General features: G+C 65.2%; 42 protein-coding genes and 3 pseudogenes (2 of these 45 cut by a window edge). 24 read left to right on the plus strand and 21 right to left on the minus strand.

Going from position 1 to position 57671, the window contains the following annotated elements:
• On the minus strand, positions 1–760 hold the 5' portion of the coding sequence (locus I6I07_RS06665; protein WP_198486073.1) for a hydantoinase/oxoprolinase family protein. Its footprint begins 1325 nt before the window's first position; only the first 760 of its 2085 coding nucleotides appear in the window; its start codon is at positions 758–760; the stop codon falls past the left edge of the window.
• A gap of 10 nt (positions 761–770) precedes the next feature.
• Positions 771–2540, minus strand: coding sequence for a hydantoinase B/oxoprolinase family protein (locus I6I07_RS06670; RefSeq protein WP_198486074.1), 1770 nt, complete (start codon positions 2538–2540; stop codon positions 771–773).
• A gap of 218 nt (positions 2541–2758) precedes the next feature.
• Between I6I07_RS06670 and I6I07_RS06675 the strand changes: the two genes are divergently transcribed.
• From I6I07_RS06675 to I6I07_RS06720, 10 genes are all read left to right on the plus strand, one after another.
• Positions 2759–3991, plus strand: a complete 1233-nt coding sequence (locus I6I07_RS06675; protein ID WP_198486075.1) for an MFS transporter — start codon at positions 2759–2761, stop codon at positions 3989–3991.
• A 127-nt stretch (positions 3992–4118) separates the two neighbouring features.
• Positions 4119–4889 carry an IclR family transcriptional regulator gene (locus tag I6I07_RS06680; protein ID WP_198486076.1) on the plus strand — a complete coding sequence of 257 codons (771 nt, stop codon included), beginning with the start codon at positions 4119–4121 and terminating at the stop codon, positions 4887–4889.
• Entirely contained in the window at positions 4882–6030 is a 1149-nt protein-coding gene (locus tag I6I07_RS06685) for a thiolase family protein (protein WP_198486077.1), read from the plus strand. Before I6I07_RS06680 ends, I6I07_RS06685 begins: the two co-directional genes overlap by 8 nt.
• Positions 6027–6368, plus strand: a complete 342-nt coding sequence (locus tag I6I07_RS06690; RefSeq protein ID WP_198486078.1) for a Zn-ribbon domain-containing OB-fold protein — start codon at positions 6027–6029, stop codon at positions 6366–6368. Before I6I07_RS06685 ends, I6I07_RS06690 begins: the two co-directional genes overlap by 4 nt.
• Positions 6369–6431: 63 nt before the next feature.
• On the plus strand, positions 6432–7403 hold the full coding sequence (locus I6I07_RS06695; protein ID WP_061072795.1) for a tripartite tricarboxylate transporter substrate binding protein: 972 nt from the start codon (positions 6432–6434) through the stop codon (positions 7401–7403).
• A 38-nt stretch (positions 7404–7441) separates the two neighbouring features.
• Positions 7442–9583, plus strand: coding sequence for an acetate--CoA ligase family protein (locus I6I07_RS06700; protein ID WP_198486079.1), 2142 nt, complete (start codon positions 7442–7444; stop codon positions 9581–9583).
• A gap of 33 nt (positions 9584–9616) precedes the next feature.
• Positions 9617–10378 (plus strand): SDR family NAD(P)-dependent oxidoreductase, encoded by a 762-nt coding sequence (locus I6I07_RS06705; RefSeq protein ID WP_198486080.1) that lies wholly within the window; start codon positions 9617–9619, stop codon positions 10376–10378.
• Positions 10379–10406: 28 nt separating this feature from the next.
• Positions 10407–11633, plus strand: coding sequence for an acyl-CoA dehydrogenase family protein (locus I6I07_RS06710; RefSeq protein WP_198486081.1), 1227 nt, complete (start codon positions 10407–10409; stop codon positions 11631–11633).
• Positions 11630–12694, plus strand: coding sequence for a phosphotransferase family protein (locus I6I07_RS06715; protein ID WP_198486082.1), 1065 nt, complete (start codon positions 11630–11632; stop codon positions 12692–12694). Before I6I07_RS06710 ends, I6I07_RS06715 begins: the two co-directional genes overlap by 4 nt.
• 9 nt (positions 12695–12703) lie before the next feature.
• The gene (locus tag I6I07_RS06720; RefSeq protein WP_198486083.1) at positions 12704–14347 is read left to right on the plus strand and encodes an acyl-CoA synthetase; all 1644 of its coding nucleotides are present in this window, start codon (positions 12704–12706) and stop codon (positions 14345–14347) included.
• Positions 14348–14398: 51 nt separating this feature from the next.
• On the opposite strand, the gene I6I07_RS06725 is transcribed toward I6I07_RS06720, so the two are convergent.
• The gene (locus tag I6I07_RS06725; protein WP_198486084.1) at positions 14399–15460 is read right to left on the minus strand and encodes a YwqG family protein; all 1062 of its coding nucleotides are present in this window, start codon (positions 15458–15460) and stop codon (positions 14399–14401) included.
• Between the two features lie 337 nt (positions 15461–15797).
• Here I6I07_RS06725 and I6I07_RS06730 point away from each other — a divergent pair, with 337 nt between their 5' ends.
• From I6I07_RS06730 to I6I07_RS06745, 4 genes are all read left to right on the plus strand, one after another.
• On the plus strand, positions 15798–16706 hold the full coding sequence (locus I6I07_RS06730) for a hypothetical protein (RefSeq protein ID WP_198486085.1): 909 nt from the start codon (positions 15798–15800) through the stop codon (positions 16704–16706).
• Between the two features lie 147 nt (positions 16707–16853).
• Complete coding sequence (locus tag I6I07_RS06735; protein ID WP_198486086.1) at positions 16854–17429, plus strand: isochorismatase family cysteine hydrolase; 576 nt, start codon at positions 16854–16856, stop codon at positions 17427–17429.
• 19 nt (positions 17430–17448) lie between these two features.
• Complete coding sequence (locus I6I07_RS06740) at positions 17449–18081, plus strand: LysE family translocator (protein WP_198486087.1); 633 nt, start codon at positions 17449–17451, stop codon at positions 18079–18081.
• A 12-nt stretch (positions 18082–18093) separates the two neighbouring features.
• Positions 18094–18795 (plus strand): hypothetical protein, encoded by a 702-nt coding sequence (locus I6I07_RS06745; RefSeq protein ID WP_198486088.1) that lies wholly within the window; start codon positions 18094–18096, stop codon positions 18793–18795.
• A gap of 13 nt (positions 18796–18808) precedes the next feature.
• Here I6I07_RS06745 and I6I07_RS06750 read toward each other — a convergent pair whose 3' ends face one another.
• Together I6I07_RS06750 and I6I07_RS31830 are read right to left on the minus strand one after the other, a co-directional pair.
• The gene (locus I6I07_RS06750; protein ID WP_198486089.1) at positions 18809–19195 is read right to left on the minus strand and encodes a YkvA family protein; all 387 of its coding nucleotides are present in this window, start codon (positions 19193–19195) and stop codon (positions 18809–18811) included.
• A 630-nt stretch (positions 19196–19825) separates the two neighbouring features.
• Positions 19826–22153, minus strand: a complete 2328-nt coding sequence (locus I6I07_RS31830; RefSeq protein WP_269784339.1) for a hemagglutinin repeat-containing protein — start codon at positions 22151–22153, stop codon at positions 19826–19828.
• Between I6I07_RS31830 and I6I07_RS31645 the strand changes: the two genes are divergently transcribed.
• Complete coding sequence (locus I6I07_RS31645; protein WP_232625928.1) at positions 22140–22391, plus strand: hypothetical protein; 252 nt, start codon at positions 22140–22142, stop codon at positions 22389–22391. The two genes, I6I07_RS31830 and I6I07_RS31645, sit on opposite strands and share 14 nt — an antisense overlap.
• Here I6I07_RS31645 and I6I07_RS31885 read toward each other — a convergent pair.
• From I6I07_RS31885 to I6I07_RS06775, 4 genes and pseudogenes are all read right to left on the minus strand, one after another.
• Positions 22388–23013 (minus strand): annotated as a pseudogene (locus I6I07_RS31885) (immunity 42 family protein). The gene I6I07_RS31645 and the pseudogene I6I07_RS31885 overlap by 4 nt on opposite strands.
• A 278-nt stretch (positions 23014–23291) precedes the next feature.
• The gene (gene imm45, locus I6I07_RS06765) at positions 23292–23618 is read right to left on the minus strand and encodes an Imm45 family immunity protein (RefSeq protein WP_198486091.1); all 327 of its coding nucleotides are present in this window, start codon (positions 23616–23618) and stop codon (positions 23292–23294) included.
• Position 23619: 1 nt separating this feature from the next.
• Positions 23620–34038: a hemagglutinin repeat-containing protein gene (locus I6I07_RS06770; RefSeq protein ID WP_198486092.1), complete on the minus strand. Its 10419-nt coding sequence runs from the start codon at positions 34036–34038 to the stop codon at positions 23620–23622.
• 146 nt (positions 34039–34184) lie between these two features.
• Complete coding sequence (locus I6I07_RS06775) at positions 34185–34610, minus strand: toxin (protein ID WP_198486093.1); 426 nt, start codon at positions 34608–34610, stop codon at positions 34185–34187.
• Between the two features lie 153 nt (positions 34611–34763).
• Between I6I07_RS06775 and I6I07_RS06780 the strand changes: the two genes are divergently transcribed.
• Positions 34764–35057, plus strand: a complete 294-nt coding sequence (locus tag I6I07_RS06780) for a hypothetical protein (RefSeq protein WP_232625930.1) — start codon at positions 34764–34766, stop codon at positions 35055–35057.
• A gap of 70 nt (positions 35058–35127) precedes the next feature.
• On the opposite strand, the gene I6I07_RS06785 is transcribed toward I6I07_RS06780, so the two are convergent.
• The 5 genes from I6I07_RS06785 to I6I07_RS06805 form a co-directional block, all read right to left on the minus strand.
• The gene (locus tag I6I07_RS06785; protein WP_232625932.1) at positions 35128–37557 is read right to left on the minus strand and encodes a TonB-dependent siderophore receptor; all 2430 of its coding nucleotides are present in this window, start codon (positions 37555–37557) and stop codon (positions 35128–35130) included.
• A 158-nt stretch (positions 37558–37715) separates the two neighbouring features.
• The gene (locus I6I07_RS06790) at positions 37716–38765 is read right to left on the minus strand and encodes a FecR domain-containing protein (protein WP_198486094.1); all 1050 of its coding nucleotides are present in this window, start codon (positions 38763–38765) and stop codon (positions 37716–37718) included.
• A complete protein-coding gene (locus I6I07_RS06795) occupies positions 38755–39354 on the minus strand; it encodes a sigma factor-like helix-turn-helix DNA-binding protein (RefSeq protein ID WP_198486095.1) in 600 nt (199 codons plus the stop codon). The genes I6I07_RS06790 and I6I07_RS06795 overlap by 11 nt, the downstream gene beginning before the upstream one ends.
• Positions 39355–39492: 138 nt before the next feature.
• Positions 39493–39921: a CopD family protein gene (locus I6I07_RS06800; protein ID WP_198486096.1), complete on the minus strand. Its 429-nt coding sequence runs from the start codon at positions 39919–39921 to the stop codon at positions 39493–39495.
• 3 nt (positions 39922–39924) lie between these two features.
• Positions 39925–40236, minus strand: coding sequence for a DUF3817 domain-containing protein (locus I6I07_RS06805; protein WP_054433866.1), 312 nt, complete (start codon positions 40234–40236; stop codon positions 39925–39927).
• A gap of 138 nt (positions 40237–40374) precedes the next feature.
• On the opposite strand from I6I07_RS06805, the gene I6I07_RS06810 reads away from it, so the two are divergent.
• Positions 40375–41331, plus strand: coding sequence for a GlxA family transcriptional regulator (locus I6I07_RS06810; RefSeq protein WP_198486097.1), 957 nt, complete (start codon positions 40375–40377; stop codon positions 41329–41331).
• 94 nt (positions 41332–41425) lie between these two features.
• On the opposite strand, the gene I6I07_RS06815 is transcribed toward I6I07_RS06810, so the two are convergent.
• From I6I07_RS06815 to I6I07_RS06825, 3 genes are all read right to left on the minus strand, one after another.
• Positions 41426–41758, minus strand: coding sequence for a hypothetical protein (locus I6I07_RS06815; protein WP_054504342.1), 333 nt, complete (start codon positions 41756–41758; stop codon positions 41426–41428).
• 360 nt (positions 41759–42118) lie between these two features.
• Positions 42119–44311 carry a hypothetical protein gene (locus I6I07_RS06820; protein ID WP_198486098.1) on the minus strand — a complete coding sequence of 731 codons (2193 nt, stop codon included), beginning with the start codon at positions 44309–44311 and terminating at the stop codon, positions 42119–42121.
• Complete coding sequence (locus tag I6I07_RS06825; protein WP_198486099.1) at positions 44308–45036, minus strand: hypothetical protein; 729 nt, start codon at positions 45034–45036, stop codon at positions 44308–44310. Before I6I07_RS06825 ends, I6I07_RS06820 begins: the two co-directional genes overlap by 4 nt.
• Before the next feature lie 687 nt (positions 45037–45723).
• Here I6I07_RS06825 and I6I07_RS06830 point away from each other — a divergent pair.
• Positions 45724–47073 (plus strand): ImmA/IrrE family metallo-endopeptidase, encoded by a 1350-nt coding sequence (locus tag I6I07_RS06830; RefSeq protein WP_198486100.1) that lies wholly within the window; start codon positions 45724–45726, stop codon positions 47071–47073.
• Between the two features lie 58 nt (positions 47074–47131).
• On the opposite strand, the gene I6I07_RS06835 is transcribed toward I6I07_RS06830, so the two are convergent.
• Together I6I07_RS06835 and I6I07_RS06840 are read right to left on the minus strand one after the other, a co-directional pair.
• Complete coding sequence (locus I6I07_RS06835) at positions 47132–47944, minus strand: hypothetical protein (RefSeq protein ID WP_198486101.1); 813 nt, start codon at positions 47942–47944, stop codon at positions 47132–47134.
• A gap of 189 nt (positions 47945–48133) precedes the next feature.
• Positions 48134–48901, minus strand: a pseudogene (locus I6I07_RS06840) (aminotransferase class III-fold pyridoxal phosphate-dependent enzyme); the annotation flags it as partial.
• A gap of 197 nt (positions 48902–49098) precedes the next feature.
• Between I6I07_RS06840 and I6I07_RS06845 the strand changes: the two are divergent.
• From I6I07_RS06845 to I6I07_RS06855, 3 genes are read left to right on the plus strand one after another with little or no spacing between them, the layout of a single operon-like run.
• Positions 49099–49617 carry a sigma-70 family RNA polymerase sigma factor gene (locus I6I07_RS06845; RefSeq protein ID WP_198486102.1) on the plus strand — a complete coding sequence of 173 codons (519 nt, stop codon included), beginning with the start codon at positions 49099–49101 and terminating at the stop codon, positions 49615–49617.
• A 14-nt stretch (positions 49618–49631) separates the two neighbouring features.
• Positions 49632–50645, plus strand: a complete 1014-nt coding sequence (locus I6I07_RS06850; protein ID WP_232625933.1) for a FecR domain-containing protein — start codon at positions 49632–49634, stop codon at positions 50643–50645.
• A gap of 40 nt (positions 50646–50685) precedes the next feature.
• Complete coding sequence (locus I6I07_RS06855) at positions 50686–53217, plus strand: TonB-dependent siderophore receptor (protein WP_232625935.1); 2532 nt, start codon at positions 50686–50688, stop codon at positions 53215–53217.
• Positions 53218–53239: 22 nt separating this feature from the next.
• Here the strand turns inward: I6I07_RS06855 and argD are convergent.
• Positions 53240–53415, minus strand: a pseudogene (argD, locus tag I6I07_RS31650) (acetylornithine transaminase); the annotation flags it as partial.
• 38 nt (positions 53416–53453) lie between these two features.
• On the opposite strand from argD, the gene I6I07_RS06860 reads away from it, so the two are divergent.
• The 3 genes from I6I07_RS06860 to I6I07_RS06870 all read left to right on the plus strand — a co-directional run bounded on the left by I6I07_RS06860 (position 53454) and on the right by I6I07_RS06870 (position 57342).
• Positions 53454–53954 (plus strand): sigma-70 family RNA polymerase sigma factor, encoded by a 501-nt coding sequence (locus tag I6I07_RS06860; protein WP_035359833.1) that lies wholly within the window; start codon positions 53454–53456, stop codon positions 53952–53954.
• Entirely contained in the window at positions 53951–54895 is a 945-nt protein-coding gene (locus tag I6I07_RS06865) for a FecR family protein (protein WP_198486104.1), read from the plus strand. The genes I6I07_RS06860 and I6I07_RS06865 overlap by 4 nt, the downstream gene beginning before the upstream one ends.
• A gap of 83 nt (positions 54896–54978) precedes the next feature.
• Positions 54979–57342, plus strand: a complete 2364-nt coding sequence (locus tag I6I07_RS06870; protein ID WP_198486105.1) for a TonB-dependent siderophore receptor — start codon at positions 54979–54981, stop codon at positions 57340–57342.
• 191 nt (positions 57343–57533) lie between these two features.
• On the opposite strand, the gene I6I07_RS06875 is transcribed toward I6I07_RS06870, so the two are convergent.
• Positions 57534–57671 carry the 3' end of an acetylornithine transaminase gene (locus I6I07_RS06875; protein WP_198486106.1) on the minus strand. 1056 nt of this gene lie beyond the right edge of the window, so 138 of the gene's 1194 nt are visible here — the last part of the coding sequence; its start codon lies off the right edge, out of view — the gene reads right to left on this strand; the stop codon is at positions 57534–57536.

The raw sequence follows: 57671 nt of genomic DNA on the forward strand, positions 1-57671 counted from the left end.
CGAGGCCGCCGTTGGACTGGAAATAGCGCACCGCGCCGCGCGCCCCGAGGCTGCGGAAGTAATCGTCGATGCGAGCCACGTAGCGCCCCATCACGGGGCTGAGGTAGGCATTGACGATGGTGGTGGAGGTGCGCGTGTATTCGCGCACCTGCGGATAGACCTCGTGGCCGGCGCAGACGAACACATCGGGCATGGCGGCCGCCACCATGTCGCGGGCGCGCTTTTCATGCGCGGCATTGGCCGGAGCCCAGACGAACGAAACCGCCACCGCCTGCACGCCCTCGCGCTTGAAGACCTCGATCGCCGCGCGCACGTCGTCTTCGTTCAACGGTGCGTGCACCGAGCCGTCGGCCAGCACGCGCTCACGCACCGGCCGGCGCAGGTGACGCGGCACCAGTTGCGGCGCGGGCGGATAGTCGGCGTCGTAGCGATAGCCTTCCTCCTTGTGGCCCAGGCGGATTTCGATGCTGTCCTCGTGGCCCGCCGTGCACAGCAGGCCGACCTTCACGCCCTTCAATTCGATCAGGGCGTTCAGCGCCACGGTCGTGCCGTTGATGCACAAATCGCAATCGCGCACGATCTCTTCCACCGGCTTGCCGAGCGCCTGCGACATCTGCGCCAGGCCGGCGGCGATGGCCTTCGTGCCATCCTGCGGCGTCGATGCGCTCTTGAAAAGGCGGATGGCGCCGTCGCGTCCGGCCAGCACGAAATCGGTGAACGTGCCGCCGGCGTCTACGCCGAGGCGATATTGTCCTTGCATGGTGTGCTCCTCAGCGGGGGTCGCGGATGCGTTGCGTGTGGGTCGCGGCAAAGTCGACATTGCCGTCGTCCCCGACGACCACGCCGTACTCGGCGCGGGCCGCCTCGGCCGAAACCAGCCCGTTGCGGATGTCGCGCGCCACCTCTTCCGGGGCGCGGCAATACGGATCGCCATAACCGCCGCCGCCCGGATTGACGTTGCGGGCCCGTTCCCCGGGACTCAGCGTCAGGATGGTGTTCTTGCGGTGCACGGTGACCTGGCCGTCGGTGTGGTGCTGTTCCAGCCGGCCCAGCTTGCGCTCGGGCAGCGTGTTGTAGGCCCCCGCCGCGCCGCCGGTCGGGATCTGGCGTCCTTCGCCGAACGCGACCACCGTCATGTCGTGGCCGATGGGTTCCACTTCCCACACGGTGCCGCTGCCGCCGCGGCGCTGCCCGGCGCCGCCGCTGTCTTCCTGCAGGCCATAGCGATGGATGATGATGGGATAGGCGTACTCCAGCAATTCGATGTCGCCCGAACTGAGGGCGCCGAAACAGCACAGCGGGCCGCAGGCGTGCCAGCCGTCCATCTGGCGCGTGGCGCCCGCGCCCGAGATGATGGAAGCCAGCACCATGGTCACGTACTGTTCCCCCGTCTTGGGATTGACGCCGGCGATGTTGACGCCGCTGGCGTGGCCCCACGACGCCGTCACGCGGTCCGGCGCCGCCGTCTCGAAGGCTTGGCGCACCGCATCGGTCAACGTCTCCATGGGCGTCGTGGTGCAGTTGACGTGCGGCGCGGGCTCGCGCGCATTGCACAGCGTGCCCTGCGGGCCCAGGTCCACGGTGACGCAGCGATACAGCCCCGCGTTGTAGGGCGGCGGCACCTGCGCGAACATCATCAGCCCCAGATAGATGCCCGACAGCGAATTGCCGGCATAGGAATTGATGAAGTAGGGCACTTGGGGCGGACTGTCGATGCGGATGTGGACCGCATCGCCGGTCACCTGCACGCTGGCCGAAATGGTCATGTCGCCATGGCCATGGCCGGCATCCTCCAGGCGCGCCCGGCCTTCATAGAGCCCGTCGGGGATCGATGCGATCAGCGAGCGCATGTGCCGGTCCGCCATGTCCTTGAGTTCGGCGATGGCGGCCTGCACCGTGGCCAGGCCGTACTTGGCGAGCAGGGCGCGCAGATGGCGCTCGCCGACCCGGCAGGCGCCGAACTGGGCGTTGAGATCGCCTTCCTGGTCGCGGCGCGAGCGCATGTTGCACAGCAGCAGATTGACCACGTCGTCGCGCCGCACGCCCCGGTCCCAGAGCTTCACCGGCGGGATCCGCAGGCCTTCGGCATAGAGATCGCGCGCGTCCGGGTTGTAGCCGGCCGGCACCGGGCCGCCGATGTCGGTCAGGTGGCCCTTGCACACCGCCCAGAACACCAGCTGGCCCTCATGGAATACCGGCTTGTACATGCAGCAGTCCAGAATATGGCTGCCCTGGTAGACCGGATCGTTGTGATAGATGATGTCGCCTTCGTGGATATCATCGCCGAAGAAGTCGGCCACGGCCTTCATGGCCGGGATCAGCGACCCCAGATGGATCGGGATGTCCTGGCCCTGCAGGATCATTTCCGGATAGTGGTCGAACAGCGCGTTGCTGTAGTCGTGGGCCAGGTTGAAGACGCTGGATCGGCCCGTTTTCTCCAGGGTCAGCGTCATCTCGCGCTGCGCGGTCTCGAGTGCGCCGCGCACCACGGCCAGCGTGATCGGGTCGACCTGCCCGGCGGTGGCAAATGGCTTGCCCATCGTGTTCCCCTTGTATGGTCGCCATCTTCCCGATGGCTGCAAGGGCAACGTTAATCAGCGCCGCGGCGGCTGGCTTGTACCAGAGCGCACGAAATCTTGGCTGTGAAAGCACAACGACCCGGTGCTTTCCCGCAGGCTCTTAGTTTCCCGTCAGCCGGTTTTCCCTAGAATGCGGGATTCCCATCCCCGCCCGCGCATGCGCCGCGCGTTCCGCCCCGATGCCCGCCCCCGACTCGCCCAGTCCGCTTTACCGCCCCGCCTTCCTGCACTTCCTGTTCGCGCGCATCGGCGCGTCGCTGGCCTTCCAGATCGTCTCGGTAGCGGTGGGCTGGCAGATCTACGCGCTGTCGGGCAGCGCGCTCGACCTGGGCCTGATCGGGCTGGCGCAGTTCCTGCCGATGGCGGCACTGACGCTGGTGGTGGGCCACGTGGCCGACCGCTACGACCGCCGCAAGATCGTCGCCATCTGCATGGCGGTCGAGACCCTGGCCACGCTGCTGCTTGCGATCGCGGCGCTGCACGGCGTCGGCGGCAAGACGCTGATCTACGCCACCCTCATCATCATGAGCTCGGCGCGCGCCTTCGAGGCGCCCACGCTCACCACCCTGATTCCCGCCATCGTGCCGCGCGAATGGCTGCCGCGCGCCACCGCGCTGTCGTCCTCCGGCGGCCAGATCGCGCAGATCGCCGGCCCGGCGCTGGGCGGCATCGGCTACGGCCTGGGGGCCGGCTGGATCTACTGCGTGGCGGCGGCGCTGTACCTGTGCGGCTTCGCCTGCATCGCCAGCATGTCGATCGACCGCGCCCCGCCGCGCCGGGAACCGACCACCTGGCGCACGCTGTTCGCCGGCATCACCTTCATCTTCCAGCGCCGCATCCTGCTGGGCACGCTGTCGCTGGACCTGTTCGCGGTGCTGCTGGGCGGGGCCACCGCGCTGCTGCCGATCTTCGCCAAGGACATCCTGCACGCCGGCCCCTGGGCCCTGGGCGCGCTGCGCGCCGCGCCGGCCTGCGGCGCCATGCTGATGTCGCTGACGCTGGCGCGCCTGAGCCTGGGCGAGCACGTCGGCCGCCTGCTGTTCGGCGCGCTGATCCTGTTCGGCCTGGCCACCACCGTGTTCGGGCTGTCGACCTCGATCCCGCTGTCGGTGGGCGCGCTGGTGGTGCTGGGCGCCGCCGACGCCATCAGCGTGGTGGTGCGCTCGTCGCTGGTGCAGCTGAACACGCCCGACCACATGCTGGGCCGCGTCAGCGCGGTCAACACGCTGTTCGTCGGCGCCTCCAACCAGCTGGGGGAATTCGAATCCGGCGTGATGGCGGCGCTGCTGGGCGCGGTGCCGGCGGTGGTGGTGGGCGGCCTGGGCACGATTGCGGTGGCGGGGCTGTGGATGCACTGGTTCCCGGAGCTGCGCAAGCTACGCACGCTGCATCCCGAATCCGAACCGGCCTGAGCTCGCGCCGCTCACCCCGCCACCTGGCGACTTTCGCCAGGCGATAATTTGTTGCGACGCAACTTTACCCACTCCGCGACCCTGCCTATCTTGTGACCATGTTCAGCCATCGGGTCCTGCCGCTGCCATGTCTTCACCGGATACAAGCCTTGTTTCTGCGACGAAAAAGGTCTGCCGCGTCCTCGCCAGCCTGTCGAGCCGGCGCGTCCAGCGCCTGACCGATATCGCCCAGGCGGCGCAGCTGGACGTGTCCACCGCGCTGCGCATCCTGAAGGACCTGGAAGCCGAGGGTTTCGTGGAGCGAGACCCGGTCAGCAAGCACTACATGCTGGGGCCGCAGGTCTACGCCATGCACCATGCGATGGTCGACGGCCTCGACCTGCGCGCCCTGGCGCGGCCCGCGCTGATCCGTCTGGCGCGCAAGTTCGGCGACACCGTCATCCTGTCGATGCCGACCGGCTGGGAATCCGTCTGCCTGGACCTGTGCTTCGGCGACTATCCGATCCGCGCCAACTACCTGGAGGTCGGCAGCCGCCGACCGCTCGGCATCGGCGCCGGCAGCCTGGCGCTGCTGGCGGCCATGGACGACAGTGAGGCGCAGGCGGTGCTGCCGCCGGTGCACCAACGGCTGCAGGAACGCTACCCGCGCTATCCGGCGCGCCTGATGGAACAGATGACGGCGCGCGCCCGCAAGCTTGGCCATGCCATGCTGCTGGACGTGGTGGTGGAAAAGATGGGCGGCCTGGGCGTGGCCGTGCGCGGCCCCAGCGGCCGCGCCATCGCCGCGCTGAGCGTGGCGGCCCTGAGCGAGCGCGTCGAATCGCGCGAAGAGGAACTGGCCCAGGCCCTGGCGGCCGAAGCCCGCGCCATCGAACGCGCCTGGATGCCCCATGCCTGATCTGCACCACGCCTACCTGCTAGCCGCGGCCACCACGCGCTTCGGCCGTCACGAGGGCCGCTCGGCCCTGGACCTGATGGCCGAGGCCGCCAACGCCGCGCTGGCGCAGTCCGGCCTGCGGCGCGGCGACATCGACGGCGTGCTGTGCGGCTACGCCACCACCTTCCCGCACCTGATGCTGGCCACGCTGCTCAGCGAGAAACTGGGCCTGGAACCGCACTACGCGCACGGCATGCAGATGGGCGGCGCCACCGGCGCGGCCATGGTGATGCTGGCGCGCGAACTGGTGCGCGCCGGACGCTGCCGCCGCGTGCTGGTGGTGGCCGGCGAGAACCGCCTGACCGGCCAGGCCGTCGATGCCTCCATCCAGACCTTGGCCCAGGTCGGCGAGGCCGATACCGAAGTGCCCAACGGCGCCTCGGTGCCGGCCTATTACGCGCTGCTGGCGTCCGCCTACATGCACCAGACCGGCACCCGGCGCGAGGACCTGGCCGAGTTCGCCGCGCTGATGCGGCGCCATGCCGCCAGCCACCCCCATGCGCACCTGAGCGAGGCCATCGGCGTGGACCAGGTGCTGGCGTCCCGGCCCATCGCCACGCCGCTGCACCTGCTGGACTGCTGCCCGATCTCCGACGGCGCGGTGGCCCTGGTGGTGGGCGCGGACGAAGGGCCAGTGCGCATCAGCGGCGCCGGGCAGGCGCACCGCCACCAGCACCTGTCGGCGCTGCGCGACATCCTCGACACCGGCGCGGCGCCCGCGCTCAAGCTGGCCTATGCCGACGCCGGCATCGGCCAGGACCGGGTCGACTACCTGGGCATCTACGATTCCTTCACCATCACGCTGGCCATGCTGCTGGAAGAACTGGGTTTCGCGCCGCGCGGCGGCGCCGCCGCACGCGCACGGCGCGGCGACTTCGATGCGGCCGGGCCGCTGCCGCTCAACACGCACGGGGGCCTGCTGTCGTTCGGGCATTCCGGCGTGGCGGGTGGCATGGCGCACGTGGCCGAGGCCTGGACGCAACTGGCGGGGCGGGCGGGCACGCGGCAAGTCGGCGCGCCGACCTGCGCGCTGGTGCATGCGGACGGCGGCGTGCTGTCCGCCCACGTCAGCCTGGTATTACAAGCGGAGGCTGGCCGATGAACCCGCATGATCCGCTCGACCTGCAACGCTGCGAAGACTGCGGCGCCTGGTGGGCCCTGCGCCCCTACGCCTGCGCCCATTGCGGCGGCACCCGCCTTGCATGGCAACGCAGCGGCGGCGTTGGCGAAGTGCTGGCGCGCACCGAGATCCACCGCGCGCCCGACGCCTTCTGGCGCGCGCACGTGCCCTACGTGCTGGTGCTGGCGCGCCTGGACGAGGGCGCGGTGCTGATGGGCCATGCCGATGCCGGCATCGCCATCAGCCAGCAGGTCCAGGGCCGCGCGATCACGATCGGCGGCCGCCTATTGCTCGGTTTCGAGGCGCGCCGGCCGCCTTGAAGCGCCGCCGGCAACACCATCCCCCCAGCAAAACAACATATCCGCACGACGGAGGAGACAATCATGCGCGCAATCGCAGCATGCCGCACGGCCCTGGCCGCGCTTTCCCTGGTGGCAGCCGCCGCCTCGGCCGCTCAGGACTGGCCAACCAAGCCCATCACCCTGGTGGTGCCGTACCCGCCGGGCGGCCCCACCGACATCGTGGCCCGCGTGGTCGCGCAGGGCCTGGGCGACGAACTGAAGCAGACCATCATCGTCGACAACCGTTCCGGCGCCGGCGGCAACATCGGCGCCGACATGGTGGCCAAGGCCGCGCCCGACGGCTACATGCTTCTGCTGGCGACCACGGCGCACGCCATCAACATGTCGCTGTTCAAGAACCTGAACTACGACACCCGCAAGAGCTTCGCGCCGGTGACGCTGCTGACCAGCGGCCCGCTGGTGATCGTGACGCGGCCGGACCTGCCCGCCAACAACGTGCGCGAGCTGATCGCGCTGGCCAAGTCCACGCCGGGCAAACTGACCTTCGCCTCGTCGGGCAACGGCCAGTCCACCCACCTGGCGGCGGAGCTGTTCGGCGCCATGGCCGGCGTGCGCATGGTGCACGTGCCGTATCGCGGCAGCGCGCCGGCGCTGACCGACGTCATGGGCGGCCAGGCCGACATCATGTTCGACACCATGCTGTCGTCGATGCCCTACGTGAACGGCGGCAAGCTCAAGGCCCTGGCCGTGACCGGCGCGGCGCGTTCGCCGGCCGCGCCCAACGTGCCCACCGTGGCCGAAGCCGGCTTGCCCGGCTACGAGGCCACCGCCTGGAACGGCCTGCTGGCGCCGGCCGGCACGCCCGCGTCGGTGGTGGAGCGCCTGAACAGCGCCTTGCAGAAGGTGCTGGGCCGCGCCGACATCCAGCAGAAATTCGCCGCCCAGGGCTTCGCCCCGGCATGGAAGACGCCCGCCGACACGGCGCGCTTCCTCGATGTCGAGGTCGAGAAATGGGCCGGCGTGGTCAAGACTTCCGGCGCGACGGTCAACTGACCCCGCGCGCCCGCCTTCATCCTACCCAGGGGAGTTTCATGGCTTCTGTACCCACCGGCGACGCCAGCCTCGCGCGCCTGCTCGATCCGGCCTCGATCGCGATCGTCGGCGCCTCCGACAATCCGGACAAGATCGGCGGCCGGCCGATCCACTACATGCGGCGCCACGGCTATGCGGGCACGCTGTACCCGATCAACCCGCAACGCGCCGAAGTGCAGGGCGAGCGCGCCTGGCCCAGCCTGGCCGCGCTGCCGGCGGCGCCGGACCTGGCGATCGTGGCGGTGGCGGGCGAGCAGGCGGTGCGGGCGGTGGATGACTGCGCCGCGCTGGGCGTGGCGGCGGCCATCGTCATCTCGGCCGGCTTCTCGGAAACCGGCGAGGCCGGCCGCGCCCTGCAGGACGCGATGACGGCGCGCGCCCGCGCCGCCGGCATGCGCATCGTCGGCCCCAACTCGCAGGGGTTGGCCAACTTCGGCAACGGCGCCATCGCCAGCTTCTCCACCATGTTCCTGGAAGTGGCGCCGGGCGACGGGCCGGTGGCGGTCATCAGCCAGAGCGGCGGCATGTGCGCGATGGTCTATGGCCTGCTGCGCCAGCGCGGCATCGGCGTGCGTCACGTGCATGCCACCGGCAACGAGGCCGATGTGTCGGTCGCCGAGCTGGCCTGCGCGACGCTGCGCGATCCGGAAGTCGGCTGCGTGCTGCTGTACCTGGAATCGCTGCGCGAAGCCGGCCCCCTGGCCGAGACGGCGGCGCTGGCGCGGGCGCGCGGCGTGCCGCTGATCGTGGTCAAGTCGGGCCGCTCCGAGGCCGGCGCGCGCGCCGCGGCCTCGCATACCGGCGCGCTGGCCAACGAGGACCGCGCGGTCGATGCGTTCTTCGAACACCACGGCATCCTGCGGGCGCGCGATCCGCAGGAACTGGTGCGCTACGCCGAACTGGCCCTGCGCAGCCCCTTGCCGCAAGGCCCGCGCGTGGTGGTGGTCAGCAACTCCGGCGCCAGCTGCGTGCTGGCCTCGGACGCGGCCGCCGAGCGCGGCCTGGAGATCGCGCCGCTGGCCGATGCCACCCAGCAGGCGCTGGCCGAGCGCCTGCCCGGCTATGCCACCACCGTGAACCCGGTGGACATCACCGCCGCGCTGCTGTCGAACAATGGCCTGTTCGGCCAGGTGCTGCCCGTGATCGGCGCCGACCCGGCGGCCGACATGTTCCTGCTGGACATTCCGGTGGCGGGGCGCGGCTACGACGTCGATTCGTTCGCGACGGATGCGGCCGGCTTCGCGCGGGCCGCATCCAAGCCGGTGGTGGTGGTGGCCTGGCAGGACAACGTGGCCGCCACCTTCCGCGCGCACGGCCTGCCGGTGTACGCCGACGAGATCCAGGCGATGGATGCGCTGTCGGCGCTGTTGCGCCTGCGCCGCTTGCGTGAACGCGACGGCGTGATCCCGGCGCCGCAAGCCGCGCTGGCGGCCGATCCGGCGCCGGACGCGACGGGCGGCTTCCTGTCCGAGGCGGCCAGCCTTGCGCTGCTGGCCGACAACGGGCTGGCGGTGATCGAACACGCCGTCTGCCGCACGGCCGACGAGGCCGTTGCCGCCTGGCGCCGCATCGGCGCGCCGGTGGCGTTGAAGGCCTGCTCGGCGCAACTGCCGCACAAGTCCGAGCACGGACTGGTGGCGCTGGGGCTGAACGACGAGGCCGCGGTGCGCACGGCGTTTGCCCATCAGGCCCAGACCTTGGGTAAGCTGGATGTGCGAGACGGCGCCTGGCTGGTGGCGCGGATGCGGCGCGGCCTGCACGAATGCGCGCTGGGCGCGCGGGTGGACCCGGTGCTGGGGCCGGTCGTGATGATCGGCAGCGGCGGCAAGTACGTCGAGGCGCTGCGCGACGTGGCGGTGCTGATGCCGCCGTTCGACGCCGCGCAGGTAGTCGAGAAGCTGCGCGGCCTGCGCATCGGCGCGCTGCTGCAGGGCGTGCGGGGCGATCCGCCGGCCGACGTCGAGGCGCTGGCGCGGCAGGCCGTGGCGCTGGGCGATTACACGCTGGCGGCCGGTCCGCGGCTGGCGTCGATCGACATCAACCCGGTGATGGTCGGCGCCGTGGGGCAGGGCGCGGTGGCGGTGGACGCGCTGGTGGAACTTCATCCCGCCAGCCAGTCCGTGGCCCGCGAGGCGGCGTGATGCCGCCGGCATGCAAACAAAGGAGACGCACCGATGTTTGAAGACCTGAAATCCAAGACCGCGCTGGTCACCGGCGCCTACAGCGGCCTGGGCCGCCATTTCGCGCTGCGGCTGGCCGAGGCCGGCGCGCGCGTGGCGTTGTGCGGCCGCAGGACCGAATTGGGCGCGGCGCTGGCGCAGGAGATCCGCGCCGGTGGCGGCCAGGCCTGCGTCGCGGGCATGGACGTCACTCAACCGGATAGCGTGCAGGCCGCGTTCACGCAGGTGGAGCAGGCGCTGGGTCCGGTGGACATCGTCGTCAACAACGCCGGCATCGCCATGACGCGCCCGGCGCTGGAGATCAGCGAGGACGAGTGGACCGGCCTGATCGACGTCAACCTGAACGGCGCATGGCGCGTGGCCCAATGCGCCGCGCGCCACTTCCAAGGCCACGGCCGGCCCGGCGCCATCGTCAACATCGCCTCGATCCTGGGCCAGCGCGTGGCCTCGCACGTGGCCGCCTACACCGCGGCCAAGGCCGGCCTGCTGCACCTGACCCGCGCGCTGGCGCTGGAATGGGCGCGCCACGGCATCCGCGTGAACGCGCTGGCGCCCGGCTACATCGGCACCGACCTGAACCGCGACTTCTTCGCCACGCCCGCCGGCGAAGCCCTGGTCAAGCGCATCCCGCAGCGCCGCCTGGGCCGCCCGCAGGACCTGGACGGCCCCTTGCTGCTGCTGGCCTCCGATGCCTCCGCCTACATGACGGGCGCCGTCATCGACGTGGACGGCGGCCACCTGGCCAGCTCGCTCTGAACCCGCATCCCCATCCGGAGACCCCGCCATGGATTTTTCGCTGCCCCCCGAACTGGAAGACTACCGCCAGCGCGTGCGCGCCTTCGTCGACCGCGAGCTGATTCCGCTGGAAGCCGACCGCGCCAACTACGACGACCACGAGAACATCGACGGAGCCCTGCTGGACCGCGTCCGCGCCAAGGCCCGCGAGGCCGGCCTGTGGGCGCTGCAGATGCCGCGCCAGCGCGGCGGCCAGGGCCTGCCGATGGTGGGCCTGGCCGCCTGCTACGAAGAAATGAACCGCTCCATCTTCGGCCCGGCCGCCTTCAACGCCGCCGCGCCCGACGACGGCAACATGCGCGTGCTGGCGCAGGTGGCGCGGCCCGACCAGCAGGACCGCTGGCTGCAGCCCATCATCGACGGCAAGGTGCGCTCGTCCTTCGTGATGACCGAACCCAATCCGGGCAGCGGCTCGGACCCGTCGATGATGCGCACCACAGCCACCCGCCAGGGCGACAAGTGGCTGATCCACGGCCGCAAGTGGTTCATCACCGGCGCTGGCGCGGCACAGCATTTCATCCTGATCGCGCGCACCTCGGACGACGCCCGCAAGGGCCTGTCGGCCTTCCTGTTCGACGCCGACCAGCCCGGCTGGCGCATCGTGCGCCGCATCCCCATCATGGGCCCGGAAGAACACGGCGGCCATTGCGAACTGGAATTCGACGGTCTCGAAATCCCCGACGAAAACCGCCTGATGGAAGTGGGCGACGGCCTCAAGCTGACGCAGATCCGCCTCGGCCCGGCGCGCCTGACGCACTGCATGCGCTGGCTTGGCCTGGCGCGGCGCGCCATGGCGGTGGCGGTGGACTACGTCGGCGAACGCAGCAGCTTCGGCCAGAAGCTGGCCGACCGCGAAGGCGTGCAATGGCTGCTGGGCGACGCCGCCATGCAGATCGAGATCGGCCGCCTGCTGACCATGCGCGCCGCCGCGCGGCTGGACCAGGGCGACTTCGCGCGCAAGGAGATCTCCATGGCCAAGATCGTCGTGTCGGAAACCCTGCACAAGGTGGTCGACACCGCCCTGCAACTGAACGGCGCGCGCGGCTATTCCAAGGACACGCCGCTGGAATGGATCTACCGCTACGCGCGCCAGGCGCGGCTGGTGGACGGCGCCTCCGAAGTCCACAAGATGGTGCTGGCGCGCTACCTGATGGACCAGGGCGATGCGTTCTGGCAGTGGGACGATGCGGACGCCCCGCGCAAGGCGCTGGTATGAACGCGCCCGATCCGGCCACCCACGCCGCCCCCGACTGGCTGCCCGCCCTGGCCGCCTACCTGTCGGCCCAGGGCCTGGGCAACGCCGACGGCCTGCGCGCGCGGGCCTTGACGGGCGGCCAGTCCAATCCGACCTACCTGCTGGAAGACGCCAGCGGCGCGCGCGTGCTGCGCAAGCAGCCGCCCGGCACGCTGCTGCCGTCGGCCCACGCCGTCGACCGCGAGTACCGCGTCATGGCCGCGCTGGCCGGCACCGCCGTGCCCGTGCCGGCCATGCTGCACTACTGCGCCGATCCCGCCATCATCGGCACGCCGTTCTACCTGATGAGCTACGCCCGCGGCCGCGTGTTCATGGACCCGGCGCTGCCGGGCCTGGCGCCCGGCGAACGCGCCGCGCTGTATGCCGAGACCGGCCGCGTGCTGGCCGCGCTGCACGCGGTGGAGCCGGCTGCCGTCGGGCTGACGGACTACGGCAAGGCCGGCGACTACTTCGCGCGGCAGGTGGCGCGCTGGACCCGCCAGTACCGCGACACCGAGACCACATCGATCAGCGCCATGGACGCGCTGATCGACTGGCTGCCACAACACCTGCCGCATGACGACCAGACCCGCCTGGTGCATGGCGACTACCGCATCGACAACCTGGTGTTCGCGCCCGACGCGCCGCGCGCCATCGCGCTGCTGGACTGGGAGCTGTCGACGCTGGGCCATCCGCTGGCGGACCTGGCCTATCACTGCATGTGCTGGCGCATCCCGCCGGCCTTGTGGCGCGGCATCGCCGGCCTGGACCTGGCGGCGCTGGGCATTCCCGACGAAGCGGATTTCGTGCGCGCCTATTGCGAAGCGCGCGGCATCGCGCCGCCGCCGAATTGGGACTTCTACCTGGCCTACAGCTTCTTTCGCATCGCCGCCATCCTGCAAGGCGTGTACGCCCGCGCCCGCGCCGGCAACGCCGCCGCCACGGATGCGCTCGAGATGGGCGCGCGCGTCGAACCGCTGGCCGCGCTGGGCTGGCAGGCCGCGCAACGCGAGTCCGCACGCCTGGCCGCCGCCGGCCACTAGGAGCGCATCATGCCCCCACCGTCCGCCGACGCGCTGCCGCGCAACGCCGCCAACCACCAGCCGCTGACGCCGCTGGGCTTCCTGCAATGGGCCGCCGCCGTCTACCCGGAACGCGCTGCGCTGCTGCACGGCGACCGCAGCCAAAGCTGGCGCGTCACCGACCAACGCTGCCGCCGCATGGCAGCGGCGCTCACCGCCTGGGGCGTGCGTCGTGGCGACGTGGTGGCGGTGCTCGCGCCCAACACGCCGGCCCTGTACGAAGCGCACTTCGGCGTGCCGATGGCCGGCGCGGTGCTGAACGCGCTCAACACCCGTCTGGACGCGCGCACGCTGGCGTTCATCCTGCAACACGGCGGCGCCACCGTGCTGCTCTACGACAGCGAATACGCCGCCCTGGTGCGCGAGGTGCTGGGCCACCTGCGCACGCCACCGCGCACCGTGCGCATCGAGGACAGCGAATACGCCGGCCCGCACGGCGACCTGGGCGACGCGGAATACGAAGCCTGGCTCGCCGCGCAACCCGCCGACGCCCCCTGGCAAGAGCCGCAAGACGAATGGGACAACCTCTGCCTGAACTACACCTCGGGCACCACCGGCAACCCCAAGGGTGTGCTCTACCACCATCGCGGCGCCTACCTCAACGCCACCGGCAACGTCCTGGCCTGCGGCATGCCGCCGCACGCGGTCTACCTGTGGACGCTGCCCATGTTCCACTGCAACGGCTGGTGCTTCCCGTGGACCATGGCGGCGCTGGCCGGCACCAACGTCTGCCTGCGGCGCGTGGAGCCGGCCGCCATCTTCGAGGCCATCCGCCGCCACCGGGTCGGCTTCTTCTGCGCCGCCCCGGTGGTGCTGAACATGCTGGTCAACGCCCCCGCCGAGGTCCGCCACCGCGCCACGCACCGCGTGCAGGCCATGACCGGCGGCGCCGCGCCGCCCGCCGCCATCATCGAAGCGATGGAACAGCTGGGCGTGGGCGTCACGCACCTGTACGGCCTGACCGAGACCTACGGCCCGTCGATCAGCTGCGCCTGGCACGACGAATGGGACGACCGCCCCCTGGCCGAGCGCGCTGCGCTCAAGGCCCGCATCGGCGTGCGCAAGCTCAACGTCGAAGCGGTGCGGGTGATGGACGCCGACCTGCGCCCCGTGCCGGCCGACGGCGCCACGCTGGGCGAGATCATGCTGCGAGGCAATACGCTGATGAAGGGCTACCTGCACAACCCGGACGCCACCGCCGAGGCCTTCGCCGGCGGCTGGTTCCATTCCGGCGACCTGGCGGTGGTGCATCCCGACGGCTACATCGAGATCAAGGACCGCGCCAAGGACATCATCATCTCGGGCGGCGAGAACATCTCGACCGTGGAAATCGAAAGCGTGCTGTACCGCCACCCCGACGTGCTGGAGGCCGCCGTGGTGGCGCGTCCGGACGCGGTGTGGGGCGAAACGCCGTGCGCCTTCGTCACGCTGAAAGAGGGCGCGGCGTGCGGCGCCGACGACCTGATCGCCTATTGCCGCGAACACCTGGCGCGCTTCAAGACGCCGCGCACCGTGGTGTTCGGCGCCTTGCCCAAGACCTCGACCGGCAAGATCCAGAAATTCGTGCTGCGCGAGCAGGCGGCGGCGCTGGCGGATCGCGATCCGCCGGATTGAAGCGCGCGGCCCGGTGTGTGTCGCCCGCCCGGGCCTGGCCACAGCATCACGCTAGTCGCATTGGTACGTGACACGCGCCAGATCGAACCGGCGCGCCGTGAGATCCTGCTCGCGCATCAGCACGTAGTAGGCACCGGGCTGCGGAATGCCGGCATGCGGATCCGCGCCGATCTGCAACACCAGCCGCCAGTCCCGCGCCCCCGGCAGCAAGGCCTGCGCGGCTTCGCTGCGCCAGACCTCGCTGCCGCCGCAGTCCAGACCATGCGACACCAGCTGACAGGTCGCCTGCATGCCGTTCTGCAAGGACTGCGGATGGCCGCCAAGCTGATGATTGTCGCGGCCGTCCATGTCGGGCGTCCCGAACTGCGAGCGCCAATCCTGGTAGCTGTCGTAGAGATCGTCGTCGTCCCGCTTGAACGCGTCCCAGCCCGCATCATCCACGCCGATCGGCGTCAACACGGTGCGCGCCGCCACCGGCGCGCCCGGAAACACGCAGGTCCATTCCTCATCCGACAACGCGACGAGCTGCGCGGGCGCCGGCGCCCGCGCCAGCATCCCGGCGGGCGTGCTGTCCCACAGCACGCGCCAGCCCACTGAAGCCGCGGGCGCGAAACTCTCCGCCTGCTCCAGAAAGTCGTAGAACACCAGCAGACGGCCCTCGCGCGGCAACGCGGCGTCGAATCCCGGCGCGCCCGACAGGGTGGCCAGATCGAATTGGCCCAGGAAGGTCAGCGGAAACGTCGTCTCCACCGCATCCGCCCGGGCGCGGGCGTCGGCGCTGAAACGTTCGCCCTGCGCCGGCGTCATCCATGATCCCTTTTTCTTTGAGTCCGCCAGCAGGCGGTCGGCTTCCTTGCGATGGCCAGCCGCGCGCTCGCGCGCGTCCGGATAGGCGGGGCGCGTGGGCCAGGCCATGCCGGCCGGCAGATCGGGGCGTCCGCCGATCTTGCTCGCGCCCAGGGGAATCGCATCCTCATCGCTGGCGGTGGTCGCCAGCGCCAGCGCGGGACGCGCCTGTTCCAGCAGCCGGGCGATCACCCCGGCAGGCAAATCGGTGGCGTCGAGCGAGCGACGCAGGGCATCCTGGTCCGAAGGGAACGGGGTGATATCCATCGGCGAATCCTTCTGCGGTGACGCGGCGGTGGGCCCTCGGCCCGAAAGCGCCATTCTAGGAGGAAGCGGTGGCACGGGTGGGGCGGATCAGACGGGCAGGTAAGGGGGAACGTCGGAATCGCCGCGAATCTTGCAGTCCGACACAATTGGCAAATAGTTGTCCGGCGCATGCCACCCGGCCCCACTAACATGGCGCCGCACGAGGCGACATCCCGCCAGCGGGACCGCGGACGATGCCAGGCCAGCGCCTGGGCGACAACGGTTCCCTCTCGAGACAGACGAACACGTGGCTCTTTTACCGGAAGCCCACCACAAGATTGTCCAACCGATGACATCCATGCAGAAAGCCCGCTCCACGTCCCCCTCCCGCGGCCAGCCGCTGCGCACGGCCATCGCCACGCTCCTGGTGTCCGCCCTGGCCGCCGCGTTCAGCCCGGCCGTCCTCGCCGCCGAGCCCGCCGCCACCGCGCCGCGCCTGGACGCCGCCCAGGGCGCCGCCACCACAGTGACGCCGCCCGACGCGGCCACCGTGCTCTATTACATCTACCAGATCGACGGCAAGGGCGCCGACTCGTACGAAGTGGCCAACGGCAGCGTCGCCACCTACTGGTTCGGCCACGCCTTCGAACTGGGCGGCACGCAGTACTTCACCGGCTTCGCCTGGGACACCCGCGAGAAATACGGCAAGCCCGGCGAGGACGAGGTCGGCCCGGAAACCCAGGTCAACCTGGCCGAGTCCACCTTCACCCTGACCGGCTCCACCGCCGAGCGCCCCTGGCAATTCCGCGGCATGGAGCACACCATCGGCATGTTCGGCGCCTACGAACGGCCCGAGGCCATCGACACCCGCCGCAAGCCGGTCGAATACCGCACGCCCGCCGGCAAGCTGGTGCTGGCGGTGCCCACGCAAGGCTTCGACAACGGCACCAGCTTCGAGGGCTACGCGCTGTTCGTCTTCAACATCGGCCCGCGCGATGACATCAAGGAAAACGTCTGGAGCTACGTCGGCAGCATCATCACGGGCGACGACAACAGCGCCGCCTGCGCCGACGGCGACGTCATGCCGTGCGTGTCCAAGACCGGCAAGCTGGCCTTCGTCGCCCAGAGCGGTAGCGACATGCCGCGCCTGACCGTCACGCCCAGCGGCACCGAGATTTCGGGCCCCGGCAAGACGCGCCAGGTCGGCGCCGCCGACATGGCCACCTACGTCTACGACACGGCCAGCAAGAAGTACGCCGAGAAGTAGGGCGCCACCGCGCGGGGCCCAAGCACCCGCCCGACAGCGGCGGACGCCGGCGGCGAACAGGCGCCGGCACAGCGGGCGCCGACGGCAAACCGGCCCTCGCCAGCGGCTACACTGGCGGGTCGTGCAGTCCCCTTTCCGGAGCGGAACATGACCTCCCAGCCCCTGGCTATCACTCCGGCGCGCAGCGCCCTGCTGGTCATGCACTACCAGACCGACATCATGGACCTGTTCCCGTCGGTCGCCCCCACGCTGCTCGCCAACACGCGGCGGCTGTGCGACGCCGCCCGGCAGGCCGGCGTCGCCGTCTATTTCGCCAAGCTCCATTTCAGCCCGGGCTATCCGGAAGTCAGCCCGCTCAACAAAAACGGGCAGGGCATCCGGCAGCTGGGCCGCTTCGTGCACGACCAGGTCTCGCCCGAGCTCGGCCGGCGCGACGACGAACCCATCATCCTAGCCCACCGCGCCAGCGTCTTCTTCGGCACCGACCTGCAGCCGCGGCTGTCGGCCCAGGGCATCGACACGCTGATCATGGTCGGCGTCGCGTCCACCGGCGTCATGCTGTCGTCCATCGCCCATGCCAGCGACGCCGACTACCGCCTCCTGACCGTCAAGGACTGCTGCTACGATCCCGACCCGATCGTGCACGAACACCTGTTCGCCACCGCCTTCGAATCGCGCACCACGGTGCTGTCGCTGGACGACGCCCTGGCGCTGCTGACCTGACCCTATCCGGACCCCGACCATGCTTGACCCCGCCACCCTCGTCCTTTTCAGCGGCGCCTGCGTCGCCCTGGCCATGCCCCCCGGCCCCGACATGCTGCTGATCGCCTCGCGCAGCGCCGCCCAGGGCCGCGCCGCCGGCTTCGCCTCGCTGGCCGGCATCCAGGCCGGCACCTATTGCCATGCGCTGCTGGCGGCCTTCGGCCTGTCGCAACTGTTCGTGGCGGTGCCCATGGCCTACGACGTGGTGCGCTTCGCCGGCGCCCTCTACCTGCTGTACCTGGCCGTGCGCACCTTCCGCTCGCGGCCGGTGCAACACATGCCCGACGCCGGCAGGACCCGCTCGCCGGTGCGCGAGGTCTTCATGCAGGGCCTGCTGACCAACCTGCTCAACCCCAAGATGGCGCTGTTCGTGCTGGCGCTGTTCCCGCAGTTCATCCGGCCGCAGGACGGCTCCGTCGCCGTGCAGATCCTGGTGCTGGCGACCATCCTCAACGTCATTGGCCTGGCCATCAACGGCGCCGTCATCCTCGCCGCGCACCAGCTCAGCCGGCGCTGGGCCGGCCGCCAGCGCGTGTCGCGCTGGCCGCAGTACGCGCTGGGGTCCGTGTTCCTGGCGCTGGCGCTGCGCCTGGCCACCGCCAGCCGCAACTGACGCGCACCAGCCATGCAAAAGATCGAAGGCCAGGAATTCCGGATGGCCCTGGACAAGGGCAACACGCATTTCCACGGCCTGCACCTGCACGACTGCGCCTTCGACAATTGCAGCCTGTCGATGGTGAAGTATCCACAGCGCATGTCGCGCGTGCAGAACGTGCGCCTGTCGAATTGCCGCGTCGTGAATTCCGAGATCAAGCCGTGCCTGTTCGAGGACGTGGTGGTCGAGGACCTGTCCACCAACCCCATCCTGCTGGTGTGGGCCTCGTTCTTGCGCCGGGTCACGCTGAAGGGCAAGATCGGCAAGATCAACTTGAACCTGACGCCCGAAGCGTTCTGCAAAGACGCGGATCGCCTGCGGCAATTCGAGACCGCCCGCGCCGCGTTCTACGCCGAGACCGACTGGGCGCTGGATATCAGCGAAGCCAAACTGCTGGGACTGCGCTGCGAGGCCGTGCCGCTGCACCTGATCAAGCGCGATCCCCAAACGCAGGTGATCCTGGACAAGCGCGGCCGCTATCGAGGCCAACAGGTGTTGGATGCCAGCTTCGCGAAGGCGTTTCCCGTTGCCGACAGCGTGTTGCGCGGCTTCGATGAATCCGACAAGCCGGCCATGCTGCTGACCGCGTCGATGGGCGCGCCGAAGAAGCGGCGCGATGAAGAGCTGGGCGCAATCCAGGAACTGCGCACACTCGGGTTTCTGGAAGATTGAACCGGGCGCCGCGTCAGCGCCATAGCCAGTAACCGATCGCCACCACCACCGCCACCCACAACGCCACGATCACCACGGCCCCCACCAGACTGCGCGGCTTTTCGCGCTTTGCGTCCATCCACGCGTCCGCCTGGTTGCGGCATTCCTGTAGAACATCGGGCGGCAACAGCTTGATGGCCAACCAGATCAGGCCCGGCAGCAACAGCACGTCATCCAGATAACCCAGCACCGGGATGAAGTCGGGAATCAGGTCGATCGGGCTGAGGGCGTAGGCCACCACGAACACGCCAAGCGCCTTGGCGTGCCATGGCGTGCGGGGGTGCTTGCCGGCGAACCACAGGGTCAGGCCGTCGCGCTTGATGCGTCTGGCCCAGGTTTTGAGGCGGTCGCGGGTTGGCATGGAGCACGGGGTAGAGGCAGCGGGGATGGATTCCAGATTGAACCCGTGACTTGGCTTCAGCGCAATCGCCCGCTGAATCCGCATCCGCTTTCATCGCGTGCTTTGACGCCCCGATAGGGGGGGCGATACCTTGGGCAATCGCCGGATGATGACCGCGACGCGTCTTTCCGGGGCAGCCAAGGCACGCGCCAGGACGTCGCCGAACATCTTGCGAATGGCGGTATTCGTATCGATCGCGCCCACCTTCGCGTACAAGCGACCGCAGGTGGGGATCGCACCAGTACGAACCCAGCGTCGTTCATCACGGCACAAAAAGGCGAACATCATCAAGGGCGTCCTCAACTTGACCGGCCATCTCAGCGTCTTGGAGGCACTCTCCGAGAGCAAAAACCACCACTTCCTTGTCGAGCTGCCCGTGAATCCTCGCGATGTGTCCGAGACATGTAGCGGCTAGCCTCCTGAGGACTGGATTTTCATTGCGGAGGAACGAGAGACATGTATCTTGAGCCCATCTCCAGTCAGGCGAGCCAAATGCGATTGAAACCAATGCCTCACAAATGACATTGACGTCAGCCGATGCGAGCGCATCTTCTGCGGACGTACGTAGAAAAGGCCTTGGGGATACATATTTCATTTTTTTCCACCGTCAATAAGGATTCTCCCATTTCGATTCACCATTCCCGCTCGCGTTAACGCCTTTTGCATATCTGGATGGAGATTGTTCCAAGAACGGACGTGGCCGTGATAAACGGAGTTTTTAGTTTCGTCAAACACAACGAATTCTCTTGTTTTGTAGTCGATCCCAATCCGGCGCATCGACGTCTGCTTCACTTGAACTGACGTGTTCAGTGCATCTTGTCCATTAGCAGGCGCACGACTCTTAGTGACGGTATCGACCTTGCCATGATAAGACGCAGCTTCGTAGGTCAAACGGGGCACCGCGCGGCCATGCACACCCACAACCGCAGCAGCCCCAAGCGCTCCTTCCCTGGCAATGCTATTCCACGCTTCCTTCCTCGCCTCTTCCGAGCCCGATAGGATCGCCCGCAGCAACACCTCATTACGGTCGCTCAGGATGAGCAGGCTCATGCCCCTGACGGCCTCCAGTTCCTCACTGTCCGCCTTGCTCAGACCACCATCTAGTCGGCCTTTCTCCAGCAGCTCACTTGCGCGCGCGTCGTAGCTAGCGGCCAACTCCGTCAACTTCTGCGCATTCTTCGTGCACTCCGCGCCTTGACAATCCGCTAGCTCGGCACGCTGCTTTCTGCTGAGATCGGCGTACCGATCCCTCACCTCATCCCGGCAAGCAGCGTCCTTGCACTGCATCCACTCGCGGATACGCGCCTCGTGCTGCAAGACGGTCAGATGATTGTTCTCCGTCTCCAACGCCGCCGAATGGGTAGCGACCACCGCATCGGCACCCGCTGCCGTCGAGATCCCTGCCACCAACGACTGCACCAGATTGCTGCGTTGTTCCTTCTCTGTCGGATTGAGCTTCTTGCCATCCTCATCGAGCAGGGCGTTGAGCACAGACCCTATTCCGGCTCCGAGCGCACCCGCCGAGCAACTGGCGCCCGTGCTCGCAGCGCCCGCGCATCCCACGATCGCGTGCAGCGCTGCACGCGCGGCCTCACCCTTCGGGCCGGGCTCCATCTGCGCAACGAGCTCTTTGACCTGTGTAGCCCCCAGCCCTTGCAAATAGTTGACTGCGGCAGCTTTGACCACGTCGCCGGCGGCACCCATCACATTGCCACTCACGGCTCCCACGATCGCGGTCAGCCAGCGACGGTTTTCTCCACCCGGCTGCCATTTCTTGGCATCCGCATAGGCCAGTTCCAATTGCTTCCGGCGCTCACCTTCGGGCTCCTTATCCAGCGCATCTTCCAGCGCCTCCGCTTCCCTGGCCCGAGTCGCCAGGAACTGCCCGACCTGCTTCTGCGCTTCTGACGCGATCTCGAACCCCGCCTCGATCTTCTCCTTGTCGAAGATCGGCTTGAGCGCATTCAACGTATCCGACGAAGTGTCGCGATTCAGCGCGGCGATCGTTTGAGCCGCTGTCATCCCCGTCAAGTCCTGCTGTGCGACCTCATCGTGGATCACGACCGTCCCCGCGCTGATGGCGCTCTGCGTCGTCGAGCCGTCACTGCCGCGAGCCGCCACCACCACCGGCGTGCCCATGCCAAAGCCGTTGCCGCCTTCCGCGATGGACGAGCCATGCTCCTTGCCCGCGCCGCCGGCCACGTCGCCGTCCTTGCTGGTCCCCAACCCGGCGTCCGCGCCCTTGCCGCCGCCGAAGCCGAAGCCCCCGCCTATCGATACCTGGCTGCCGCTGTAGGTGGCACGGTTGCTGATGTCCTTGGTGACCAGCGTGCCGGTGCCAAGCTGGTTCAGGCCATCGGCGATCGCACGGTCGCTACCGGCGATGACGCTGCCAATCAGTTTGGTGTTGTGCTGGACGTCGATCTGAAAGCCGCCATCGCCCGCGCGCAAACCTGTCTGTTCCGTGACCGATTGGAAGTCGCTGTTGACCTTGCCCGTGCTGGCGTTGGCCGAGACGCTGCTCGATCCCGCGCAGTAGGGCGGGATGCACAGGCTCACACCGATGCCGGCGCTCTTGTTGCCGGAGGCGTACTTGCTGCTGTCCTGCAGGCTCTCCAGCAGCAGATCGCCCCCCACCGACGCGACGACCTGGCTGGCTTGGCCCGTCGCCCCCTTGAGCGTGGTGTCGCCTCCTGACCGGAGGGCCAGCACGTTGCCGGCCGTGACTTGGCTGTTGGTCCAGCTTTCGTCCGTGCCTTCGGCCTTGCCGCGGCCGAGCGATGCGCCCAGTTCAAGCGTGAAGCCGTTCTGCTGCCCGCCGGTCGAGTAACCGATGCCGATGCTGGCGCTGCTGCTCTTGCTGACCGTCTTCTGCTCGACCGCATTGCGCGCGGCGCGCAGCAGTATGCCGGCCGCCACCGTCGAGGCGAAGGCGGTGACCGTGCTGCGATCGGTCGTGCTGCTGCTCTTGCTGGCGCCCAGGCTGAGCTTGATGCTGACGCCACCCGCCTTGTCGATTGAATTGCTTGATCTGGCGGACGAGTTCGCGGCGATTGCGCGTGTCCTGCTCGATGCGTTCGCCCCTGCACTCGGCTTGGGCTATATGGGATCACATAGGCGGCTTACCCAGAATAGGACGAAAAGCCTTAATTCTTAAAAAATCAGGCAGAATCCGCCCCGACCGGGATCGTTGAAGAAATCAATTTCATACTCTTTTTTTCGCGTTGACAAATCATATTCCCTGATTTTCTTCACGATTTCCTTAACCGCATCAACGCTCATAAACACCTCAACCATCTCGGGATTTGGAATCCTTTCCCAGAAATTTTCTCCATCCAAACCTAGTTGTAGCCTATTCTTTTTCGCACCGATTATTCGAGCAACATCACCGCATGTCACGCAGAAGACATAACTCCCAGGGTCTTCAATATTTTCGTTGACGCTTTATACAAATAAAAATTATCAAAATCATTCGGATCATCGATATCATCACGATAGTCCGGATATGCCAATCCGAGCATTAAATTGAAGGCATCCTCTTTACTCATATTGATAATTTCGCAATTTTCCGGCAACGAAACTAATGCACTACCCTCCAAAAAATCGAGAAGATCGACACCTAATGATGAATTCTCCAGTTCTTCCGGAAACATTTTTCCATCCAGTATGAAATGGAATAACCCGTTCATATAGGTTTTATTGCTCCATTCCGGAACATATTCAATCAACACAGCAAATTCGCAAGGATTGCCAAAAATTAATTTATTTCCCCTTTCCACGAAAATTAACCAACCTTCTTATTTCGATTGGACTGCAGCAGATTGCCGCGTCGCTTCTTCTTGGCCGGTTCATATGTCTGGGTCCCCGCCAACCTGTCGCCGATCCCCCGATAGCCCGGCACCCGTACCTCCCGGCAGTATTCACGGCGTCTCCAGTAGCCCGTTAACCTCATACGCCCCGCCGTGGTCTTCGAATAGGCAGTTTCACGCCCGAGGCAGGTGCCAAGCGATGTTCTCGTCGTGACTGAACTCGGGCCTGGAGTCTTCAATCACTCTTCTTACGGAGGAGTCCCAACGTAGCCCTCTATCAAATACACATCCTTTACGTTGCAGTCAGGATAAACCCACTTATCCCAATTAGATATTATCCAATCCCTGGAAACCCCCCCTTCCGAATATCCGCATTCTTTGGGCAGATAAACCAGTACCAATCCCGCCTTATAGCCAGACGTCACAATCAGACCATGCGGCCTATCTGCCGCTTTAGTCATAAAAATCATAAAATCAACATAATCTTCATATGGGAACTTTGCGGGCATTCTAAGAACATTCCCTCGGTAGAGGGCATCCCCCCTAAAATCCACCAACTTAATCATTGAATTCATATTATTTCACCTTCAAATCGTGCCTACCGGTTTGATCTGCCGGACTTATCATTTCAAAATTGAAATCTACCTCGCCCAGGTGTTTTCCGCTCTTCGCATCAAGCCTCTCAAAACTCGCATGCTGAGTATCCAACGCATATAGGTTTCCGTCTTTTGACCTATACACGTCTCGCCCATTAATTTTCGAGAGCTTACTGTCCTTGACCATTCCGTTTTCCCTGACCACCTTTGCTACCGCGTTCTTAATAAGCGCAACCCTTTCCCCAGGAGGCAAACGATGTATGCTCGCTTCAAGTTGGGCGGCGGTCTGCCGTCCGGAGGAGGTAAGGGGTGAGCCTCCGTTTCCTCTCTTAATGCCGCCAGCGACCGCGGCAGCTCCAAGCGCTCCTTCCGTGGCAATGCTATTCCACGCTTCCTTCTTTGCCTCTTCCGAGCCCGATAAAATTGCGTGCCGCAACACCTCGTTATGGTCGCTCTGGATGAGCAGGCTCATGCCCTTGACGGCCTTCAATTCCTCTCGGTCCGCCTCGCTCAGACCGCCTTCCCGCCGGCTTTTCTCCAGTAGCTCGCTTGCGCGCGCGTCGTAGCTGGCGGCCAGGGCTGCCAGCTTCTGCGCACTCTGCGTGCACTCGGAGCCTTCACAATTCACTAGCTCGGCACGCTGCTTCTTGCTGAGATCAGCGTATCGATCCCTTACCTCATCCTGGCACGCGGCGTCCTTGCACTGCATCGACTCGCGGATACGCGCCTCATGCTGCAAGACAGTCAGATGATTGTTCTCCGTCTCCAACGCCGCCGAATGGGTGGCGACCACCGCATCGGCGCCCGCCGCCGTCGAGATTCCTGCCACCAGCGACCGCACCAGATTGCTGCGTTGCTCCTTCTCTTCCGGCGTCATCTTTGAAGCATCGCCAGCAAACAGCGCATTCAGTACAGCCCCGGAACCCGCCCCCAGCGCGCCAGCGCCGCAATCACTGCCTTTGCCTGCCGCGCCCACGCAGCCCACGATCGCGTGCATGGCGGCGCGAGCCGTCTCGGCCTTTGGGCCTTCGCCCAATGCCGAGACGATTTTCTTCACCTCGGACCCGGCCAGGCCTTGCAGATAATTGACTGCGGCCGCCTGGATCGCGTCCCCGGCCGTGCCAGTCACATTGCCGGTTGCGGCTCCCATGATTGCGGTCAGCCAGCGGCGGTTCTCGCCGCCGGGCTGCCATTTCTTGGCATCCTCATACGCTTGTTCCAGTTGCGCCCGGCGCGGGCCCTCGGGCTCGTTCTTCAGCGCGTCTTCCAGCGCCTTGGTCTCTCTGGCCCGATTCGTCAGGAACTGCCCCGCCTGCCGGCTGGCCTCCGAAGCAATCTCGAACCCCGCCTCGATCTTCTCCTTGTCGAAGATCGGCTTGAGCGCATTCAACGTATCCGACGAAGTGTCGCGATTCAGCGCGGCGATCGTTTGAGCCGCTGTCATCCCCGTCAAGTCCTGCTGTGCGACCTCATCGTGGATCACGACCGTCCCCGCGCTGATGGCGCTCTGCGTCGTCGAGCCGTCACTGCCGCGAGCCGCCACCACCACCGGCGTGCCCATGCCAAAGCCGTTGCCGCCTTCCGCGATGGACGAGCCATGCTCCTTGCCCGCGCCGCCGGCCACGTCGCCGTCCTTGCTGGTCCCCAACCCGGTGTCCGCGCCCTTGCCGCCGCCGAAGCCGAAGCCCCCGCCTATCGACACCTGGCTGCCGCTGTACCTGGCACGGTTGCTGATGTCCTTGGTGACCAGCGTGCCGGTGCCAAGCTGGTTCAAGCCGTCGGCGATCGCACGGTCGCTGCTGGCGATGACGCTGCCGATCAGCGTGGTGTTTTTCCGAACGTCGATCTGGAAGCCGCCATCGCCCGCGCGCAAGCCTGTCTGTTCCGTGACCGACTGGAAGTCGCTGTTGATCTTGCCCGTGCTGGCGTTGGCCGAGACGCTGCTCGACCCCACGCAGTAGGGCGGGATGCACAGGCTCACGCCGAAGCCGGCGCTCTTGTTGCTGGAGGCGTACTGGCTGCTGTCCTGCAGGCTTCCGAGCAGCAGATCACCCCCTACCGACGCGATGACCCGGTTGGCTTCGCCCGTCGCCCCCCTGAGCGTGGTGTTGCCTCCCGACTGCATAGCCAACACCTTGCCGGCCGAGACGTGGCTGTTGGTCCAGCTTTCGTCCTTGCCTTCGGCCTTGCCATGGCCGAGCGAAGCGCCCAGTTCGAGCGTGAAGCCGTTCTGCTGCCCGCCGGTCGAGTAACCGATGCCGATACTGGCGCTGCTGCTCTTGCTGTCCGTCTTCTGTTCGGCCGCATTACGCGCGGCTTGCAGCAGAATGTCGCCTTCGGCCTTGAGCACTGCGCTGTTGCCCGCGGACAGGTCTGAACCGATCAGGTTGATGCCTGAATCCTCGCCCGCGCCCTGGGCGACGATTGTCAGGTCACGCCCGGCCGCCACCGTCGAGGCGAAGGCGGTGGACGCGCTGCGATCGGTCGTGCTGCTGCTCTTGCTGGTGCCCAGGCTGAGCTTGATGCTGACGCCGCCCGCCTTGTCGATCGGGTTGCTCGAACCCGGCTTGGCCAGTTCCGCCGCTTCGGCGGCCTTGGCGGAGGCGCGCACGGCGTCATACGCGTTGACCGCCGCCAGGCCTGTCGTGGCGCCGGCCAGCCCCTTCATGACGGCGTTGTCGGTCTTGCCCGACGCCTCGGCCATGCGCGCGCCCGTTTGCAGCGCGCTGACGATGGGGTTGCTCGCGGTGAGCGTCAGGCCGCTCTGCTTGATCTCATGGAATTCCTTCTCGCGGCCGGTATCGTGCGCGGCGCCGATGTTCACTTGCTTGCCGATCAGCGTCACATCGCCCTGGCGAGCCAACACGTTGCTGCCAACGACGTTGAGCGATTGCCCGGCGCGGATCAGCGTATCGCCTTCTACGCTGCCGACCGTGCTCGCGGTGTGGAACGTCTTCTTGCCATCGAGCGAGTCCGTTTGCCTGCGCGTGCCGTAGCTCAGCCCGCCCATCGCGCCCAAGCCCGACTTCTTGACCATTTTGTAGTCATAGCGGTCAGAAGTGTTCTCGCCGGGCAGAATGTTCACGTCGCGCCGGCCCGATGCAGTCAGGTCATGCTGCGCGCCGACGTTCGACCCCGCCACGTTCAAGTCGCGTCCCGCCGTCAGCACTGCCGTGTCACCCGTCAGCGTCGAGGCCTGTGCTTGTTCCCAGGCCGTGGAACTGATGGTGTGAGAGGTGCTGCTCGACAGGAATACCCGCTTTTTCCGATAACTCTCGGCATAGGTGGAGCCCGCGGCCACCCCCGCGGCCACGTTGAGATCCCGCCCGGCGTGCACCGTCAATAGCTTGCCGGCCGTCGCGTCCGCCGCGCGCGCATTGACGTCCTGGCCAGCGATCCATGTCATATCGCCGCCGGCCGTGAGCGTCGCGCCGATCTCCCGGCTGGCCGTCAGTTCATGACGGTTACGCGCATCAGCAACGATTCGTTCGCCATGGTTCTGAGCGACCGTTTCGAGCCTGACGTCGCGCCCGGCCTGCAAATACGCATCCTCACTGGCCGACACCTGCGCGGCCGTCAACGTGATGTCTCGCCCCGCCTGCAGATTGAGCCTGCCTGCGTCCACGCTGGACACGCCGCTCAGATGCGTGCCCCAGGTGCTGCCGAAGTTCTCGGAGGCCGTTGTCGATGTCAACGCGATGTCGCGTCCCGCCGATAGCGCGACTGCATCCCCCTTGATCAGCGAGGCCAGGTTGGTCAGGTTTTCGCGGGCGGCAAGGTCGACCAGGGTGCCCTGGATACTGCCGCCAGCCTTATTCAGAATGTTGGCCGCCGTCATCACGGTGGCAGCGCGCGCACCGATGGTGCCGCTGTTGACGATGTTGCCCTCGGCCGCCAGCGTCACGTCACGACCGACCATCAGTGTGCCGTCGCCCTGCAAGTCGGTCGGCCGAACCAGCAGGTAGACGCGTGGAACCAGCACGGCTTCGGTCGTGCCATCAGGCAGCGTGACCGTCTCTTCCACCAACCAAACAAGGTCGGCGGTCAATTGGCGCTGCTGCGCCTCGCTCAGCGCCACCCCGAGCTTCAAGCCGCTAAGCTGGGCGAACCGCGCGCCCTCGGTCATCAGCGCCTTGTATTGCGCGTCGTAGTCGCTGTAGTTCTCCAGAAAACGCTGACCAGAGGAAGCCAGGATCTGATCAGACACCAGTCTCTGCTCATAGAAGCCATCGCCCAGGCGCCTGGGCTGGCCGGTGGACGTCAGGAATCCTGCGCCAGGGGGAAGCAGAACGCTCCAATCCGGCAAGCGCGCGTCGGACGGCTCGTTGCCGGTGGTCGCGTCGCCCATTGGGATGTCCGGCGAAGCACCGGGCCGGCGCAGCACGTCCAGCAGATAGTCGCTGGACACCGACGGATGCTGGCCGACGAAGCGCGGGTCGGTGGCAACGATGTAGGGCGCGTCCGGCTTGCCGCTGATGGCAAAGAGCTGGCTGTCCGGAATGCTGACGGGATTGGAGACACTACGCACAGCCGCATCGCCAGGCAGCGTCACGCTGGCGATCCGTACCGTTCCAGGCGCTGGCGGGCGACTGGCGCCAGGACTGGAACCCACGAGCGCAACCCCGACATTGCTGCCCGACGTCCCCACCGGCAACTCGATCGGCTCCGCAGCCATGGTCTCGTTGTAGGGCGACCTGGTCTCCCGGCGCCTGCGGCCATGCTCATCTGTGAAAACTTGCGTACCCGCACGCGTGATGGTGCGGGTACCGGCCGCGCCGATATTGACGATTGCCGGACCTTGCACGGACAGCATCCCACCTGCCGCAATCTGGCTCTTGTCGTTGGTGACCACGCCGGCAAGCGCCATGTCCCCGCCCGACAAAATCTTTGCGGGATCGGAGGCGGTCGTGCGTGTCTCGGTGACGGTTTCCGTGACGATGTAGTAATAGAACCCTTCGACCAGTCGTCTTTTATAGTCTTGGTTGAACTCGACAATGCGCGCGTTCAACTCCCTGAAGGGCGCCTGGTATTGCGCGAAGGCTTGCTTGAAGGCTTGCCGGCGCGCGGCCTGCGTCTTGGCGCACACGCCGGGCTGTTCGGCGCACCCGGCATCGGGATTCCAGGTTGGCATGGGGCCTTCCGGCGGCTTCACGCCGAACACCTGCCAAATCTTCTCGTCCGTTCCGTACACGTGGGTCGGCCTGCGAGATCTGTATCTGCCGCCCATCCACAGTGACCCAGCACCGCAACCTGGACTACCATCCACGCCATTGCACGCTGTCATGCTGGGCACAACCGCGGGTGCGATAGGCACATTCGGGCCATGCTTGTCGCCGACCACGAACGGCGCATAATCGAACGGCGGCCCGTAACGCGATGCCGGGTATTTTTCCGACGGCAACAAGAACTGATGATTTGAATCGTTCTCCAGAAACGTCAACGGATCCTTGCCACACACGGGCCGATCCGTCTCGCATAACCAGTTCGTGTCGGCGTCGTACATGACCTGCGAGTTGCGGGTTCTGAAGTACACCTTGGGCTTGGACGACACCTGCACCGTTTCACTGGCATAGTGGTCGTTCTGGTTGTGGATGGAGGCGGCCGAGATATCGGCATCGCCGGCCGCCTCGATGGTGGCCGAGGCGTTCAAGAGCGAGACAGCCTGATCGATGGCCGCGCCTTGCGCATCCAGCGCACCGCCGATGCGCAGGTCGGCGCCCGAGTAAATCAGTGCGTGGTCGCGATTGGTCAGCGACCCCACCCCAAGATTCATGTTTCCACGCGAGGCGATGACGGCGCCGCCGCCCGCGCCCGCGCCATTGATCAGCGCGCCTGCCTGGATGGACAGCGTGTCGCCATAGATACGGCCGGTGTTCTCCACGCGATCCACGATGATGCGGGTCGAGCCGCCGTCGATGATGCCCGCGTTGGTCAGGCCGCGCGCGACCGTGATGGCATTGGCGCCGCCGGCCAACAGTTCGCCCGACGCCTGGTTGTTCAACGCATCCGCCGTGATGCTCAGATCGCGAGCAGCGCTGACCCTGGCGCGGTTGTCCATGTCACCGCCCACGGACAGCGCCAGGTCGCGGCCGCTGGCGATGTCGCCTTCCTGGTTCAGGGAGCCGGCGTACTGGAAGGACAGATCTCCCGCCGACTGCAACGTCCCCAACCCTTGCAGCACCTGCGTGATCACCGTCAGGCGCTTGTCCGCCAACAGCTTGCCGCCGGCATTGTCCAGCCGGTCGGCCAGGATTCGCGCATTGCCCTGGGAGGCGATTTCGCCGCCGGCGTTGTCCAGGTCCTTGGTGGTCAGCGTCAGGTCCGCGCGCGCCAGCATGGAACCCGCCTGGTTGCCAACACGGTCCGCCAGAATGTCGACCACCTTTGCCAGCACGCCCTTGGGTGGATCGCCGGCGGCGGTCAAGGTGTCGCTGTTGTCCAGACTGGCGGCGCGTAGCGTCAGCGCGTTGTCGGCCAGGATCAGGCCTTCGCGGTTGTCCACCGCGTCCGTGGGGGTAGGGGCGGCAGTCTCGGTGATGCTCAAATCGCGCCCGGCCAGCGTGCCCCGGCGGTTGACGATGGCGGCGGCCGCGATACGCGCATCGCCCTTGGCAGTAATCCGCCCGCCGGTGTTGTCGAGTCTTCCGCCCAGCTTGATCGCGGCATCGCGCGTTGCGGCCAGATCGCCACCCTGGTTGCGCAGATTGGCGGCGGTGACATCCAGGGTGTGCCCCTGGACGATCGCGTTGCGGCTGTCCACGTCGCCGGGCGTGGACAGCACGAGCTTGGCGACGGCGGACAGCTTGCCGCCCGTCAGATCCAGACCGTCCGCGGACACGCTCAGCGTCTTGCCGGCCAGGCTCGCGCCCGGGTGGACAATGGCGCCCGCCGTCAGCGCAAGGCTGCCGGGCAGGTTGAGCGCGCCGTCGGCGTCCACACCGGCCACGAACTGGCCGGCGTTCGCGAGTTGTCCCGTAGCGGTGGCGATCAGATCGCCGCCGGCCAGCACCGAGCCCGTGTTGTCCAGCGTGGTCCCGGCCTTCAGACTGGCGCGACCGGCCGCCGAGGCGATGCCCGCGTTGCCGAGCGCACCGCCCGCGCTCAGGTCCAAGGCCGCGCCGGACTGCAGGCGGCCGTCCGCCGTGGTGGTGAGTCTGCCAGCGGCGCTGACGTCGAGGTCGCCTGTTTGCGTCGCGGCGATGCCGCCCAGCGTCGCATCGGTGCCCGCGCGCAGCGTCATGCCGTGTTGCGCGGCAGCCGAGCCCAGCGCGGTGAGCGCACCGCCCGCGTGAGCCGCCAAGCTGCCCCCCGCCTGCTGCCGCGAGGCGGCGCGCAGCGCGATGTCGCCGCGCTGCGCGGTCAGCGAAAGATCGCCCTGCAAGGCGGCGGCCGTGCCTTCGATGCTGAGCGTGTTGCCCGCTCTCAACGATTGCGAGCCGCCCGCCAGCATGCGGCCAGCCACTTCCAGTGCCCCTGATGCTGAGGCGTTCAACGTGCGGCCAGCTTGCACCAGCCCGGTCGTGCCCACCGCCACGTCACGGCCTGTCAGCGTCAGGGTCGCGTCGGTGGCGGCGGTCCCGTTCAAGTGCGCATCGTGCGTGGCGGCAAGCCGCATGTCTCCCACGGAACTGAGGGCGCCCGCCACGAACAGGGAGCGCCGCGCGTTGGCGGTCAGCGTACCCGCGGCCTGCAACGACCCGTTCTGTTTGACGACGACATCGCTCCCAGCCGTGATAGAGGCATCGCCCGCTGCACGCCCGCCCAGCGCAGCCGCCAGACCGCCCACGCGGACGTCCCCTTTTGCGGTAAGCGTCAGGCCGCCGCCGGCGGCAATGACGCCATCAGCGTCCAGCTGGGCGCCGGCACTCGCGTTCAGATTCTGCGACGCCTGCATCCTGCCGGTTGCCGCGACTTCCAGGTTTGCGCCCGCGTCAGCCGCAAGCCCGCCCGCCAGCGCGGTCGCGATGCCGGCGATTCGCAGGTCCCGACCCGCGCCCAGCAGCAGCTTGGCGCTGCCCTGGGCCAGGCCCGTCTCGCCGACGGTCAGATCGTCGCTCGCCTCGGTGCGCAGAGTACCGTTGGCGACGGTCTTGCCGTTCAACTCCGCATTCGTGCCGACTGTCAGGATGATGTCCCGCAGACCGGAAATCGTGCCGTTCGCCAGCAGCTTGCCGCTGGCGTGCGCCTGCAATGATCCGCCGGCCTGCAACGCACTCGCACCACCCAGCGTCATGTCGCCGCCGCTGCTGGCGTTGAGCGTGCCTGCATCCACCAATACCGTGCCGTCCACGGTCAGGTTTTTTTCGGCTCGCAACGTCGCGGCTTGACCCGCCAGCAACGTGCCGGCCAGGTCCACTTGGCTGCCAGCCTCCAGGTGCATGCCCACGTCACCGCGCGTCGCGCCGGCCACCGATAAATCGCCTGCCGCGAGCAGGCGCGCCTTGCCGGATGCGTGTGCTTGCGCCGTGGCGCCGATACGTAGATTGCGTCCGGCGTCCATACCCAACGATCCACCGGCACTGAGCGTTCCGTCCAAGCGCGTATCGCGTGTCGCCCGCGCCTGGACATCGGCCGCGGACACCAATGCGCCGCCCAATGTGAGGTCGCGGCCCGCAGTGGCCCGCACCTGCTTGCCTTGCAGCTTGCCCGCCGAACCCTGCGCCAGATCGTTGCCGCTTGTCAGGCTCAACGCCGCGTCGGTCAGGACGGCCCCGCCCAAGGATGCATCCCGGCCGGCTCGTAGCGTGACGTTGCCGGTCGACTGCAATTGCGTGCCGGCCTCCAGGGTCAAGTTACCGTCGGCCTGGGTCAGCAGCGTGCCCGACGCGTACACCTGTTGCGGCAGCACCAGGTCGCGTCCCGCTTGCAGCGTGACGCTGTTCTTTGCGGACACCACGCTGGCCACCAGGGATACGCCGCCACGCGAGTCGGCCGGCGCGTCGGACGGTTTGCCCAGTTGCGCACCCGACTGCGCTGCGACACCGGCGCCAGCGCCGCTATCCGTGGTTACGCCCTGGGCGGGTGGCGGCACAGCCGCCTGAAGGGCCGCCGTCAGGTTGCGGCCGGATTGCACGCGCGCATCCTGGCCCGACGTCAGCAGGCTTCCCGATAGCGAAAGGTCCCTGCCGGTGGTCACACGCAAGGCGCCCTGGGTACGCAGGCTGCCTTGTGCGCCCACTGTTGCGTCGCCGCCCGCGTCCATGTCCAGCGCCGCGCCTGCGCCGACCGCGCCCGGGATCGCGACATTACGTGCGGCGGTGAGCGCAACCGCGCCTGTCGCCTGCGCCGCGCCCTGCACGGCCAGGTCGCCGCCGCTGTCCACGCGCAGATCGCCCGCTGCCTGCACGGTGGCGCGCGGCGCAATGCGGACGTCGCCGGCGGCATTGACCTGCAGATCGCCCGTCAGCGCCATCAGATTGCCGCCGATGTTCACCCCCACACCAGCCTCGGTGCCAATCAGGCGGATGCTGTTGGCGTACATGCCGCCCAGCGCGGCGGTGTCCAGCGCCACAGCGGGTGTAGGGCCATCACCTGCCTGCGCCGATACAGCGCCCGTGCCGTAGTCGACCCGCGACGCGCCGGCCGTCACGTTCAACCGGTTCGCCCAGACCTGCGCGTTGATTTCCAGCGTGCGCGCGATCAGGTCCACCTGGCTCAGGTTCAGGCCGTTCAGGCCTTGTCCCTCGATGCCCAGCCGGCCTGCCGCCACGTCAAAGCCGATGCCGCCGTCCGGCCCGACGCGGGGTTTGCCAGTGGTCAGCGTGGCCCGGTCGGCATTCAGGAAGCCGCAGCCATTGCAGGTGATGCCCGCCGGGTTGGCGACGATGACGTTGGCCCGATTGCCGGCCACTTCCAGCGTACCGAGCAGTTGCGACGGATTCGGCGCGGTGACCTGGTTGAGGATCGTGCCCGCGCGCTGATTGCCCAGCATTGGATTGCCGGCCACCTGGCCGGCCAATTGCGTCCGGCTGGCGCCGCCGCTGTTGTTGAGCACCGCGCCGGACGGGCCGACGTTGAATTGCGTGTAGCGGTTGTTCGAGACGCCGCCGGCCGAAGGCGGCGCGATGTTGACGACAGGCACGCCATGGCTGACGCCAACGGACGGCCGGGCGCCCGGCACACTCTTGTCCACCGAGATCGGCAGGGTCTGCGCCAGCACCGGCGACCAGGCCTGCGTGAAGACCACGGACCACACGATCAGGGAGCGGAGCTTGGACATCATTCGTACTCGGTTGAAGAAGGCGAGGAGGAAGGGCATCGCAAGCGTCTTGATGACCGCGGAAGACAGCCACACCCCTTTTTCCCGCGGCGGATCGCCAGCGCTATCTGCGATCGGCAATTGCGCGTTTCGCGAAGCGCCATGCAGGGCTTCATTTTTAGTCGTGGTCAGCTTGCGCAAGACGTAGGAACGATCCGAGATTCGGCGAGACACGCGTGAGAATCGGATGAATGACGTGTTGTGTGGGCGATCCACGCATCGGCGGCAATCACCCTGTATCCATATCGGAAGCCCCGCGCCGGCCTCCCGCAATGCCTAGCGTCCGTTCAGCCCGCTCCCATCTTCACCGGATGCTTCGGCGCCCGATAATGCGACGAACGCTTGCGTGATTGCCGTGTCGTGGCCTCAAGGGACCGCCCCGGCTTGGCCAGCGCCCGCGCCAGTTGCTTGCCTGACACCCTGCGGCTGCCGACGGTGTCGTCGTCCACATCCACCTTGACATACAGCCGGAACAGCCAGAATTGCCGTTCGGCGTCGCACCAGTAATAGATCACCCGCAAACCGCTGCGCTTGCCACGGCTGCGGTGGGGATCGGCGTAGCGCAGCTTGCGCAGTCCGCCCGTGCCTTCGAGCACCACGCCCGCCTCCGGCATTTTCAGCATCATGCCTTGCAGCGCGCGGAATGCGTCATCGTCCAGGAACTTCTCGCGGTGGCGCGAGAACTCGGGCAGTTCGACAAACAGAGCATTCATGGCAATGCACGCGTATCACTATCGGGGATCGACTGAAACCCATTTTGAAGGGCTTCAACGCGTCCATGCGCGTGCGGGCCCTGGGTTTCGGACGAAGCGAATGGCTGCGCGCCCCTGTGTAATATCCCCCCACACCGCCATCAAAGGACCCACATGGAATTAACCCTGCCCGGCAAGCTGCAAAAGCTCGACCTGGCGCATCCGCTGGCGTGGCGCGTGGTGCAGGAACTGGGCTTCGTTCTCAATGACCTGTCGGTGCAAGAGAAGCTGCCCAAGGTGTTCAAGCCGGTATCACCGCCGCCGTACCTGAACGGCGGCCCGGAGGAATGCCTGGCGTGGGTCATCGAATCGACCTGGAACTACATCGACCCGGGCTGGATCGCCGAGACCTTGGAAGGGTATCTGCCCAAGCCGGTGGATGACGCGGCGGCCTGGGCGGGGCAGTAGCGGCGAGCCGGTCCCGCACGGCCGCCCCCCCTCGTCCGGCCTGAACGCGCAGGCCCCCAACACGCGCGCGCTAGAACCGCCCCCGCAACGTCAGCAACACGCTGCGCGGCGCGCCATAATTGTTGCGGTTCTCCACGTACCCCGGGTACTCGTAGTACACCTTGTCGAACAGGTTATTCACGTTCAATGCCGCCGTCCAGTGCGACGTCAGGTCGTACGCCACCCGCGCATTCCACACGCTGTACGACGGCCGCCGCACCTTCGAGATACTGTTGGTCAGCGCGCTCTGCCAGTTCACGCCGGCGCCCAGGCTCAGGCGGTTCCACTCGCCCGGCAGGCGGTATTCGCTCCAGACGCGCAGCAGGTGGCGCGGGGTTTCCTCGCTGAAGGTCTGGCCTTCGCGGTCGGGGTCGCTCAGGTACTTGTTGCTGTTGAAGGTGTAGCCGGCCGCCAGTTGCAGGCCGGTCATCACCTCGCCGCTCAGCTCGGTCTCGAAGCCCTGGCTGCGCACCTTGCCGGCGGCGCGCGAGCAATAGCCGCCGTTGCACACCGGGCCGGCCTCGTAGTCCTGCACCGCGCGGTTCTTCTGGTCGATGCGGTAGACGGCGAACGAGGTATTGAGTTTGCCGTCCATCAGCTCGCCCTTGATGCCGGCCTCGTAGTTGGCGCCGACGATGGGCTTGAGGATGCTGCCGTCCAGCGTGGTGGCGGTCTGCGGCTCGAAGATGTCGGCGTAGCTGGTGTAGACCGACCAGTTCGGCGTCAGCGCGTACACCAGGCCCAGGAACGGCGTGAACTCGGCGCTGGCCTTGCTGGTGCTGACGTCGCTCCAGGTGGCCGCCTGCGTGCTGTAGCGGCTCTCGAACCAGCTGAAGCGGCCGCCCGACACCAGCGTCAGGTCGTCCGTCAGGCTGCTGCGCAATTGCGCGTAGATGCCTTTCTGCACGTGCGGCTCATAGCGCGAGGTGCGCTGCGAATCCGGGAAGCTGTCCGGCCTGGGCACGCGCGCATCCGGGCGGAACACGTCTAGCGGCAGGTAGTTGGAGGCGTACTCGATGCGGTCGGTGGACTTGAGCCGCGACAGACTCACGCCCACCACCAGATCCTGCGGCATGCCGAAGGTGGTGAAGCGTCCGTTCACGTTGGCGTCAAAGCCGATGTGCCGCGCCGACTTGTCGTAGTTCCAGGCGTTGCGCATCGGCCCCATGCGCGTCACCGGGTCCACCGCGCCGGTTGCATCCAGCGCCGTGGTCAGGCTCTCTTCCTTGACGTAGGTGGCGGCGATCTTCAGGCGCCAGTTGTCGTTGAAGCGGTGCGTCAGGTCGGCGAACAGCTGCGTTTCGTCGCGGTCCCACTTGTTCCAGTCCGCCCCCAGAAAGGTCGAACGCTTCAGGCCCAGCGAGCTGCCATCGCTGTAGCGCGGCATGCCGCCAAAGAAGGGCGTGGAACGCAGCCGCGACACCAGCACGCCCGCGCCCAGCGTGGTGCGCGGCGTCAGGTCGTAGTCGAGCGCGGCGTACAGGTTGGTGTCGCGCTCCTTGACCACGTCGATGAACGAGCCCTTTGTGTCGTAGTCCAGCACCGCGCGGCCGCGCAGGCTGCCGTCGGCGTTGAGCGCGCCGCCCGCGTCCAGCATGCCGCCGTAGTGGTCCCACGAGCCGGCGCGCGCTTCCATCAGCACCTGCGTCTCGGCGGTCGGGCGCTTGCGTACCAGGTTGACCGAGCCGCCCGGCTGGCCCGCGCCCTCGAACAGCCCCTGCGCGCCGCGGAACACCTCGACGCGGTCCAGATAGGCCGTGCTGCCGGTGAAGCTGTTGCCCACCGCATAGAAGCTGCGCGATAGCGGCACGCCGTCGTACTGGATGTTGCTGATCTTGAACCCGCGCGAATAGAAATTGCGCCCGCCGTCCGCCACCTCGCTGATGGTCACGCCGGTGGTGTTCTCCAACACCTCGCTGATGGTGGCCAGGTTCTGGTCGTCGATGCGCTTGCGCGTCACCACCGTGACCGACTGCGGAATGTCCTTGAGCGCCTGCTCGGTCTTGCCGATGGTCGCCGCGCTGGCGGCGTACGACTGCGAGCCTTCGGTCTGGGCGTGATACGTGCCGCTCACCAGCACCGGCGACAACGTGCTGACGCCGGTGCGCGGCTCGGCCTCGATGCGGATGCCGCCATCGACATTGACCGCGCGATAGCCCGTGCCCGCCAACAGCACGCGCAAACCGTCCGCCGTATCGAAGGCGCCATTCAGGCCGGCGCTGCGCGCCCCCGCCAGTTGCGTGGACGAATACGCCAGCGAGATCCCCGCCTGCCGCGCGAACGCCGACAACGCGTCATTCAAGGGCCCGGGCGCGATGGCATAGACGCGCGCCGACGCGGTCGCCGCTTGCGTCGCGGGCGGCACGGCCTGGGCGCGCGCGGGCGCCGCGCTCGTCAACGCGCCCAGGGCCACCATCAACGGCAGCAGCGCAACAGGGGAAAGGGAAGGGCAGGCGCGCAAGCAAGCCCGGTCACCGGGCGGCGTGGCCGCGGCCCGGAGGCGGTGGGTCTTCACGAGAGATACTCCATTGAGGGTCGGTCGATACGGGGCAGTGCGCACTGCTGCACCCGGTATGACGAGCGTCTTGCCCAATCCCCTCAAATTCTTTGTAACGGCGCTCAGCCGCGCGCCCGCACCCGCGTCACCCGGCCGCCCCACCACAGGCGGCCGGCCTGCGGCTCCACCGGCAGGATCTGGCGCAGCAGCGCCAGCACCTTGCGCGTGTCGTCCAACTGGAACACACCCGACACCTTCAAGCGCGCCACCGTAGGGTCGCACTCGATCGGCCCGTGATAGCGCGCCAGCTCGCGCAGGAAGGCGCCCAGCGGCATGTCGCGCACCGACAGCGCGCCCTCGACCCAGGCGCCGCCGTCCAGCATGCGCGCTGCCTCGGGCGCGATCATTTCCGCGCGGCGCGATGTCATGCGCGCGGACTGGCCCGGCTGCAACGTCAGCGCCGGTGCCAATGCCGCGCCCTCGCGCGGCGCCAGCGCCACCGCGCCTTCATCCACCGCGACCTCGCTGTAGTCGTCCCACTGCCGCACCCGGTAGCGCGTGCCCAGCGCCTGCGCGCGGCCATCGCGCGTCTCCACGAACAGCGGCCGCGCCTGTGGCTCGTGTCCCGAGATCAGATAGATTTCACCGGCCAGCAACCGGATGCGGCGCACCGCGCCGCCATAGTCGATATCGACCGCGCTGTCGCTGTTGAGCACCAGCGTGCCGCCATCCTGCAAGCGGACCTCGCGCCGTTCGCCGCGCGCGGTGGACACGTCGGCCAGCATCTGCCGCACCATGGGCGCATCGCCCAGCCGCCACGCCATCCACCCGCCCGCCGCCAGCGCGCCGAACGACGCCAGCACCTTGCGGCGCGAACGCCGCGCCTGCGCCGCGCCCGTCTGCCGCAGGATGCGCGCGGCCGCTTGCGGCGGCATCCCCGCCGCCGGCCGTTGCAACCGGGCGCCCAGCGCCTGCAGGCGTTCCCACACCACCGCGTGCGCCGGCCGCGCATGCAGCCAGGCCTCGAACGCCTGCCAGGCGCCGGCATCGGCCGTGTTGTATTGCAGCTTGATGCGCCACTGGATCGCCGCGTCCAGCACGGCCGGGTCCGCCGCGCCGTCCGCCGCCGGACCGGGATCGGCCTGCGCCGCGGGCGTGCGATCAAGACTCATAGACCAGCCGATAGCAATGGCCCAGCGCCTGCGCCAGATAACGCTCCACCGTCGCCACCGACTTGCCCACCTGCCGCGCGATCTGCGGGCAGGTGTAGCCGTCCATCTGCGCCAGCAGGAACACATCGCGCACCTCGGGCTTGAGACGCCCCAGCATCTGCGCCACCTGCTCCAGCGATTCCAGGATCAGCAGGCGCGACTCTTCAGAGGGCCAGTGCTGTTGCGGATAGGTCTGCAACACCGCCAGATAGCTGCGCTCGATCTCCAGCCGGCGCCAATGATCCACCAGCAGCCGGTTGGCGATGGTGCGCAGGTAGGCGCGCGGCTCGCGCAGGTCTGTGGCGGATGCGCGGGACGCATGGGAGAGGTGCTTCGTGCCGGACAGGCTTTGCCGGCCAGGGATATCGGGAATATCGGGGATATCGGACGTGTTGGCCGACAGCAGGCGCACGAAGGTGTCCTGCGCCAGATCGGCCGCGCGGTGCGCATCGCCCAGCTTCAGGCGCAACCAGCCATGCAGCCAGGCGTGATGGTCACGGTAGAGCGTCGCGATACCGGCGTCGGGGCTGGCGCTGGACTTGGCTGGCATGGGGGCAGGGCATGTGAATGGGAATTGTTCACATTATAGGGGTGAAGCTTGGCCTGCCTCGGGACTTTGCGTCCTGGCCAACATCCCGCCGCCTGTAGCGGCAAGCCGCCATCGACGCCATCGAGCGACATCTCGCCCTTAGAACGGCTTCATCACCACCAGCAGAATAATCAGCACCGGCGCGGCCAGCACCACCGGCATCAACCGCGCACGGCCCGCCTCAGTGACGTCACCCGCCGCCTCCGCCAGCCGCCGCAGCCGTCCCGCCTGCATCCCGTGCACCGCCGCCAGCAACAGCACCAACGCCAGCTTCACCGACAGCCACCCGCTGCCAAACCATCCCGCGCTGCTCGCCAGATACACGCCGCTGGCCAACGCGCCCACCATCGCCGGCGTGGTCAGCAGCCGTTCCCACTTGCGCAGCAGCCGCAGGCGCGCCAGCTCCTGCGGCAAGGCCGGCCCCGGCAGCTTGTCGGCCGCCGCCAGCACGAACGCCTGCAGCACCATCCCCGCCACCCAGAACAACACCAGCGCCAGGTGCAGCGACTTGATCAGCAGATACGCCATCGCTCACGCCTCCCGCGCGCGGCGCAGCGAACGCGCGATCACGAAGCCGCCAAACGGCACCAGCGTCGCCACCAACGTCCACACCAGCCGTTGGCGCGGCCAGCCCTGCGCCGACGCCACATTGCACGCCAGCGCGATATAGACCATGAACGCCACCCCATGCACCGGCCCCACCCACGACACCCCTTGCGGCATCCCGGCCAGATGCTTCAACGGCACCGCGACGCCCAGCAGCGCCAACAGCGTCACGCCTTCCAGCATGGCCGCCCACTTGAAGAGGGCAGGGGTCGAAGCATCGGAGTCTTTCAGGGGCATGGCAGCGTCTCGCAACAGGATCAGCGGCATTGTCCGGGCTGGCGCAATCGCCAGCCATTGGCCAAAATGCCATTCTTCGAAAGAAATCCGCCAACCGTGCGCCGCCGTCCGCCCGACCCGTCCAAAGGCCCCAGCCCCATGCCCAAGCCCACCCCGCACCGCGTCGCCGTGCTCGCCTTCGACGGCCTCGTCGCGGGCGACCTGTCCATCCCCTGCGAGATCTTCCAGCTCGCCGAAACCCTCGACGGCCGCCGCCCCTACGCCGTACAGGTCCACGCCAGCAAACCCCGCGTCCGCACCCACGCCTACGACCTGCACATCCGCCACCGCCTGGATGCCGCGCGCGGCGCCGACACCCTCGTCATCCCCGGCCTGGCCGACCCGGCCGACAGTGTCCCGGACGACATCCTCGACCTGGTCCGCCACGCCCACGCCCGGGGCGCCCGCATCGCCTCCATCTGCACCGGCGCCTTCGTCCTGGCCGCCAGCGGCATCCTCGACGGCCTCAAGGCCACCACCCACTGGAAAGCCGCTGGCCTGCTCGCGCGCCGCTACCCCGCCATCGACGTCAACCCCAACGTCCTGTTCGTCGACAACGGCCAGGTCCTGACCTCCGCCGGCGCCGCCGCCGGCATGGACCTGTGCCTGCACATGATCAAGCGCGACCACGGCGCCGCCGTCGCCGCCAACAGCGCCCGCCTCGCCGTCGTGCCGCTGGAACGCGCCGGCGGCCAGGCGCAATTCATCGTCCGGCCCACGCCGGCCTCGCACACCGACCTGACGCCGCTGCTGCACTGGATCGAACACCGGCTGGCCGAGAACCTGACCGTCGCCGCGCTAGCCGCCCAGGCCGCGGTCAGCGTGCGCACCTTGAACCGACGGTTTCAGGAACTGTTGGGGGTAAGTCCGCTGCAATGGGTGATCCAGGCCCGCGTGAATCGTGCGCGCGGGATGCTGGAGACGACGGACCTGCCGGTGGAACGGGTGGCGATGGAGGTGGGGTTCGGGTCAGCGGTGTCGCTGCGGGAGCATTTCACGGGGATCGTGGGGACGAGCCCGATGGGGTATCGAAGGGCGTTTCGGCGGGCGGCGTGAGGGTGGCCTGATGCCTGGGGATGGGGCGGCCTGACGCTCGGTGGCCTGGAACGGGCCTGACGCATTACGCGACAGGCCGTTGGTTTTTCTTGGGTTACTGGATCGAGCGCGGCGCGTTGTGCGTGGCGGCGTCGAACGCGGCGTCATCGGCGTAGGCGCGGGCCGATTCCAGCATGGCGTCGGTCAGGGTACCGAGGTGATCGCACAGGCCCTCCACGCCACCCATCAACGCGGCCACCGTCCATGCGTCCAGCGGCTGGCTGCCGGTGGCGGCGGGTTCCGAAGCGCTGTTGCCGACCAGGCGGGCGATGGTCTGGATAGCGTAGCGGGCGCGTTCGATGTTGTAGAGGTGGGAGAGGGGGACCGGGGCGTGCTCGGGGTCGGTGTCGACCAGCCAGGGGTTTTGGGTGAGGGGGTGGGATTGCATGGACTTCCTCCGACGATGTGGAAATCCCGCTGCCCCACTTCCAAATGGGGCGGGCGGGCACAGGACAAGGTTGGAAGACCGGATCGTCGGAACCGGCGTGCGGCTAGCGCACCCCTGCCAAGGCCCGCCCATTGGGCGTGCGGAGGCTTGCTGACCCTAAGGGGTCGGCATCGACGAATTTTCCGGCTTCCACACCGGGGTACCGTTGGTAGCGGCAGTTGGAGGAGTATACGGTGATGGCTATGAGTCTTGTACGCAATCAGTGAGCAATTTAGCCATAGGCATCACTAAGAGAGACATCAAGCTCAAACCTGACAGTTCCCACATGGTTCCGCTATGCCCGAGAGCCAGTCCGTGCGGTTAGAACTCGTTTGACCGCTCGCGAGGTTCTTGCGCGTCCAGCTTTAGCAAGCTGATTAGTTCTCGATCCCCCTCTTGGCCAGAAATAAATTCCAAAACCCAGTTTGATAGCTCTTTATAATCCGCCCGTTGAAGTTTCAACCTGCCAGTACCAAGAGCAAACGCGAACTCCGCAATCGCCTCCCCTTGCTGCCTTAATCTAGACATAAACATTTTTTTCAAAAGCAGTAACATATACTGACTTTCGGCAGGGAGTGTCGAATAATCAAGCTCGGATGGGTAGGCCTGCCGCAAAATAGCAGCTTGAATTATTCCGTCGTTGTAACGATTAAAGTTCTGCGGGTCCAGTACAACTTGCTGAAATGCCTCTGAGGTTAAGCGGTGATCGTCCGATGAGAATTCTTCCGTTCTAGCCCGTTGCAAAATTGCGCCTATTGTGAGTAATACCATGGGCGCATGCAGAGCACCTTCATTATATTTGCAGTTCCAGAACACAAAATCCGGTCGTAGCTTCAGACGATGATCGTCCGCCACAAGACTGGGCAACAAGGTGTCTTCGACAAGCCCACTACGCCTGCTCGGATCCCAACGATATCGGAGTGCCTTTGCACGTACATCGGAGGTTTTCGTTGCCTCTTCCTCATCTCGAAAAGAGTGTTGAAGGGCTGACCCTACAGCTAACGTGTGATGACATTCAAAAATACAAGACTTATCTTTAGTTTGAGTCAGATTACGCTTCAAGAATGAGGCGTCAGAACTCGTTTCACATATTTGCACGCCCACAAGATAAGTCTTGGCTCCCAGATGGGTCGCCCGCAAATCGCGAGACACACCCAGCAGCATCGACCCTTTGCTTATCACGGCAGCCACAATGAGCAGCCCGCGATTTGGACATAGAAATTCGGCAGCAGATTCAAGGTTAGAACTGGCGCGAACCCCCCACGGCAGATTAATTGACAACTGATTAAAGTAATCAGTACAAACTTCTGCCATAACTCTACTCGCGGGATCGTCCTGAAATACTATTCCTTGAATGGAGGCAGGAACTTTTGCCCTCAACTGTTTGTGAAGCCAGACGCTAAATGGCTCGGCTTTAGTTAGCCTGTGCCCGTCGACCAGTAAAGTACGCCGCTGCCCGTTATCGTCGAAGCCGTTAGTTGAAATAAGACCTTGATCGCGGAAATCCTCTGCGAACTTCGCCGCTTTCTCACAGCGATGGAAATTTAGTGCCAAAGTGATCTTTTTAGGAAGGATCTGCTCGGGATGGAACCTCTCTCCGTAAATGCGCAATGGCCGAACGCCCGCAACCGGAGCGTTGCCATCTATCCATGTGGATGGCCGAGGAAGCTTACACAACGCTCGGCCAGCGTCTTGCGCATCCGAAAAAGTTAGTAGTGTCACAACATCATCATCGGCACAACGAGTATGCGATATCCATCGCCTCTGTAAAGACATAGACGACGATGCCGAAATAATACAGAAGAACGTCTTATGAGGCGGAACTTCAATATTTTGCATTCCACCATGTGAATGGAAGCTGATTATCTGGGGGCTGCCTCGCTTCAATTTATACAGCATGTCCCGCAGCGAGTAGGCTATAGGTGATATAGCCATTGAATCGACAAAGATAACTTTCAGGTCATCAATCCTCAGTCTGGCCAACAATGCAAACGCCAAAAAATCGACAGATGCACTTGTGGATAGCGCTTCCTCAGTCCGCAGGAAATGGCTAGATCTTTCGCCAGATGGCTTTACAAATTCAAACCCGGCAGGCGCACGAATGATGGCCTTTTCGTCAGCAAAAACCGCTTCCACACCACAATATAAGATATTGGGGAAGACCTCCACCAAGCGGTTCACTGTGCACAAGCCGTCTGTTGCGACAGTTGCCTCTACTTGAATTACCTCTACTGGTTGACATGTTATGTCGATGCAAGCGAGATGTACGCTTGTCTTGCCCTTGAATCGATTGATACTCTGCTTAACCATCAAACTGGAGAGTAGCGCCAAGACTTCCGCACGATCACTTTCCAGGCACACGACCAAGACCCCGTCCGGATACAGAATGCGCTGAGCCACATCGGTTAGAGCCATAGCGAAGTCAGCTGCGGATAATGTTCCCGGATGCTTGAAGATCACTTCAAACGTCGCGTCCGAAGGGTGCGCCCAAGGATATGAAAATAATGGGCTCATTCTCGCTCCCGCGACAACGGAATCGCTATCGTGTATGACGTACCGGGAATTAGGGGAAGCTCGGTACGTCTTGAATGCCAAGGTTCGGGCGCAAATTTTGTAGTGTTGGGTTTCGAGAAATCTTGATGCAAAAAAAGGCGCCCGGTTCGCAATGAGAGGAAAGCACCAAGGGCTTTTAACGCTTCGAGTGAAGAACTGAGGCCCTGACCATACCCTCTAGATTGTTTTGTAGTCGCATGCATCTCAAAGCATGCTTTTACATACTCAGCTTCTTTTTCAATCGAAATGTTCTGAAGATCGACAGAAGGCGCATGCTGGGCGGCCCACCGCCTAGCGAGCCCAGGTCCTGTGTCATAGACAGTGACCTCGAGCAGACGCGTACCGACGAGAGGTGCAGTAGTCGATTCGCGGCGAGGTCTCATTTTCTCGAACCGCCGTAAATTCTCTTCAGCAGAGGGGCGATGCGTCTTCTTTTGCGTAGAAGACCAGGCAAAATATCGTCCTAAGGGACCACTATCATCTCCAGACTCAGTTTTTCGAGCACGGTATTCAAATGTCCGCATGAAGATCCCTCGCATGTTTCCAAGGGGATATGCCAGTCCGTTCTCGTCCACGCGAGCGTGGTCATGAGTGTTGGCGAAAAGTTCTTCGACGAGGGTGCTGAGATATTCCAGCCTTTCGGCAGAGATTGCTCGTAGGGCCGCGGGCTCGAACGACTCAATCATCTGCCGTGTTAGCGTCTGAAAGCCGTCCGATTTGCGAAGCGTTGCCGCGTCTCTTTGGCTGTAAAGAGGAAGTAGAAACTCGTTCGCTGCGCCTTGAAAACAGCAAAGATGAGCGCCCCGACTTCCGTTGGTATCACGGTATCGGGATGACTGCATCGCCACAAGAGTTGGTACGAGGTACCTACGAAGCTCAGCCGATGTCGCAGAAAACTCCAATGCTCCAACAGCACTCTCAGCGAAGTACATGGCTGCACATCCATGGGGCTCAAGTGCTAATTTCGCTAGTACAGCGCTGGGAGGTGATCCGACAATTTTTAGTTGGCGAGCCTCACTGTGCCGAGACCATTTGGCGAGACACTGGATCAACATTCCGCTCATGGCAAACCGTCCGCCATCCTGAAATTTGGAGGGCACAGAAATTGGGTCGGTAATTACCTTAGGAAGCTGTTCGACCAAGTCGAGCAGTTGTGTGTAGTTTAGATCTCGCGGAATAGATACCATTCAATCCTCGACAAAGGACGGCCTATGCGATCCGTACTCAAATTGCATGACGATCATAGTTGTGTGATTCTAGACTCAAGTTCGCATATTCGGCTACGCTATTGGCGACCCTGCTAGAAAAATTACTTTCCACTTCGGCGAAGATTCGCTCAAACACCTTTTTACGTTAAAAATTAGATCTCATTGATGGCCGCAGAATCCTCTACGCTTGCCAAGGGAAACGCTCTTGAACGTCGTATATTTGAGCTTTTCAAGACAGAGATTGACGCCGACAGGTTTTGGGCGAAACGGGAGTGTTGCAAAATCTTCTGGAAGAAAGGCTACTTCTCCAGGGACCGTGGTACCGATATCATCTTTGATGTAGCAATCGAGGTGTATCTCCCTGGAGCGCAAGATTATTCCTGCCTTGTGTTAATTGAGTGCAAGAACTACCAACACCCTGTTCCAGTAGACGATGTGGAGGAATTTTTCACGAAAGTCCAACAGGTTGCAGCCGCTAAGGGTAAAGCAGTGGTCGCCTCCACTGCTGCGTTTCAATCTGGAGCGCGTGAATTCGCAAGGTCGAAAGGTATAGGCCTTATGCGCTACTTTGGTCCAGAAGACTTCAAGTGGGAACTCAAGCGATCGCCTTCTGCATCTGCACAATCAGGGGCACTCGCGAGCAGTGATTTGATAGGCTCTGCACTCTCTGCTGATAGCTTCCAAAGCTTGGCATTCGACCTCTATTTGCAGTCACCTATACAAGAGACGAACTCTTTATGGAGTTTTTTAGAAGACTTAGTGGTTGATGTTCTCGGTAGCGAACTGGCCCGTCAGGTGGCCAACCGGCGAAGCGCGTTGAATAGCCGCGTTCCCTTCTATGACAAGGACGACTTAGAGAATAAGGCTACTAATATTCTCGCCGAGCTGGACTATTCCCGAGGAGCAGTGAATCTCGATTTATTGTGCGAACTCGAAGGCATCCGCTCCGGTTTGAAAGTGGAGAGGAATATACCCATGCCAGTCTCGGCCACGAATGCTCCGATTCTGGGTCGAATAACTTTTGATCCACCTGTTATTCAGATCTACGCAGCCAACTCTCGCCACTTCGCACGAGACCGCTTCACTCTCGCACACGAACTTTCACACCACTTGCTGAATCACGGGCGTTTTCTTGTTCGAGAGTCGTGTGACGACAGCGATTTTTCGCTGGAGCGTTCCCTCGCAGTTGAGGGCGTCGATATCGCCCGCATGGAGTTTCAGGCCAATCTCTTGGCAGCCAGCTTGCTAATGCCCAGAAATCAGTTTACGTATGACTTTGGCTGCTTTTTACAAGCACTTGATATTCCGAATAGGGGTTTTGGACAACTGTATGTTGACAACCAACCCTGCAACCTGAGGCACTTTGACGCGGTGACTGGCGGGCTCATGCAAAAATACGGCGTTTCCCGACAGGCAGCGAAAATTCGATTGGAATCGCTGGGACTGCTGACGGATGCTAGAGAACTATTTGGCTGCCGTTCTGCTCAGTCTATTTTGGCCGGTTCGCGTGATTAGTCGCGAACCGGTAGTACTTTCTTCCATCTCGAATTTTAGGTCAATTGTGCATGCTCCGCTACCGCAAGAATCGATATGCCCCTCCGGTTATGAGCCAATACGCTACTACGAGAGCGCCGACCATAAAGCTAAGATGTTTGAGGCTTCCGTATGACCGCGTTCGAACAGCTACGGCAATCCACCAGTGACTTGAAGAACCTGCGGCTATTTTTGATAATGCCAGATAGTGAACGATTCGCACTAACGCAGATATGGAGCATATAACAACAAGGCAAAATCCTAACAATATCCAGACCATCCAACGCCAATATTCCGGACTAACCGCCTTCAAAAAGTCAAAAGCGGCCGAGAAAATATGACTAAGCCTATCGGAATTCGCATTAAACGAATTTTGCGCATATCTAATAACATCTGGATGAATAGCGTCAAAGGCCATGCCAATTAGAACAAAGCAAGCTGCCGCAATCATGGACGAGAATATCGCCAGCAACCACCATTGAATTGAACGTACCCAACCGTTCAGCGCTCCAAGCATCGCTGACGTCAAACCGAATACCAAGGTGGCCGCATTCAAGAGTTGAATACCGTCCGTCAGCGCGGGCAAAAGCGCAACAAAGAGAAAAGCTATCAAGACCCCGGCAATCATTGCCCCAAATGCGAATCCGTTGTCGGACTTGCCTTGTTCACGGAGAACAGTGGAGCGGAATTCGTAAATATTTACCGGAAGTGGCACCGCCAAACGATTTTCACTTTTGGCGCTTCCGCCACCAAATCCTTGAAACAAGAATGCAGCTACAACCCCTGCTATGGGACCACCGACGTACGCTTCAAAATGAGAGTCCCCAAGCACCTCGATAAATCTATCAAGCATATGATATAACTCTAGAAATTTTAAGAATAGGCGCTGTTAGTAAACGGCAGGTAACACCAGCTTCTTAAGCACTTCTAGGTACAGGCAAATATCTTTGCCATCTCGGGTTAGCAGCTCAAGACAACAATATGAAAAGAACAAAGGCCGCAGGATATGCGGCCTTTGTTCTTTACTGCCCGACGGCTCGGATCAACCTTTGCGCACCAGCGCAATCAACCCATCCAACTGCGTAAGCATCGTATCGATTTCGTCCGCCGTCACATTCAACGCCGGCATGAAGCGCAGCAGATTGCCGCGCGGCGCATTCAGCAACAACCCATTCGGCGTCAGATTCCGCGCAGCCTCGACAATCGCCGGACCATCATCCCGATCCATCACCAGCGCACGCAGCAGGCCCATCCCGCGCTCGCCCTTCATGCCGTACTTGGCCGACAGAGCCAGCAGGCCTTCGGACAGTTGCTTGGCGCGCGCATTCACCGCTTCCATGAAGCCCGGCGCAGCCAGCGCATCAAACACCGCCACGCCCACAGCCGCCATCAACGGATTCCCGTTATACGTGCCCCCCTGGTCCCCATGCGAGAACACGCAAACTTCCTGACGCGCCAACAACGCAGCCAACGGCACCCCACCACCAATCCCCTTGGCCAGCGTCATGATGTCCGGCACCACGTCGGATTGCTGATAGGCGAACAGGGTAACCGTACGCCCCATCCCCGTCTGCACTTCATCAACAATGAACAGCAGCTTGTGCTCATCCGCCAGCTTGCGCAGGCCCTGCATGAATTCCTTCGTCGCCGGGATGACGCCGGCTTCGCCCTGGACCGGTTCGAGCATGATGGCCACGGTCTGGTCGTCGATCAGCTTGCGCACCGATTCCAGATCATTGATCTCGGCCTTCGGGAAACCCTCCACCTGCGGCGCGAACATCTTGTCCCAAGGAGGTCTCCCAAGGCCACTTCCCTCACGAACACCTTGCCGTACCGTTTGCTGACAGAGTCCCTGGCCGCCGCCCCTTCCTGCCCCAAGCCTTAACCGGCGACTGCCCCAGCCCCCACACCAACCAGCGCCCCTCCCCACTCATGCTATAAAATTGAGAATAATTCTTATTTTATAAACAGGGTCCAATCGGGGCCACCAGGCACAGGACGAAGAACGTGGCCGCCTCGGAGTTCACGCAACAACAAGAGATCAAGGTGCTGTACGCCAACCATCACGGCTGGCTGCGCAATTGGCTGCGCCGCCGGCTGGGCGATGCGTTCGATGCGGCCGATCTGGCGCACGACACCTATCTGCGCGTGATGCGCTCGGGTCGTATCCCGCCCGTGGATGAATCGCGCCGTCACCTGACCCAGATCGCCAACGGGCTGGTCATTGATTTGTACCGGCGTCGCCAGATCGAGGCGGCGTGCATGGAGGTGCTGGCGCAGGAGCCTTCGCACCAGGAGTTTTCTGAAGAAGCGCGTGCGTTGGCGGTGGAGGCGCTGGTGGAGATTGATGCCATCCTGCGCAGCCTGCATCCCAATGTCCGCACGGCGCTGCTGCTGTGCAAGATAGATGGCATGAACTACCGCGATATCGCGGCGCAGCTGAAGGTGTCGGTGTCGTCGGTGGAGAAGTACATTGCCGCCGGTTTGCTGTCGTGTCATCAGGCCATGCTGGGCCTGGCACGTTGATGCAGCCCCGCGCCATGCCCGCATCGAGCCAGGACACTTTTTCCAGACCGTTGGACGCCGATATCTTGCGGCAGGCCAGCGTATGGATGGCGCGCATGTGGGCGCCGGACGTCAGCGAGGAAGACCGGCGCGCCTGTACGCAGTGGCGCGCACAGCACCCGGACCACGAACAGGCTTGGGCCGAGCTTCAGTTTTTCGAGCGCAGGCTGCAAGGCGTGCCGCCGGCGATGGCTCGGCGCGCGCTCCATGAGCCGGTGGGCCGGGGCCGGAACGGCCGGCGCCAGGCGCTGAAGCTGCTGGGAGCCGGGCTCGTGGCCGGGGGCATCGCCTACAAGGCGGGTGGGGTGGAGGCGTGGTGGATCGCCGTGGCTGACCACAGCACGGGCGTGGGCGAGATCCGCTCCGTCGCGTTGCCGGACGGTACGCAGGTCACCATGGACAATGCGTCGGCCATCGACTTGCGGTTCACCGCCGAGGAACGGCGGCTTGTTTTGCGGGCCGGAGCGATACGGGTTACGACCGCGCCCGACCCCTCGGGGCGCAATCGGCCGTTTCTGGTGCAGGGCCGCGACGGCACGGTGCAGGCGTTGGGCACGCGCTTCACGCTGCGGCAGGACGACGAGGCGTCGCGGGTGTCGGTGTTTGAGGGCGCGGTGGAATTGCGGCCACGCCTCGCGCCTGATGCAAAGGTCCGAATAGACGCGGGCCAGGAAGCCGCGTTTTCGGCCGACAGGGTGTATGCGGCCGAGGCCGCGCCCGCCAATGCGGAGGCATGGACGCGCGGCGTGCTGGTCGCCGACGGCATGCGGGTGGGCGACTTCGTCGCCGAGCTCGCGCGTTACCGGCGCGGTTGGCTGCGCTGCGATCCCGAGGTGGCCGATCTGAAGGTGAGCGGCATCTTCTCTTTGCTGGATACGGATCGGGCTCTGCATAACCTGACCTTGGGGCCGCCCGTCGAGGTCGTCTACCGAAGCCGCTTCTGGGTCACGGTCCAGGCGCGGGCAAAGCCGGCCGCGAATATTTTTTGATGGGCATTGAGGATTGGGGGTCTGCCGTTCGGGATACCTGGTGAAGCAACACCAGACTTCCTACATCAAAGGTCCCTCCATGCCACATCCCCATCCGCCGCGGCCGCGCCGCGCACACCTGCGCGCCTCTGTCTTTCCTCCGGCCGGGCCGATCGGCGCGGCCGTGCGCGCGGCGTTGTTCATCAGCCTGGCGGCCAGCCCCCTGATCCTGGTCGCCCCGCCTGCCCACGCCCAGGCGCAGCCCGTGGCCCGCTATGGCGTGAATATTCCCGCCGGCCCCTTGGGCCAGGCGCTTATCGCCTTCGCCAATGCCGTCGGCGTGGAACTGTCGATGGACACGGGCCAGCTCAGCGGGAAGAACAGCCAGGGTCTGCAGGGCCAGTACACCGTGCAGGCCGGCTTTGCCGCCCTGCTGAACGGCCAGGGGTTCCAGGCGGTGCGCACCGCCAACGGCAGCTATGCGCTCGCACGGATTCCCGACCCGGCGCAAGGAGTCCTGCTGCCGGTGGTCACCGTCCAGGGCGACCCGGACGCGGACCCCGCGCTAACCGAAGGCACGGGATCGTATACGACGCGTGCGATGAGCACCGCCACCGGCCTGGCCCTTTCGCCGCGGGAAACGCCGCAGTCCGTGTCGATCGTGACGCGGCAGCAGATCGAAGATCGCAACATCAAATCCCTGGCCGAAGCGCTGCGCGCGACGACGGGCATGGCCGAAAGCGCCTACGATACCGAGCGGTCGTCGTTCAGCTACCGGGGGTTCTCGGTCGAGAATTACCTGTACGACGGCGTGCCGACCACGTTCTCTTCGCCGTATGCGGCGGGCGAGTCAGACCTCGATTCCGTCATCTATGACCGGATCGAGGTGGTGCGCGGCGCGACGGGGCTGATGACCGGAGCGGGCAACCCGTCCGCCGCCATCAACCTGGTGCGCAAGCGCGCACTGAGCGACAAAGTGGAAGGGGAGATCACGGCTTCCGCCGGATCGTGGGACAACTATCGCACCACCATCGACATCGCCACGCCGTTCAACAAGGAAGCGACCGTACGCGGCCGTTTTGTCGCCGCCGGCCAGATGGGCAACTCCTTCCTGGACAACCACGAGAAGAAGAAGGGCGTGCTCTTCGGCACGGTGGAAGCCGACCTGACCGACAGGACATTGCTGCGCGCGGGCGCGGACTACCAGGTGAACCGGCCGAAGGCGTCCACGTGGGGCGGCGCCCTGGGGACAGGGTGGTTCAGCAACGGCGAAGCCATCGATTGGCCACGCTCTTTCAACGGCGCACCGAAATGGTCGCAATGGAACAGCACCACGCAATCGCAGTTCATCAGCCTGGACCACCGCTTCCAGAATGGCTGGAAAGGCCAGGTGGGCTATGCCCGCAGTAAGCAGGAGTACGACGCCAAACTCGGCATGAGCAAGGGCGGGCAGATCGATAAGGATACGTGGACCTCGCCTCCCGGCACGATCTATTCGAACTGGTTCGAAGGCTACCGCAGCCAGGATTCCGTGAACGCGAAATTGGACGGGGATTTCGACCTGTTCGGCCGCAAGCACGAATTCATGGTTGGCAGCTCGGGCACTTGGCAGCGCAACAAGGGAACGGTGAGGTTGCCTGTCGAGCAAGAAGAGTACAGCGGCAGCATCCTGGAATGGAACGGGAATTATCCGGAGCCGCACTGGGGGGAACGGGAGTCCGAGCTGAGCAGCCGCACGCGGCAGATCGGTCTGTATGCAGCCGGCCGGTTCTCGCTCGCGGATCCGCTGAAGGTCATCGTGGGCGCCCGCTACACAAGCTGGAACAACAGCCTCACGCGCACATTCGACGTCGTCTCGCCCTACGCCGGGATCGTGCTGGACGTGTCCCGCGACGTGTCCCTGTACGCAAGCTATACGGATATCTTCCAGCCGCAGGACTACCAGGACAGCAGCGGCGCCTACCTGGACCCCGTGCGAGGGAAGAATTACGAGGCGGGCATCAAGAGCGCGTTCTTCGACAACCGCCTGAACGCCTCGCTGTCGGTCTTTCACACAAAGCAGGATAACGTCGCGGAGGCCGACCTAGACAACCTCGTCCCGGGTTCGGCGGCGCAGGCGTATCGCGCGGTGAATGGCACGCAAAGCAACGGGTTCGAGATCGAGCTGTCGGGCCAAGTGCTGCCGGGCTGGAACATCCAGGCAGGCTACGCGCACTTCAACCTGGTAGGACCGGACGGCGCAAAACTGAATACCGCCTTGCCTCGGAATACCTTCAACCTGTTTACGACATATGCCTTTTCCGGCGCTTTGCGGAACCTGACGGTAGGCGGCGGCGTGCGGTGGCAGAGCGGTTCGTGGGCAACGGTGTGGGGTGCGGACGGCAGCGGCCCGTTCGTGCAGCGCCGCGCGGACCTCCCCAGCTACGCGATCGCCAATCTGATGGCGCGCTATGCGTTCACGCCGCAGACCGCCTTGCAGCTCAACGTCAACAATCTGTTCGACAAGAAATACTATTCGCAGGTGAACTTCTACAGCACCCGGAACTACGGCGATCCCCGCAACTTCATGGTGACGCTGTCCCACAAGTTCTAGGGAGGCGGCCGCGATAGCGCAAGCGCGCGCCCGTCATCCTGTACTTGGCCGACAGCGCCAGCAGGCCTTCGGACAGTTGCTTGGCGCGGGCATTAACCGATTCCAGGAAGCCCGGCGCGGCCAGCGCATCCAACACCGCCCCCCCACAGCCGCCATCAACGGATTCCCGTTATACCTGTCACCCCGGTCGCCATGCGATAATTGATAACGATTCCCATTAATTCATAGCGCAAGCCGTGGACTCGACACGCGATAGCCGGTTTTCCACCATTTACAAGAACGACCATCCCTGGCTGGAGCGGCGGTTGCGCAACGGTTTGCGCAACCGCGAAGACGCAGAGGATGTGGCGGGCGAGACGTTTACGCAGTTGCTGTGCCTGCCGGCGCTGGACCAATTGAACGAGCCGCGGGCGATGCTGATCACGATCGCCCGGCGCATTACGTGGCGGCTGTGGCGGCGGCGCGAGCTGGAGCAAGCCTGGCTGGAGATGTTGCGCTTGCAGCCGGAACCGCTGGAGCCGTCGGCCGAGGAACGGGTACAGACGTTGCACTCGTTGCAGAGGCTCGACACGGCGCTGGACGGGCTGTCCTCCAAGGCCAGGATGGCGTTTCTGTATAGCCAGCTCGATGGCATGACCCATGTGGAGATCGCCGCGCGCCTGGACGTATCGCCGACCATGGTGCGCAAGTACATCATGCAGGCTTTGCGCCGTTGCTGCGAGGTGTTTGGGCTATGACGGCCTTGGACGCGCGCGCCCGCGCGGCGGCGATTGAGTGGCAGGTCTGTCTGACCAGCGGTCAGGCCAACGATGCGGACCGCGCGGCGTTTGAGCTGTGGCTGGCGGAGAGCCCGAGCCATGGCGCGGCCTGGCAGCGGCTGAACGCGGCGCTCGATGGCACGTTGCACGCGTTGCGGCCGGGGCTGCTGGCCGATGGCGATGCGCTGCGGCGTTCGCTGGTGAGGCCGCAGCTTGCGCAGCGCCGCCGGCTGGGGAAGCTGGCGCTGGCGGGCGGGGCGTTGCTGCTGGGCGCGGGCGTGGCGGATCGCTATGTGCCATTGCAGTATCTGGCTGCGGGCTATGTGACCCGCACCGGCGAGCGCCGCCGCGTGGCTTTGCCGGATGGCAATGTGATGGAGCTGGATGCGCGCAGCGCGGCGTCGTGGGAGGGGCAGCACGTCGTGCGGGTGTCGGCCGGCGCGGCGATCTTTGAGTTGCGGGGCGGCCAGGGGCTGCAAGTGCGGCTGCCGCAAGGCGAGGTCCGGCTTGCCTCGGGGCGCGCCATGGTGCGCTGTGGGGCCGAGCGCAGCTTCTGCCTGGCCTTGAGCGGGGCCGCCGAGGTCACCACACTGACGGGCGTGCGCCAGCCGTTGGCGCCGGGGCAGGGCGTGTGGTTCGATGCGCGGCAGGTCGATACGGTACAAAACGGCCAGGGGTACACCGCCGCCTGGCAGAACGGCGAGCTTGAAGTCCATGACGAGCCGCTGCAGACCGTGGTGGATGCGCTGGCCCGATACCAGCCCGGCTGGCTGCGGATATCGCCGCAGGCATCGCGGCTGCGCGTGACGGGGCTGTTTCCGCTGGACGACGGCCAGCGAGCGCTGGAGGCGCTCAGGAATACCTTGCCGATCCGGTTGCAGCGGCTGAGCCGTTGGTACGTGATGATCGACCTGGCTTGAATTTTTTTTTCGCGCCAGGTGTTTTTTTGATGGCGCCGATGCACATACATGGAACGCGTGCTCACGCATCCACGGAGTGTTCCATGCTTTCCCTGAGGTTTCCGGCCGCCTGCGTCATCGCAGCCGCCGCCAGCACCGCCCATGCCCAGGCGCTGCGTCAATACGACTTGCCCGCCGGCCGGCTGGATGTGGCGCTGACCCAGATCGCCCGCATAGCGGGCGCGGTGATCTCGTTTCGGGCCGATCTGGTGGCGGGCAAGTCCGCCCCCGCCGTCTCCGGCCAGTTGTCAGTGGAGGAAGCCACTGCCCGCGCGCTGGCCGGTAGCGGGCTGGAATTGCGGCGCACGCCGGATGGCAGCCTGACGGTGGCCCCGGCCAGCGCGACGACGCTGGCGCCGGTGACGGTGGAAGCGGCCACGTTGGGGGTGACCGAGGGGACCCATTCCTACACCACGCCGGTCATGTCCACGGCCACCAAGTTCGCGCTGTCCCCGCGCGAGACGCCGCAGTCGGTCAGCGTGGTGACGCGCCAGCAGATCGAAGACCGGGGCTATCAGTCACTGGACGACGTGGCCCGCGATACGACGGGGCTGACGACGCGCCAGATCGGCGGCGGCGAACGCACGCAGTTCTTCTCTCGCGGATTCGAGATCAGTTCGTTCCTGGCCGACGGGGTTCCACTAGGCTACGACTACGACACGCAGGGTGTGGCCACGCTGGCCATGTACGATCACATCGAGGTGCTGCGCGGCGCGGCCGGCATGATGACGGGGGCCGGCAATCCCTCGGGCACGATCAACCTGGTGCGCAAGCGCGCCACGGCGGTGCCGCAGTTCTCGGTGACGACCAGCGCGGGAAGCTGGGACAATTACCGGGGCGAGGTCGACGGCTCGGGCCCGCTGAACCAAAGCGGCACCTTGCGCGCCCGCGGCGTGGTGGCCTATCAGGATTCGAACACCTTCAAGAAGGCCTACGAGCACCAACGCCAGCTTTTCTACGGCACGATCGAAGCCGACATCACGGCCAACACCACGCTCAGCATCGGCGGCTACTACAACCGCGAGGACAATCCGGGCGCGGATTGGAATGGCCTGCCGACGCGCCGGGACGGCAGCTTCTATGACTTCAATCGCTCGACCCGCCTGTCGCCGGACTGGGCCTATTGGAACAAGGAGAACACCAGCTTCTTCGCCGAGCTCGACCACCGTTTCGAGAACGGCTGGTCCGGCAAGCTGACCGCCCGCACGCTACGCGCCAAGATGAATATGCTGGGCAGCTATCTGTACCCCCTGGAAGACTCGACGCTCTTCGGGCAGGGGCTGGGCCAGTATGCCTATGACAAGACCCAGTACAGCGTGGACGGTTATCTTAGCGGCCCGTTCACGCTGCTAGGGCGCACGCATGAGCTGGTGCTGGGCGGCAGCTTCCTGAAGAACAAGGACAACGACGGCCCTGGCGGCTGGCCGCTGGACTACAACATGACGGTCGACCCGGAACACTGGAATTCCAGCGCCGTCGAGAAGCCCGCGTTCGTCTACCCGTGGTCGCGCAAGGGATACCAGCGCCAGGTCAGCGGCTACGCCACCACCCGCCTGAGCCTGGCCGACCCGCTGACGCTGATGCTGGGCGCGCGGCTGGACTGGTATGAGTACGACATGCAGCTGAAGTCGGGCGATTACGTCAGCCCGCCGGCGGACTACAAGGTCAAGCACGAGTTGACGCCCTACGCGGGCCTGATCTATGACCTGGACCGCCAACACACCGTCTACACCAGCTGGACCAGCGTGTTCCAGCCTCAGAGCAATCAGTCGACGGGTGGCGCGCCGCTGGACCCGGTCATCGGCACCAATCTGGAAGCGGGGATCAAGGGCGAATATTTCGGCGGGCGGCTCAACGCCAGCGCCGCGGTGTTCCAGATCCGCCAGCGCAACCGTCCCGTCGCGCTGGAAACGTCCATGTGCAGCCCGGGGGTGATCGAGTGCTATGCGCCGTCTGGCAAGGTGCAGAGCCGGGGCGTCGAATTCGAAGTGGCGGGCGCGATCACGCCGGGCTGGCAGGTGTCGGCCGGCTATACGTACAACCAGTCCAAATACCTGGAGGATTCGGGCAACCTCCGGGCGGGCGCGGCCTACGATACGCAGACTCCACGCCATCTGTTCAAGCTCTCGACCATGTACACCTTGCCCGGCTCGCTGAATGCGTGGCGCGTGGGCGGAGCGGTGCGCGTGCAAAGCGCGATCAGCTTGCCCGCGTATAACGTGCGCCAGCCCGGGTACAGCATCTGGGATGCCGTGGTGGCGTATCGGGCCGCGCCGAACCTGGATCTGCGCCTGAACGTGTACAACCTGTTCGACAAGTATTACTACCAGGCGATCGGAAGCACCCAGGACAACAATCACTTCGGCGCGCCGCGGTCGTTCTTGTTGACGGCGAAATACACGTTTTAGGGATTGGCCGTGAGCCGTCGGTTACGGTCCTGCGCAGATAACGCTCATGTAGCGGAGAATCCAGGACCCAATCTCGAATTGAATGCCGCGGTATTGGCAGAAGCCTTGCACGAATGAGTACATAAACAGGATGGAAAAGATAAGGGCCGCTTTTGCGGCCCTTGTCTTCATGGCTTAACGAATCGCTTCCATCAAGCCTTGCGCACCTGCGCAATCAACCCATCCAGCTGCGTGAGCATCGTGTCGATTTCTTCAGCCGTCACATTCAAGGCCGGCATGAAGCGCAGCAGATTGCCGCGCGGCGCATTCAGCAGCAGACCATTGGGCGC

Origin of the sequence: Achromobacter deleyi, from assembly GCF_016127315.1 — a bacterium.
Taxonomy (GTDB): Bacteria; Pseudomonadota; Gammaproteobacteria; order Burkholderiales; family Burkholderiaceae_B; genus Achromobacter; species Achromobacter insuavis_A.

Bases quoted from the DNA above. Each gene is read 5' to 3' on its own strand.
- I6I07_RS06670 (WP_198486074.1), bottom strand. From the start codon at position 2,540: ATGGGCAAGCCATTTGCCACCGCCGGGCAGGTCGACCCGATCACGCTG.
- I6I07_RS06675 (WP_198486075.1), top strand. From the start codon at position 2,759: ATGCCCGCCCCCGACTCGCCCAGTCCGCTTTACCGCCCCGCCTTCCTG.
- I6I07_RS06680 (WP_198486076.1), top strand. From the start codon at position 4,119: ATGTCTTCACCGGATACAAGCCTTGTTTCTGCGACGAAAAAGGTCTGC.
- I6I07_RS06685 (WP_198486077.1), top strand. From the start codon at position 4,882: ATGCCTGATCTGCACCACGCCTACCTGCTAGCCGCGGCCACCACGCGC.
- I6I07_RS06690 (WP_198486078.1), top strand. From the start codon at position 6,027: ATGAACCCGCATGATCCGCTCGACCTGCAACGCTGCGAAGACTGCGGC.
- I6I07_RS06695 (WP_061072795.1), top strand. From the start codon at position 6,432: ATGCGCGCAATCGCAGCATGCCGCACGGCCCTGGCCGCGCTTTCCCTG.
- I6I07_RS06700 (WP_198486079.1), top strand. From the start codon at position 7,442: ATGGCTTCTGTACCCACCGGCGACGCCAGCCTCGCGCGCCTGCTCGAT.
- I6I07_RS06705 (WP_198486080.1), top strand. From the start codon at position 9,617: ATGTTTGAAGACCTGAAATCCAAGACCGCGCTGGTCACCGGCGCCTAC.
- I6I07_RS06710 (WP_198486081.1), top strand. From the start codon at position 10,407: ATGGATTTTTCGCTGCCCCCCGAACTGGAAGACTACCGCCAGCGCGTG.
- I6I07_RS06715 (WP_198486082.1), top strand. From the start codon at position 11,630: ATGAACGCGCCCGATCCGGCCACCCACGCCGCCCCCGACTGGCTGCCC.
- I6I07_RS06720 (WP_198486083.1), top strand. From the start codon at position 12,704: ATGCCCCCACCGTCCGCCGACGCGCTGCCGCGCAACGCCGCCAACCAC.
- I6I07_RS06725 (WP_198486084.1), bottom strand. From the start codon at position 15,460: ATGGATATCACCCCGTTCCCTTCGGACCAGGATGCCCTGCGTCGCTCG.
- I6I07_RS06730 (WP_198486085.1), top strand. From the start codon at position 15,798: ATGCAGAAAGCCCGCTCCACGTCCCCCTCCCGCGGCCAGCCGCTGCGC.
- I6I07_RS06735 (WP_198486086.1), top strand. From the start codon at position 16,854: ATGACCTCCCAGCCCCTGGCTATCACTCCGGCGCGCAGCGCCCTGCTG.
- I6I07_RS06740 (WP_198486087.1), top strand. From the start codon at position 17,449: ATGCTTGACCCCGCCACCCTCGTCCTTTTCAGCGGCGCCTGCGTCGCC.
- I6I07_RS06745 (WP_198486088.1), top strand. From the start codon at position 18,094: ATGCAAAAGATCGAAGGCCAGGAATTCCGGATGGCCCTGGACAAGGGC.
- I6I07_RS06750 (WP_198486089.1), bottom strand. From the start codon at position 19,195: ATGCCAACCCGCGACCGCCTCAAAACCTGGGCCAGACGCATCAAGCGC.
- I6I07_RS31645 (WP_232625928.1), top strand. From the start codon at position 22,140: ATGCCGGCCGCCACCGTCGAGGCGAAGGCGGTGACCGTGCTGCGATCG.
- imm45 (WP_198486091.1), bottom strand. From the start codon at position 23,618: ATGAATTCAATGATTAAGTTGGTGGATTTTAGGGGGGATGCCCTCTAC.
- I6I07_RS06775 (WP_198486093.1), bottom strand. From the start codon at position 34,610: ATGAATGCTCTGTTTGTCGAACTGCCCGAGTTCTCGCGCCACCGCGAG.
- I6I07_RS06780 (WP_232625930.1), top strand. From the start codon at position 34,764: ATGGAATTAACCCTGCCCGGCAAGCTGCAAAAGCTCGACCTGGCGCAT.
- I6I07_RS06790 (WP_198486094.1), bottom strand. From the start codon at position 38,765: ATGAGTCTTGATCGCACGCCCGCGGCGCAGGCCGATCCCGGTCCGGCG.
- I6I07_RS06795 (WP_198486095.1), bottom strand. From the start codon at position 39,354: ATGCCAGCCAAGTCCAGCGCCAGCCCCGACGCCGGTATCGCGACGCTC.
- I6I07_RS06800 (WP_198486096.1), bottom strand. From the start codon at position 39,921: ATGGCGTATCTGCTGATCAAGTCGCTGCACCTGGCGCTGGTGTTGTTC.
- I6I07_RS06805 (WP_054433866.1), bottom strand. From the start codon at position 40,236: ATGCCCCTGAAAGACTCCGATGCTTCGACCCCTGCCCTCTTCAAGTGG.
- I6I07_RS06810 (WP_198486097.1), top strand. From the start codon at position 40,375: ATGCCCAAGCCCACCCCGCACCGCGTCGCCGTGCTCGCCTTCGACGGC.
- I6I07_RS06815 (WP_054504342.1), bottom strand. From the start codon at position 41,758: ATGCAATCCCACCCCCTCACCCAAAACCCCTGGCTGGTCGACACCGAC.
- I6I07_RS06820 (WP_198486098.1), bottom strand. From the start codon at position 44,311: ATGAGCCCATTATTTTCATATCCTTGGGCGCACCCTTCGGACGCGACG.
- I6I07_RS06825 (WP_198486099.1), bottom strand. From the start codon at position 45,036: ATGATTGAGTCGTTCGAGCCCGCGGCCCTACGAGCAATCTCTGCCGAA.
- I6I07_RS06830 (WP_198486100.1), top strand. From the start codon at position 45,724: ATGGCCGCAGAATCCTCTACGCTTGCCAAGGGAAACGCTCTTGAACGT.
- I6I07_RS06835 (WP_198486101.1), bottom strand. From the start codon at position 47,944: ATGCTTGATAGATTTATCGAGGTGCTTGGGGACTCTCATTTTGAAGCG.
- I6I07_RS06850 (WP_232625933.1), top strand. From the start codon at position 49,632: ATGCCCGCATCGAGCCAGGACACTTTTTCCAGACCGTTGGACGCCGAT.
- I6I07_RS06865 (WP_198486104.1), top strand. From the start codon at position 53,951: ATGACGGCCTTGGACGCGCGCGCCCGCGCGGCGGCGATTGAGTGGCAG.
- I6I07_RS06870 (WP_198486105.1), top strand. From the start codon at position 54,979: ATGCTTTCCCTGAGGTTTCCGGCCGCCTGCGTCATCGCAGCCGCCGCC.